The following is a 45,247-nucleotide window of genomic DNA, read 5'->3' on the forward strand; positions in this document are numbered from 1 at the left end:
AAATACCCTCGCCGCCCTCTTCCCTGATCGCCTGCCACTCCACTAGAATCAAAGAAGAAATCATCCGTGGCTTACACGGAAATCATGACAGAGCCCTCTCACCACGATCGTGCCGGTCGCCCCTGCCCGCCGCGCGAGACCGATAGCCTCGGTGATCATCGATGCCGCCCCGCGGCGGGAATCAGCGTTCCCGCCGCGCAGCCGCGCGGCCAGGACCACCGGCGCGCAAACCGGGCTGGAGAGGGTGGCGACCAGGTGGTTCAGGCCGCGGACCCCGTTGTAGGCGAACCCGTTGCCCTGTTTGGCGTGGCCGTAGGTTTCCTTGATCTTGGCGTCGATGTCGATAAACGCCAGCTGCTCGGCCCCGGCCAGCAGCGACGGCACCCGTTCCGCTAGCCGGACCAGCGCTTCGGCCGCCGCCGAGGAGAGCTGACCGACGTGGCCGTGGGTGAACCCGCGCAGCCACGACCCACAGGTCGAGGGCGCGCGGAGACCGGTGAACACCCGGCGCATCCCGCCATGCCGGATCACATCGAGGTCCTCGATCGAGTCCGCGCCCGCGACCATGCCCGCCAGCACCGAGAGTGCTTTCGTGCCCGTGTTCGCGCCGACCGGGATACCCAGGTCAACCCGGTCTTCGATCAGCCCGCCCAGGCCGACGTCCTCGGCCAGCCGCAGCACCGGCACCAGCCCCGCGCACGACACGAGACCCGCATCGTCGAACCTCGCCGACACCGATCCGGCGGTATGAGAAGATCGCATCCAGCAGATGCCCTCTCGCTAGGTGGATTTGTTCCGTCGCAAGAACAATCATCCCAAGCCAGAGGGCATTTGCGCGCCCACGACACGACCAACCCCGCCAACAACACCGGTGGATCCAGGTTGAGCGTCCCTATTTCCACACACTCCTCACCCTGAGTGACAACTCGCGCCCTCGTCGACCCGACACCTTTGCCTTACCCCTCAATAGAACACGAACCGCTACTCACGACCCCAGAGAGCAGGGCTACCTGTCGTCGCCCGTCGGTCGCCAGCCCTTCCAGCCCTCCACCGGTCGCCACGTCCTCCCTGCCCGTCTGCAGGCGCTAGGAAAGGTCCTTTCCTTGCAAATTTGGCAAGGAAAGGACCTTTCCTAGCGCGGCCCGCACCTGGCGCCAAACGCGTGAAGGCCCCCCTTCCCTCGACTGAGCCGAGGGAAGGGGGGCCTTCACGCGCAAATACCGGCGGCGTCAGCGAGCCAGCTCGGACACCAGCTCATAGGAGCGAACCCGGTCCGCCTGGTCGTGCACCATGGTCGTGATCATCAGCTCGTCCGCACCCGTGTCGGCCAGCAGCGTCTCGAGTCCCTTGTGGACCGTCTCGGGCGAACCGATGATGCTGCTCGAAGCCCGGTCCTCGATGAACACGCGCTCGATGTCGGTGTACGGGTAGGCCGCGGCGTCTTCCGGCGTCGGCAGGGGGATGGGACGCCCCTTGCGCAGGCTGAGGAACGTCAGTCCGCTGGGTGCGGCCAGGTACTGGGCCCGTTCGTCGGTCTCGGCGGCCACCACGGAGACGCCGAGCATCACGTACGGCTCGTCCAGGACGTCCGACGGTTTGAACGCGTCGCGGTAGAGCGCCACGGCGGGCAGCGTGTTCTCGGCGCTGAAGTGGTGCGCGAACGAGAACGGCAGGCCCAGTTCGCCCGCCATCCGCGCGCTGAAACCGCTCGACCCGAGCAGCCACACCGGCGGCTTGTTGCCCTCGGCGGTCACGGCGTTGACGGCGCGCTGGTCGGAGTGCTCGAAGTAGGCCAGCAGTTCCGCGAACTGCTGCGGGAAGTTCTCCGCGGTGAGCCCGCCGGGGCCGCGCAGCGCCAGCGCGGTCCGCTGGTCGGTACCCGGGGCCCGTCCGATGCCGAGGTCGATCCGGCCGGGGTGGAACGCCTCCAGTGTGCCGAACTGCTCGGCCACCACCAGCGGAGCGTGGTTCGGCAGCATGACCCCGCCGGAGCCGACCCGGATCCGTTCGGTGGCCGCGGCGACCTGGCCGATCATCACGGCTGTCGCGGAACTCGCGATACCGGGCATGTTGTGGTGCTCGGCGAGCCAGTACCGGTGGTAGCCGAGTGCTTCGGTCCGGCGGGCGAGGTCGAGAGTGTTGCGCAGCGAGTCGCCAACGCCGCCTCCGGCCACGACGGGCGAGAGGTCGAGCACGGACAGCGGGATGTCAGGCAAGGAGGTCACGCATCGGTACAACGCCGCCCGCCCTCGATCCCTTCCCGTGACATCGAGCACCTGTCGATCGATCGAAATTAACCGACGTGATGTACCGGGTATCCGGCGGGCCGCCGCCGTTTTCACGGTACGGTTGCCCCCGAATGCGACCGTGGGAAAACCACTGAAAAGAAAGGATTGAGGGTGCCGCGTCCGGAGCGACCTTTGGACCCCGGGGACGATCCGTTGCTCGAGTTCGCCGCCGATCTCCGGCGATTGCGCGAGAAGGCCGGAAACCCGACGTACCGCGAGCTGGGCAGGCGTGCCCATTACTCGGCGGGCACCCTCTCCGAAGCCGCCGGCGGGAAGAAGATGCCCAGCTTGGCGGTCACGTTGGCCTACGTCCGGGCGTGCGAAGGGCCCGAAGCGGAGTGGGAGACCCGATGGCATGACGTGACCGAGCGGACGCGCACCGGAGTCGGCGATTCACCGGTTGCCCCGCTGAATGGGGAATCGGCCCCTTATATCGGGCTCACCGCATTCGGGCCGGATGACGCGAGCCGATTCTTCGGTCGCGAACGACTTGTCGAGAAACTCGTTACCCGGCTTTCGGGGCAAAGATTTCTCGCGGTTCTGGGAGCTTCCGGTTCCGGTAAGTCGTCTTTGCTCAAGGCGGGTCTGCTCCCGGTGGCGGCCGAGAAGTCCGTGACCCTGCTGATGACCCCCGGTTCGCGGCCGCTGCAGGAATGCGCCGTCCAGTTCGGCGCCGCGCTCGGGCTCGCGCCCGGTGGGCTGCTCGCCGAGTTCACCGAGCATCCGCGCAACCTCGGCCTCGCCGCGCGCCAGCTGGTCGCCGACCGCGAGGGTGACGTCGTGCTGGTCGTCGACCAGTTCGAAGAGGTCTTCACACTTTGCCAGGACGTCGACGAGCGCGCGGCCTTCCTCTCCGCGCTGGTCACCGCGACGGCCGAGCCGGAGAGCCGGACCAGGGTCGTCCTCGGCATCCGCACCGACTTCTACACGCATTGCGCGCGGCATCCCGAGCTGGTCGAGGCCATGCAGGACGCGCAGATCCTCGTCGGCCCGATGAGTACCGAGGAGCTGCGGCAGGCCATCTCGCGGCCGGCGATCGACGCCGGGTACCGCGTCGAGAACGCGCTGGTCTCGCGGCTGGTCGCGGACGCGACAGGACAGCCCGGCGTGCTGCCGCTGCTTTCGCACGCGCTGCTGGAGACCTGGCGCCGCCGCCACGGCAACACCCTCACCCTCACCGGCTACGAGTCCACCGGCGGCATCGAGCGCTCGGTCGCGCAATCCTCCGAGCACACCTTCACCGCGCTGAGCGACCATCAGCAGCGGCTGGCGAACCAGATCTTCCTGCGGATGACCGCGCTCGGCGAAGGCACCGAGGACACCAAACGCCGCATCAGGCGCGACGAGGTGGACGCCGACGATCCCGACGTCGCCGTCGTGTTGGACAGGCTGGCGTCGTCGCGGCTGGTCACCCTCGACGACAACGGCATCGAGATCGCGCACGAGGCGCTGATCCGCGGCTGGCCGCGCCTGCGCGAATGGCTCGCCGAAGACCGTGAAGGCCTGCGCGTGCACCGCCAGCTCACCGAGGCGACCGAAGCGTGGGAATCGGTCGGCCGCGACGACGGCTGGCTCTACCGCGGTGCGCGGCTGTCCATCGCCGTGGAGTGGGCAGGCGAGCACGACAGCGCGCTCTCCCAGCGCGAACGCCGGTTCCTCGACGCGAGCGTGGCCATCGAGAACCACGAGCAGGCCGTCGCGCGCCGCCGCACCCGGCGGCTGCGCCAGCTGGTCGCGCTCCTGGCGGTGCTGCTGGTGCTGGCGACGGCCGCGATGGCGTACGCCGTCCGGGCCGAGCAGACCGCGACCGGCCAGCGCAACAGCGCGCTCGCGCAGAAGGTCGCCGGGCAGGCGGTCGCGATGCGGGCGACGAATCCGGGACTGGCCGCGCAGCTCGCGCTGGCGGCGTATCGGGTCGATCCGGGCACGGAAACCCGGAGCAGCGTGCTCGGGATGGTCGCGTCGCCGTATTCGACCCGTGTCCCCGGGCACGCCAACCGGGTCAACTCGGCCGCCCTGCGCGGCGACGGCCGGGTGATGGTGACAGGCAGCTGGGATCAGACGGCGAAGCTGTGGGACGTCAAGGATCCCTACCGCCCGACCGAACTGGCCACGCTGTCCGGGCACACCGAAAACGTCAATTCGGTGGCGTTCAGCGCCGACGGCGGCGTGGTCGCGACGGCGGGCTGGGACAAGACGGCGCGGCTGTGGAACGTCGCCGATCCCGCGAAACCCGGCCCGGGGGTGGTGGTCGGGGAGCATCCGAGCCGGGTCAACGCGGTCGCGTTCAGCCCGACGGCGCCGGTGCTGGCCACCTCGGACGGCGACGGCACGATCCGCCTGTTCGACGTCCGCGATCCGGCGAAACCGCTGCTCGTGGCCACCCTCACCGGGCACACCGGCAACGTCAACGGTCTCACCTACGCCCCCGACGGCCGGACGCTCGCCTCGGCGGGCGCGGACAAGACCGCGCGGCTGTGGGACGTCGCCGAACCGCTCAAGGCCAAGCCGCTCGGGGTGGTGGCGGGGCACACCGCAGGGGTCCACGCCGCCGCGTTCAGCCCGGACGGGAAGACGCTCGCCACCGCGAGCATCGACCAGACGGCGCGACTGTGGGACGTCGCCGACCCGATGGCGCCGGCTCCGCTGGCGACGATGCCGGCGCACAAGACCATCGTGCGGTCCGTGGCGTTCAGTCCCGACGGGACGACGCTGGCCACGACCGGTTTCGACCGCAACGCGCGGCTGTGGGACATCACCGATCCGAAGAAGCCGCGCGAGAAACTGCCGCTCACCGGGCATACCGCGGCCGTGGTCTGGGCGGTGTTCTCCCACGACGGCCGCACGCTGGTGACCGCGAGCGACGACCAGACGGTGCGGCTGTGGGAGGTGCCGGGGCCCGTGATCAGCGGCCCCGCGAGGTCGGCCTGCCGGGCGGTGTTCAGCTCCGACGGGAAACTGCTGGCCACCGGGAGCCAGGACGGCGTGGTGCGCCTGAACGACGCCCGCGATCCGCGGAACCCGCGTGAGCTGGGCAGGATCACGGGCTTCGGCGGTGGCGTCTGCGGTCTCGCGTTCAGTCCGGACGGCCGGACGCTCGCCGCCGGGTCCTGGGACCACACGATGCGGCTGATCGACGTCACCGATCCGGGCAAGCCCGCAGACCTCGGCGTCTTCAGCCGTCCCCCGGAGGACATCGACGCGGTCGCGTTCAGTCCGGACGGCCGGACCCTCGCGACCGCGGGCACCGGTCACACGGTGAAGCTGTGGGATGTGGCGGACCCGCGGAAACCCGTCGAACTCGCGACTCTGACCGGACACGAGGACGACGTCCATTCGCTCGCGTTCGCCCCGGACGGCCGCACCCTCCTGACCGGGGGCTGGGACCACACCGCGCGGCTGTGGGACGTCTCGATGGTGAAGACGCCGAAGCAGCTTTCTGTGCTGAAGGGTCACACCGACACCGTGTTCTCCGTCGCGTTCAGCCCGGACGGCAAACTCGCCGCCACCGGCGGTGCCGATCGCACCGCGCGGATCTGGGACGTGTCGGATCCGGCCGCTCCGCGGGAGACCGCGCTGGCGACAGGGCACACCGACATCGTCATCTCGGTGGCGTTCAGCGGCGACGGGAAGACCTTCGCGACCGGCAGCTACGACCGGACCGTGCGACTATGGGATGTCGCCGATCCCGGCTCGGTCCGCGAGTCGGCGACCCTGGCCGAGGATGTCGACAGGGTCAACGCGGTGGCGTTCGCCCCCGACGGGCACACGCTCGCGGGCTCCGTCGCGGATGGCAGCGTGCGGTTGTGGGAGACGAGCGCCGAGCGCGCCGCCGAACGCGTCTGCGCGACCGTGTACCCGCGGATCACGGCGGCGGAGTGGGAACAACACCTGCCGGGGCTCGATTACCGGCCTCCGTGCCCGTGACCACCGCCGATTTCGTTGTTCGGCGTTGTTGTTCGGTGAAACCGCCGTGACACCGAACAACGATTAGGCGCTAGAAATACCCCTGGACGTGCGATACGTCCCCAAGACGTTTCACTCACCGGGGGTCTGAAGGGCTCCTTCAGGACATTCACCAGTGCCCTGAAGGAGCCCTTCAGCTTTTTTCGTGGCTTTCCCCGCATACGACGCGACGAAAGGGCCCTTCACCGCGTCGCATGCGGTGAAGGGCCCCTTCAGCCCAAGTCAGACGGCGGGGATCCAGTCCGGGTTCGAAGCCAGGACGGTCAGCTGCTGGGTCGCGCGGGTCAGCGCCACGTACAGCACCCTGCGTCCGGTGGTCGACTCCGTGATGAGGTCGTTGGGCTCCACCAGGACGACGGCGTCGTACTCGAGGCCCTTGGAGTCGAGGCTGCCGACGACCTTGAGCCGCTCGTCCGAGAACCCGTCGAGCCAGCCCTCGACCTCGGGCACCCGGTCCATGGCGGTGATCACCCCGACGGTGCCTTCGACGGACCCCATCAGTTCCTTCACCGCGGCCTGCGTCGCCGCTTCCAGCCCGGCGGCCTCGACCGGCCGGACCTCCGGCGTGATGCCGGTCTGCCGCACCGCGCGTGGGAGCTCGTCGGCCTCGGCGTGCCCGGCGACGACCTTCGCGGCCAGGTCGAAGATCTCCGCCGAGTTCCGGTAGTTGGTGCGGAGGGTGAACCGGCGCCGCGTCGTCTTGAGCCCGAAGGCCTGGTCCCGCGCCATCGCGGCCTCGGCCGGATCAGGCCAGGAACTCTGCACCGGGTCGCCGACCACGGTCCAGCTCGCGTACTTGCCGCGCCGTCCGACCATCCGCCACTGCATCGGCGAGAGGTCCTGCGACTCGTCGATGACCACGTGCGAGTACTCGTCGTAGTGCTCGGGCCGGGTCGGGGCGCCACCGCGGTCGGGGTTGACCTCGATGTGCTGGCGGGCCCGGCGGCTCTTGGGCGGCTGCCCGATCAGGACGCGCAGCTCGTCGAGGAGCGCGATGTCCGCGATGGTCCAGCCGCGGGAGCGATCGGCGAGGTCGGCGGCGAGCATGCTGATCTCGTTGCGGTTGAGCAGGCCCTTCGCCGCGCTCGCGAGCCGCTTCTCGGCGCCCAGCCACCGCAGGATCTGCGCCGGGTACAGGATCGGCCACCACACCACCAGGAACCGGTGGAACTCGATCCGCTCGCCGAGCTCGGAGATCAGCTCGGCCTTGTCGAGCTGGCGGCCGTCGTCCTTCGCGTGCTGGTCGGCCTTCGCCGCAAGCGCGTCGAGCAGCAGCTCGGCGGCGCGGATCCGCGACCGGTTCGGCGGCCCGCCCGCGGTGTGGACCTTGCGGCGCACCTTGTCGAGCTCGCGCGCGTTCAGCCGCAGCACCTCGCCGCGGTAGACGATCTTCATGTCCTCGGGCGCCTCCGCCGGCGTGTCCCGCAGCGCGCGCAGCAGGATCTTGCGCATCCGCAGTGAGCCCTTGATCGCCGCCAGCGGTGCCGGGTCCTGCCTGGTCGCTTCGAGGCCGTCGAGGACCTCTCCGAGCGCGCGCAGTTCGACGTTCGTCTCGCCCATCGACGGCAGCACCCGCGAGATGTAGCTGGTGAACACCCCGGACGGGCCGATCACCAGCACGCCCGCGCCGCCGAGCTGGCGGCGGTAGCGGTAGAGCAGGTACGCCGCGCGGTGCAGCGCGACCGCGGTCTTGCCGGTGCCGGGACCGCCGGTGATCTCCGTGACACCGCGCCACGGCGCCCGGATGACCTCGTCCTGTTCCTTCTGGATGGTCGCGACGATGTCCCGCATCTTCTCGCCACGCGACCGTCCGAGCGCGGCCATCAGCGCACCCTCGCCGACGATCTGCATGGACTCGGGGACCGCGTCGGCGATCAGCACGTCGTCGTCGACGTCGAGCACGTTCTGCCCGGAACACCGGATCACCCGGCGCCGGACGACGTCCATCGGCTCCTCGGCCGTCGCCTGGTAGAACGCCGCGGCCGCGGGGGCGCGCCAGTCGGTGACGAGGTTGTCGAACTCCGCGTCGCGGATACCGAGACGGCCGACGTAGATGTGGTCGTTGTCGAGGTGGTCGAGCCTGCCGAACACCAGCCCCTCGTACTCCGCGTCGAGAGTCTGGAGGGTCTGATTGGCGTGGTACACCATCATGTCCCGTTCGAACAGCATCGACGCCTGCTCGAAGATCGCTTCCCGCCCGGCTCCATGGCCGATCTCATAGCCCTTGGTACGCATGGCCTCTGCCTGGGCTCGCAATTCGGCGAGCCGGGTGTAGACGGTGTCCACATGGGCTTGCTCGATGGCGATCTCGGCCCGTCTGACCCGAGGTTCGGACACGCAACGCTCCTAAACGCTTCTATCGCCTCCGAGGGCGAAGGACGACTCTACGCGAGCTGGGCGGCGCCTTCACCAAGTCCCGTCCAACGTCACGGCGGAAGCCGTTGAGGCACGATGCTCCAATGACCAGGATCGTGGCGGGGACCGCGGGCGGCAGGCGGTTGAAGGTCCCTCCGAAGGGCACCAGGCCCACATCGGAACGCGTGCGTGAAGCGCTGTTCAACGCGCTCGATGTCGCCGGTGAGCTGCAGGGGAGCAAGGTCCTCGATCTTTATGCCGGTTCGGGCGCGCTCGGGCTGGAGGCGTTGTCCCGCGGTGCGTCGGGCGCGCTGTTCGTCGAGTCGGACAGGCGCGCGGTCGAAGTGCTCAAGGGGAACGTCGCCGCACTGGGGCTCGGTGGCACCGTCCGGGCAGGGGCCGTCGAGTCGGTCGTCGCCGTTCCGGCGCCCGAAACGTTCGACGTCGTCCTCGCGGATCCGCCGTACGCCGTGGACTCCACCCGCCTGGGGGAGGTCATGGCCGCGCTCGCGGCGGGCCGGTGGGTCGAGGACGGGGCGCTGGTGGTGATCGAACGGGCCGCGCGGGACGGCGAGCCGGACTGGCCGCCGGGCTTCGAGCCGATGCGGACGAAGCGCTATGGCGACACCGCGCTCTACTGGGCCGAATATCAGGTGTGACGCCGCACTGGGAAAGCGCACAGGACGCGCAGCAGGCCCTCTGCCTTGGTAGCGTCCGCGCCATGCGGCGTGCGGTCTGTCCCGGGTCCTACGACCCGGCCACCAATGGACATCTCGACATCATCGAGCGGGCGGCGAGGCTGTTCGACGAGGTCGTCGTCGCGGTGGGGGTGAACAAGAGCAAGAAGGGCCTGTTCACCACCGAGGAGCGGATGGACATCCTCCGCGAGATCACCGCGAAGCTGCCGAACGTGCGCGTCGACTCCTGGCAGGGCCTCCTGGTCGACTACTGCCGCGAGAACGACATCATCGCGGTCGCGAAGGGCCTGCGGTCGGTCAGCGACTTCGACTACGAGCTCCAGATGGCCCAGATGAACCGCGAGCTGACCGGGCTCGAAACGCTCCTGATGGCGAACAACCCGGCGTACGGTTTCGTGTCGAGCTCGCTGGTCAAGGAGATCTCCGCGCTCGGTGGCGACATCGAGCACCTGGTACCGCCGATAGTGTTCAAACGCCTCTCGGAGAAGTACTCCGAGCGAGGTTGACCCGAACGGCCGAGGCCGTTGGTCGGTCAGCGGTGAGCGGCGGTGGAGAGTTCATCTCGACGCCTTCTGGCGAACACACGATCGGGTTACGGTCCGAAAATGACCAACAAACGATCGCGGGCAGCCGCCGCGCTGCTCGTTCTGCTCGTCACATTCTTCGGCGGGGTCGGTGCGGCGCAGGCCGCCGCCCCCGTCTCCATCCAGCAGAACCCCTGTGGGGATCTCACCGGGTTCAAGCACACGTCGCTCTCGGCGCTGCCCGCCGAGGCGACGACGACGTACAACCTCATCCAGAAGGGTGGGCCGTACCCGTACCCGGACAACGACGGAACGGTCTTCTCGAACCGGGAGAACATCCTCCCGAAGTGCGCTTCGGGCTACTACCACGAGTACACCGTCCCGACCCCGGGCTCGTCGAACCGCGGCACGCGCCGCATCGTCACCGGGACCGGCGGGGAGTACTTCTACACCGGCGACCACTACAAGACCTTCTCCGTGGTCGACGTCAAGGGCACGCCGTCGCCGTCCTGCGGTGACACCTCGAAGCTGACGAAGGTCGGCTACTCGACGCTGTCTTCCGCGGCGAAGTCCGTGGTGGACAAGGCCCGCGGCGGCGCGACCGGCACGGTCTACGAGAACCGCGAAGGTGTGCTGCCGTCGTGCGCCGCCGGCTACTACCAGCTGTTCCCGGTGGGCACGAGCGACCGCGTGATCTCCGGCAAGGGCGGCGAGATCATCTACACGCCGGACCGCTACGCGACCTTCAAGTCGGTCAATCTCAACGGCTGAACCACCCATGCAACGTTTCGTGCCTCCCCGTCCGTGAGATACACCGGAACACGGATGAGGAGGCACGATGCGGTCTGGGGACGATGCGAGCTTCAGGGAGTTCGCCAGAGACAAGGCGCTACCGCTCCGGCGGACGGCGTACCTGCTCTGCGGCGACTGGCATCTCGCGGAGGATCTGGTCCAAACCGCGCTGATCAAGCTCTACCGGGTCTGGCCGAAGGCCCGCCGGAAAGGGCCCGTCGACAACTATACGAGGCAGATCCTGATGCGCTGCTGGCTCGATGAGCGGCGACGACCATGGCGGCGGAAAGAGAACCGCGACGGCATCGTCCCCGAAGAGCCCACAGCCCCGGCCGGCAGCACTGATGCCGGTATTTCGGATTCACTGCTTCGAGCCCTCGCCGAAGTTCCGCCGAAACAGCGCGCCGCCGTCGTGCTGCGCTACTGCGCCGATCTCCCGGTCGCGGAGGTCGCCGTCGCGCTGCGCTGTTCGGAAGGGACGGTCAGGAGCCAGGCCGCGCGGGGGCTCGACGTCCTCCGCGCGGCCCTGCAGAGACAGCACGACGAGGCTGTCTCCGGGAGGAGCGCGTGATGGACGAACTCGAAAACAGGCTGCGCGGGATCACACTGGCCGAGCCCCCGCTCGGCTTCGACCCGGACGAGGTCGCCGGCACGGCGGCGAAGAAGGTGCGAAGCCGTCGGGCGGTCTTCGCGACGGGGGCCGCGACGCTGGCGGTGATCGCGGCGGCGGTGGTGTTCGTGGCGCCCGCCGGGCCCGTGGTCACGCCCGCCGTGCCGACGTCCCCGCCGGCCGCCCGGTCCGCGCCACCGGTTGCGACGGAGGTGGATCTGACGGCACAGAAGGCGAGGGTCAGCGGGCATCTGGCCGCCGCGCTGCCTGCCGTGCTCACCGGGGCGACGGACATCCGGATCCGTTCCGCACATCAGTTGCGCACCTGGGACATCCTCATCTTCATGGTCAGCTACCGAGACTCTTCCGGCGCCGAGCGTCCCTTGATCATCACGCTCCTCGGAACCGAGGCCGCCAAACGGGGATTCTCGCTCGAAGACAGCTGTGAACCGGGCCGCAAGACCCGCGGCGATTTCGACGCGGACATCGGCGGGGTGACGAGCGGCGAACCAGTGGACTGCGTGAAGCTGCCCCAATCGGACGGGAGCACCGTCGTCGTCACCGGCACCGTCCCGTCGCTGCCCCCGGGCGACAACGACCCTGGCCGCGACGCGACCGTGTACCGGGTCGACGGCACGTCGGTCTCCGTGTCCAGCGGCGCGAGCGACTGGGGTTCGCGTCCGGCGGACGAACAGCTGATCAAGCTGGTCATGGATCCGGAGCTCGACCTCCGGTGACCGGTGTGCGGTGCCGGGCGGGTCCGTCGGGGGACACGCCCGGTACCGCGTGCTTTCACCCCTTACAGCGCCGGTGCGGGCAAACTGAGCTCAGGGAATGTGGGGATCGCTGTAGGTAGGGAGTGGCCGTGTACCGGGTTTTCGAGGCGCTCGACGAGCTCGTCACCATCGTGGAGGAAGCCCGCGGCGTGCCGATGACCTCCAGTTGCGTAGTCCCGCGCGGGGAGGCGCTCGAACTGCTCGACGACATCCGCGACGCCCTTCCGGGTGAAGTGGACGACGCGCAGGACGTCCTCGACAAACGTGATCAGCTGATCCAGACCGCCCGCACCGAGGCGGCGGAGACGATCACCACGGCGAACACCGAGGCCGACCGCACGGTCGCCGACGCGCAGGCCGAGGCCGAGCGCATCCTCGCCGACGCCCGCGCCCGCGCCGAGCAGATGATGGGCGACGCGCACGGCGAGGCCGAGCGCATGGTCGCCGCCGGACAGGCCGAGTTCCAGAGCCTCACCGACCGGTCCCGTGCCGAGTCGGAGCGGATGATCCAGGCCGGCCGCGACGCCTACGAGCGCGCCATCGAGGACGGGCGCGCCGAACAGGCCCGCCTCGTCGCGCAGACCGAGGTCGTCCAGGCCGCGCATGGCGAAGCGGCGCGCATCGTCGACGAGGCGCACGTCGAGGCCGACAAGCAGCGCAGCGACTGCGACGCCTACGTCGACGGCAAGCTCGCCGAGTTCTCCGAACTGCTGGCGACCACGCTGCGGACGGTCGACTCCGGGCGCAACCACCTGCGGTCCCCGGTCAACCTGCCGGGCAACAGCCGCACGTCGCTCTACGACTACCAGAGTTAATTGCTCGCGCGCTGACGGTTCCAGTTGCTCGCGCGCTGACGAAAACTCGCCGAAGGGGCGCCGGCCCGTACGTCACTCACGTCGTGCGGGAAGGCGCCCCTTCATCGAGTTTTCGTGGGCCTTCGGCCCGAAAGAGGGCGCGTGAGGGGTGAAGTCTCCGTTCGGCGCTGCGCGCCTTCGCGGAGACCGTTCGGTGCTGGAGCCGCGGTCACCTGGGGGTGTGCGGGGGCGTGCTGGTAAACCGGTGGCGGGCACTGCGTACCCTGGTCATCGATGTCTGAGAACAAGTCGCCGCAGGCCAGGCCTGCGCAACTGCACGACCGGAGCCCGTGGGTGCTCGACACCCGCGAACTCGGCCGTCACGCCGGCCTGAGCAAGGCCGTCCAACGCACCGTGCCCGTCGAGACCGCACTCGGGGTGCCCGACGTCATCACCATCGACGTCGGCTCCAACCTCGAACTCGACCTGACACTCGAGTCCGTCGTCGAGGGTGTGTACGTCAGCGGTACGGCCTCCGCCGTCGCGACGGGGCACTGCTCGCGGTGCCTCGACCCGATCACCGAGGACGTCGAGGTCGACCTGACCGAGCTGTTCGCGTACCCGGGCTCCGCGACCGAGGAGACCACCGACGAGGACGAGATCCCCCGTCTGGTGGACGACCGGATCGACCTCGAGCCGACGGTCCGCGACGCGGTGGTGCTGGCGTTGCCGCTGGCCCCGCTGTGCACCGAGGACTGCCAGGGTCTGTGCATCGAATGCGGTGTCAAGTGGGCCGATCTCGAGCCCGGGCACGGGCATGAGAAGATAGACCCTCGGTGGGCCACACTGGTGAAGCGTTTCGGCGACGAAACGACCGATGACCAGGCTGATGGCCCCGGAAAGCAAGCCTGACGAGCACCAGCTCGTTCCGGAGAAGCAAGTTCGCTCGCGACCGCGGGCAGACCGTCTGAAGGAGATCTACTCGTGGCCGTCCCGAAGCGGAAGATGTCGCGATCCAACACCCGCGCGCGCCGCAGCCAGTGGAAGGCGGCTCCGGTTCAGCTGGTGCCCTGCTCCAACCGCGCCTGCAAGCAGCCGAAGCTCCAGCACATCGCGTGCCCGGCCTGCGGCCAGCACAACGGTCGCCAGGTCGTCGAGCCCGCCTGATCGGCAGCTGACGACATGGGGGGCAAATCGGCCGGTGGACCGCCCGCTGACCCCGCACCGCTGCTCGAAGCACTCGGGATCACCATCGAACCCGGGCTGCTGACGCTGTCGCTGACCCACCGTTCTTATGCTTATGAGAACGGTGGGTTGCCGCCGAACGAGCGCCTGGAATTCCTCGGGGACGCGGTGCTGGGTCTGGTCGTCACCGACCATCTCTACAACACCCATCCCGACCTGGCCGAAGGTCAGCTCGCGAAGCTCCGTGCCAGCGTGGTCAACATGCACGCACTGGCGCGGGTCGCGCGCGGCCTCGGCGAAGGCGGCCTGGGCAAGCACCTGTTGCTGGGCAAGGGCGAAGAGCTCACCGGCGGCCGGGACAAGGCGAGCATCCTCGCCGACGGGCTCGAAGCCGTCATCGGCGCCGCGTACCAGCAGCACGGCATCGAACTCGCACGCCAGCTCGTGCACCACCTGTTCGACGGCCTGCTCGCCGAAGCGCCGCTGCGCGGTGCCGGCCTGGACTGGAAGACCAGTCTCCAGGAGCTGACCGCGTCGGCAGGGCTCGGCGTACCCGAGTACAAGGTCGAGGACACCGGACCCGATCACCGCAAGGAGTTCAGCGCCACCGTCCTCGTCGGCGGGCGTGAACTCGGCTACGGCTCGGGGACGACCAAGAAGGAAGCCGAGCAGAAGTCCGCCGAGACGGCCTGGCGCCAGCTTTCGGCTGAGCTCGACATCGAACAGCCGCCGAAGACGACCTGAGTCCTCTTCAGCGGGACGGTTCGTTGACGCTTCAGTCGGTGAATCAGTAACATCAACGCAGTCCGCCGCCACTGACGCGACCGTTCAGGTCGCCTGTCGAGAGGTCGGCGGATGCGTGCTTTCTGTCTTGTCACCGCGACGGTTTTGGCTTTGGCGGCCGCCCCCGCCACGGCGTCGGCCGCCCAAGTCGTCCGGGTGACCTCGCTCGGTGCGTTGCAGTCCGCGATCGACAAGGCCGTTCCCGGCGACGAGATCAGGCTGGCCGACGGAAGTTACTCGGCGGGCTCGGCCATCTCCATCAAACGGTCGGGGTCGGCGAGCGCGCCGATCACCATCACCGCGGAACACGTCGGCAAGGCCGAGATCAAGGGCTCCGCGGGGTTCTCGTTCACCTCGGGCGCGTCGAACGTCGTGCTGCGCGGATTCAAGCTCCGGCACGGTGGTGCCCTGAGCGTGCCCGCGGGCAGTACGCACAACCGGCTGACCCGGCTCGACGTCCAGCTCACCAGCGGCGGCAACTGGGTCACGCTCAGCGGTGACGACACCGAGTTCGACCACAACGTGCTGCAGAACCGCACCAGCCAGGGTGTTTTCCTGCAGGTGCTCGGGCCGTCGAACGACATGGCGAAGCGGGTGCGGGTGCACCACAACTACTTCTCCAACCACCAGTTCACCGGGTCGAACGGTGGTGAGTCGATCCGGTTCGGGCTGAGCAGCCGCCAGAAGTACAAGGCGGGCGGCGTCGTCGAGTACAACTTGTTCGAGAAGGCCGACGGCGATTCCGAGGCGATCTCCGTGAAGTCTTCGGACAACGTCGTCCGCTACAACACGATCCGCGACAGCCGCGGTTTCATCGTGCTGCGCCACGGGGACCGCAGTGTGGTGGAGGGGAACATCCTGCTGGGGAAGTCCGGGATCCGCTTCCACGGCAACGATCACAAGATCGTCGGCAACTATGTGCACACCACGGCGAACCGCGGGATCGTCTTCGGTTCGGGCAACGAGGCCGACAGCGGGCCGGACAGCAAACTCCACGACCGGCCCGACAGGGTCGTTGTCGCGTACAACACCGTGGTCGGGACCACCGACGGCATCCACGGCGACGGCGGTGACTTCAAGCCCAAGGACTGCGTGCTGGCGAACAACATCCTGCAGGGGACGGGAACGCTCGTGAGCATGCCGGGCGGTTCGGACGTGAAGTACGAGGGGAACATCGCCTGGGGCGGGACGGCGGGGATGCCTTCCCGCGGATACCAGGCCGTCGATCCCAAGCTGGTGCAGCAGGACGGGTTGTACCGGTTGTCCGCGGGAAGCCCGGCTGTCGACGCCGGTGTCGGGTCTTATCCCTACGCGGGGACCGACTTCGACCTGCAGACGCGGTCCGGGAAGTTCGACGTCGGGGCCGACGAGTTGCTGCCGGGTGGGGCGCGGAAGGCGTTGACCAAGGCGGACGTCGGACCCCTCGCCCCCTGAACCCCCGCCCCCGAGCCCTTCGTGAGTGGCGATTCGGGCTCTAGCGGACCGGTTTTTTGCTTACCCGCCTGCCCCAGGTCGTGTCACTCGCGACGGTGAAGGAACTGGGACGTTGACTGTCCTGATTCCTTCACCGTCGATCGGGCATCCGCTGGGATCGTCAGTCTCGTGCAGGTCAGCGACAGGTAGGCAATACCGGTCCGTGCCGGCGAGACTCACGACCAAGGCCTGCTCGCAGACCGCGCCCCTCACCGTGGTCGTGAGTGGTAAGTGCCGTTCTAACGACACTCACCACTCACGAGGGAGTCCACGGCCCAGTGGGAGAATCGACGGCATGCCCGAACTCCCCGAGGTCGAGGTGGTCCGTGCCGGGCTCGAGGCGCACGTCTCCGGCCGGACGATCACCGACGTCGAAGTCCTGCACGCCCGCGCGATCCGCCGCCACGAACTCGGCGCCGAAGACTTCGGCGGACGGCTTTCCGGCACCAAGATCACCGCCGCCCGCCGTCGCGGCAAGTATCTGTGGCTGGAGCTCTCCGACGGCCAGGCCATGCTCGCGCACCTCGGCATGAGCGGCCAGATGCTCGTCCAGCCCGGAGACACGCCTGACGAGAAGCACCTTCGCGTGCGCTTCCGCTTCGCCGACAACGGTCCGGAGCTGCGCTTCGTCGACCAGCGGACCTTTGGTGGTCTCGCGCTCGCGGAACTCACCGACGTCGACGGGACCGCGTTGCCGAGCACCATCGCGCATATCGCCCGCGATCCGATGGACCCGCGCTTCGACCTCGACCAGGCCGTCCGCGCGCTGCGGTCGAGGCGGACCGAGATCAAACGCGCCCTGCTCGACCAGACCCTCGTCTCCGGTATCGGCAACATCTACGCCGACGAAGCCCTTTGGCGGTCCAAGCTCCATTGGGCCCGACCGACCGACAGGCTCACCGCGGCCCACGGCCGCACCGTGCTCACCGCCGCCACCGAGGTGATGGCCGCCGCGCTCGTCGCGGGCGGGACGTCGTTCGACGCGCTTTACGTAAACATCAACGGCGAGTCCGGATACTTCGACCGGTCGCTCGACGCCTACGGCCAGGAAGGACTGCCTTGCGGCCGGTGTGGGACGGCCATCCGGCGCGACCCCTTCATGAACCGTTCGTCGTTTTCCTGCCCGCGATGCCAGCCGCGTCCGCGTGCGAGGTGAAAACTGACGTGTATGAATGAGGGCTTGTAGTCAACTAGCATGAACGGGCACGACATGTAGGGAGTGGGATGGTGGCCGCGACCGAGCCCGGCAAGACGACGCTCGCCGAAAAGATCGACAAGCTGTTCCAGATCGTGCTGAGACCCGATCGTGAGCCGTACAGCCACGACGAGGTCGCCAAGGCCTGCCGTGAGGCGACCGGCGAGAGTTTCTCGACGACCTACCTGTGGCAGTTGCGCACCGGTCGGCGTGACAACCCCACGAAACGCCACCTCGAGGCGCTCGCCCAGTTCTTCGGCGTCTCGCCGGCGTACTTCTTCGACGACGAGCAGAGCGCGAAGATCGCCGAGGAGCTCGCGCTCCTGGGAGCCCTCCGCGACGCCGGAGTCCGCGATGTCGCGCTGCGGGCAGTAACACTTTCACCCGATGGACTCGACACCATCAGCGACATGATCGACGCGATCGCCCGCAGGGAATCCGGACGGGGCGGCCAGAAGAGGGAGGCGTGAGTGGACCGCCGCCGTAAGGAGTTGTGGCGCCGCTGCCGGAGTCTCGCCGACGGTGTCACCCTTCCCGAACCCTTCGACGCCGCGGCCTTCATCGCCGAACTGGCCGCCGAGCGTGCTCGCCCGATCGAATTGATGCAGGTCAGCGTCCCCTCCAGTGGCCCGTGCGGGCTGTTGATGAGCACCGAGCGCGCGGACTACATCCTCTACCCGACCAACACCACGGCCCTGCACCGGCGGCACATCCTCCTGCACGAGGTCGGCCACCTGCTGTGCGGCCACGTCGGTTCGGACGCGGGAGCCGACGGGATCGCGCTCGACGCCGCCGCCAGCAAGACCCTCATGCCGAACCTGTCGCCCGAACTCGTCCGCCGCGTCCTCGGCCGCACGGGGTACAGCGCCGTCGAGGAACAAGAAGCCGAACTGCTCGCCAGCCTGCTGGCGCAACGTGTCTCCCGGACGGCGGCGCGCGGCGCGGCGCACCTCGACGAGAGCGGGAGCGACCTCGCCGGCGGGCTGGCCAGAGTCGGCAACCTCTTCGGCAGCCGGAAGCGACGCCTGCCGTGACCGAGACCATCGCGTACTTCTGCTGCGTGGTGGCTTGCGTGGGGTTCGGGTACAAGTTGATCCAGGCCCGGCACACCCAGCCGTTGCGGCGGATGTGGTTCCTCAGCGCCTTCGGGATGTGCATCGCGGGCGGCATCATGCTGCTCACGCCCGCGATGGAGAACGCCGTCGGCGTCGAAGAACCCGTCGGCAGTCTCCTGAACCTCGCCGCGGACGTGCTCAAGATCGGTGCGATGGCCTTCGCGGTCGCGTTCGCGCATTCGCTGAAACTGGGGGAGGGCAAGCGGATCGGCTGGCACGCGATGCTGTCCTGGGGCGTCGTGGCCGCGGAGGTCGCGCTCTTCTTCCTCTCCGACAGCTACCGCGTCGGCGAGCACACCGCCGCCGGGCCGGGCAGGCTCGGCTGGTTCGTCGCGTACAACGTCCTCTTCCTCGCCTACGGCCTGATCAGCCTGCTGACCTTCTCGATCGTCTTCGCCCGCTTCGCGCACCATGCCGATCCCGGCCCGCTTCGCACCGGGCTGTGGCTGCTCGTCGGCGGCGGGGTTTCCGCGCTGGCCTGGACTTTCTGGGACGTCGACGACATCTACGTCCTCGCCACCACCGGTGCGGTCGACGCCGGTGAGGACACGCTCTCGGCGATCTTGGCGGCGCTGAGCGTCGGGCTCGCCGGGGCGGGCGCGACGCTCAGCGTGTGGGGGCCCGCGCTGGCCACCCCGTTCCGCCTGATCGGCACGTACCGGACGTACCGCCGGATCGAGCCGCTGTGGACAGCGCTGCGCGAAGCCGTTCCGGGAATCGCGCTGGACCCGGGTCCCGGTATGCCGGGCGGCGTCGAATTCGCCTTGTACCGCAGGGTCATCGAGATCCGGGACGGCCATCTCGCGCTGCGCCCCTACTTCGATCCGGACGTCCCGACAGCGGCGGAAGCCGAGGCCCGCAAGGCGAAGGTCCCCGAAGCCCGCGTCCCCGCGACGATCGAGGCCGCGGCCTTGGCCGCCGCGCTCGTCGCCTCCGAGGCGGGCCGCCGGTACGCCCCCGACGACGTTCCGGCGACCTACCTCGACGAGCCGGACATCGCCACCGAAGCGGCGTGGCTGGTGGAAGTCACCCACGCCTGGCGACGGTCCACCGTGGTCGGCCGAATCCGGGACCGGGCCCGGAAACCCGATCTCGCGTGATCAGAGCCGGATCTCGCGTGATCAGAGCCGGAACTCGCGTGATTGGGGCCGGGACTCGCGTGTCACGCCTTCAATCACGCGAGTTCCGCCTTCAATCACGCGTGATCGCCGTCTGATCACGCGAGTTCGGCCGGGCGGGCTAAGGATCGCGCAGGATCTTCGCCACCCCCAGCGGGGCGAAGATCGCGATCAGGAGTACCGACAACACCACGGAACCACGGTCATGACGGAACTCCTTGGTGCGAAGGGCTTTCAGACCGTGACGCGGCGCATCGTGGCGAACCCGCCGGCACCGGCGACGCAGACCAGGATCGCGAGCGCCCCGGTCAGGCCGCCGACGGTCAGCGTGCCGAAGAACGTGCCGAGCTTCGACCACGAATCGGTCCAGGTGAGCACCAGCCCCACGCCCAGCAGTACCAGGACCTGCGCGGCGGAGAACAGGACCACGCCCAGCACCGAAGCGCGCCGGTAGATCAGGCCGTACCACATGCCGTAGAGGAACATCAGCGTCAGGAACACGAACGACGTGAGCAGCGTCAGGTACCAGGGGCCGTCGAGCAGCCAGGGCACCCGGAAGTAGTTGAGACCGAGCCCCCAGCCGCCGGTCGCCTCTTCGATCGCCTGGAACACGGTGATCCCCACCGCGTACAGCGCGGAGAGCCCGGCGACCAGCAGGACCGTGCCCAGGTAGTACGACCGCCTCGACACACCGAGCGCCAGCCCGAACGGCAGCGACTTCGTCATGCTCATGGCACCGCAGACGAGCATGAACACGAACAACGTGAACAGGCCGCCGGAGTAGTTGTCCTCGGGTTTGTCGGGGATCAGCGAGAAAATCGCGAGGTTCACCCCGAAGGCGAAGAGTGTGACGCCGACAGGGAGGACCAGGTACTGGAGCCGGTCCACCAGGTGATAACGCGCGACCTTGATCAAGGTGTTCATGCGGACGCCTCCTCTGTGCTCGTCGCCTGTCCGTTGGAGGTGTGCACCATCAATTGCTGCAAGGAAAGCGGTTCGAGTTTCAGGTGCAGGGCCTGTGCCCGTGCCTTCGCCGCCGCGTCGATGGCCTCGGCGACGGTGACCGAAGCCCTCGAACCGATCTTGCGGCGGTGCAGCACCCGGCGGCCGGAGACGAAGTCGTCCACTGCGATGGCGGGTCCGGTGACCGTGACGGCCACGCCGCGCAGGTCGTCGGCGGGCGCGTCGAGGACGACGCGGCCCTTGTCGATCATCACGACGTGCTCCAGCAGATCGGCCACTTCGTCGATCAGGTGCGTGGAGAGCAGCACCGTGCGCGGATGAGCCGAGTAGTCGTCGAGCAACCGGTCGTAGAACAGTTGCCGCGCGACGGCGTCGAGGCCCGCGTACGGCTCGTCGAGCAGCGTGAGTTCCGCCCGTGCCGCCAGCCCGATCGTGATCGACAGCGCCGAGCGCATCCCTCGCGAGAGCTTCTTGACCGGGCGCTTCAGCGGCAGATCGAAGTCGCGGAGCAGCGTGTCGGCGAGCTCGGCGTCCCAGTTCGGGTAGAACCACGACGCCGCCGAGAGGGCGTGGCGGACCTTGAAGTCCGGGAACTGCTGGTCCTCGCGGACGAGCACCATGCGCCGCAGCACCCGCTCGTTCTCCATCGGGCTCTCCCCGAACACGCGGACCGAGCCCGCGCTGGCGAACTCCTGCGCGGTCACGATGCGCAGGAAGGTGCTCTTGCCCGCGCCGTTGCGGCCCAGCAGGCCGGTGATCTTGCCTTCTTCGATGTCGACCGAGACATCGCCGAGCGCGAGGTGGTCGCCGTAGCGCCGGGTCAGGCCGGTGGTCGAAATGGTCGGCGTCATGCGGCGGGTCCTCCGTTCCGGTGTCCGTTCCCGCGGATGAGCGAGATCAGGGTTTCGTCGTCGATGCCGAGTCGCCTTGCTTCGATGAGCATGGGGTCGAGGTACTGCTCGGCGAACCGTTGCCGCCGGTCGGTGAGCAGCTTCTGCCGCGCGCCACCGGCGACGAACATGCCGATCCCGCGCCGCTTCTCGAGCAGCCCGTCGTCGGCGAGCACGTTGATTCCCTTGGCCGCCGTCGCCGGATTGATCCGGTAGAAGGCGGCGAGTTCGTTGGTTGACGGCACGCGTTCCCCCTCGGCCAGGCTTCCCTCGGCGATGTCGTCAGCGATCTGTTCGGCGATCTGCACGAACAGGGGCGTTCCTTCGTCGAGCACGACACCTCCGTTCCCAGTCGTCGTGCACCCTCCCCGGGTGCGATGGTTCATTACTGGACTAAGTAACCCATGAACCACTCGTGGGCGCAAGTGGCTTCCGCCTTGCGCACTACTGTGCAATGCGTGGTACCTTCTGTTGCGTAAGACTGGGAGGGACGCGACTGTGGAGATCAGTCAGCTACTAAAAGGCGTGCTGGACCTCGCCGTTCTCGCGGTGCTTCGCGGGGAGGACGGCTACGGCTACGACGTACTCCGAAGACTCCGGGTCGCGGGGTTGCAGGAAGTGGGCGACGCTTCGGTTTACGGGACGCTCCGGCGGCTGTACAAGGCAGGCCTGCTGACGTCCTATGTGGTGCCGAGTGAAGAAGGCCCGCACCGGAAGTACTACAGCCTCAACGAACCGGGACGCCAGCGCCTCGAAGAATCGACGCAGACCTGGCGGACTTTCGCCACGACGATGAACAGCCTGTTGGGAGAGGCAGCATGAGCACGCAGAATCCGACCGCCGTGCGGGTGTATCTGGCGAGGGTCAGGAGCGCGCTCGCCGACCTGCCCGAGAGCGAAGTCGAGGAGATCCTCGAAGACGTCCGGCCCCACCTCGCCGAAATGGAGGCGGAGCTCGGGGAGAACCCGAAGGTCGATGCCTTGATCGAGCGGCTGGGCAGCCCTGAAAGCTACGCCGCCGAACTGCGGGCGTCCGGCGGCTATCCGCCGCGTCCGGCCGAAGCGGGCGACAAGACCACCTTGCTGAAGGCGAAAACCGGGATCGGCGGAGCGCGGTTCGCGTTCTGGGGCCTGGTGTTCTCGGTCGGCGGGTTCGCGTTGTTCGGCTTCGCGGCCGCGGTGTGGGTCCGGGTGGAACCGATGGCGGGCCTGCTTTTCATCGCGCCCGTCTTCGCGATCAGCGTGGTTTACGTGGTCCGGCGGGGCGTCGCGCCGATCGCGGAACTGCCCGAGGTGGTCAAGCTCCGCGAGATCGTGACTTCGTTCCAAGCCAACCGGAACGGCAAGGGACTGACCTACTTCCGCTCGCTCAAGCCGGCGTGGTGGATCCTGTGCGCGGCGGTGCTGGTCATCTTCGGCCTGCTGCTCGTGCTTCGGAACACCGAGGCCGTGTTGATGCTGCCACTGATGTTGCTGGCGGCCGTCGCGGTGATCTGGGCGGGGCCGAAGCTGAAGGCGGACCGGCGGCTGCTGTGGCTGGCAGTGCCGATCTCGGCGTTCGTCATCGGCAGCATGCTCGGCGGGGCGGGTGCCGCGGTCGACCTGATCGCGAAACGGTCCTACGGCAGCGGCCCCTATAACAGTGGCTACACGCCGAACTACAACGACACCTACGGCAATCCGCAGTTGATGTACGGCAACCAGGGCGTGGAGAACATCTACGCGTTCGACGCCGAGGGCAAGCCGCTGAGCGAGATCTACCTCTACGACGAGAACGGCCGTCCGCTCAGCACGACCCGGTACGCCTGCGAGAAGAGCACGGGTGAGAAGCGGAGGGTCGGCGACGACAACCGCTATCCGCGCCCACTCGTCGAGCGAGGTGTCCAGGACGGTCAGGGGAGCCGCAACGGTTACAACGGTTACCGCGCCTACTGCGAGGAAAGGGCCGACGTCCCGTTCAGCGCGGCGATCCCGAAGGGTGCACCGGTACCGCCTTCCGCGACACCCCAGGCACCGCCGTCTTCCCCGGCGCCGCCGTCGAACTCCACCCAGCCGACGCGCTAGGTGGTCCGGGTGGAGGAGGGCGTCGGGGGCCGCCTCCACCCGATTCGGGGAGAGCCGCGAAAGTCACTTTCGAAGACCTCGGGGATCGAGAAAGTGGCTTTCGCGGCATTTCCTTTTTGTGACCTGCCGGAGCTCTTTCAGCCCACGTCGCGGCCGCTACCCTTTTCGAATGCGTCACCGCGACGAGCCGACTCTCGAGCGCGAGCGGGAACTCGCGAGGATCGAAGCGGCGCTCGATTCCGCCACGGCGGGCGAGGGCCGGGTGGTGGTCGTCGAGGGCCGGGCAGGGATCGGCAAAACCCGGCTGGTCCAGGAGACCCGGGCACTGGCGAAAGGCCGTGGTTTCGGCAGGCTCGAAGCCGTCGGTGACGCGCTCGAAGGGGCGATGGCCTGGGGTGTCGTCCGCCAGCTGGTCGAGTATTCGTTTTCGCGCCACAGCGGGGAAACCCGCTCCGGTCCGGCCGGCGCCGCGCTCCGGGCGCTCGACGCCGTGGCCGCCGATCCGAGCGAGGCCGAACTGGCCAGGACGCTGCACGCGTTGTGGTGGGTCGCGGCTGACCTCTCGTCGGCCCGGCCGCTGCTGATCACGGTCGACGACGCGCACTGGGCGGACCATTCGTCGCTGCGGTTCCTCCTTTACCTCTCGCACCGGATCGCCGATCTGCCGATCGTGCTCGTCGTGGCGACCCGGCCGCCCGCGGAGAACGCCGGCCCGCTGGCCCATCTGAGCGTCTCGCGGCAGGCGGAACGCGTGCTGCCGAAGGCGCTTTCGCTCGAAGCGCTCGCCGAACTCGTGGCCGCCCGAGGGGCGCTCCCTGACTGGGCCGTGGTCATCTCGCTGCACGCCGCCAGTGGCGGGAATCCTTTCCTGGCCAGGGTTCTCGTCGACGAACTCGACGCGCTCGGCCTGGCGCTCGACGTCGGTGCGACCGCGGGCGAGATCGGGAACCTGGGCCCCAGCACGGTTTTCCGCGCGGTGCTGGGCAGGCTGCCCGAGGAAGCCGTCGCGCTCGCCGGAGCCGTCGCGATCCTGGGCACCGGCGGCGATCCGTGGCAGGCCGGAGCGCTGGCGAAGCTGGACACCGCCGGGCTTTCGGCCGCCGTCGAGGCACTGATCTCGGCCAACGTGTTCGCCGGCGACGGCGATCATCTCGTCTTCGTCCATCCCGTCGTCCGTGAGGCCGTTCTCGCCGACCTGGGCCCGATCGCCCGCGGCGCCCTGCACGGTGCCGCGGCGAAAGCGTTGTGCGCGGCGAAAGCCCCGGCGGACCGGGTCGCCGCACATCTCGTTCGCGCGCCGAGGGGCACCCTGCCGGACGCTGCCGGGATCCTGCGTGAGGCCGCGGCTTCGCTGCTTTCGGCCGGTGACCCGAGGACGGCCGCCGCGCATCTGCGCCGGGCCGTCGAGGAGAGCCCGGACGACGCGGCGCTGCGGGCCGAACTCGGCCGCGCGCTGCTCCGCACGGGCGAGGCCGTCGAAGCGCGGCGGCAACTCCTGGTGGCGGCGGACGGCGTGCCCGACGCCGAACTCGTCGCGGCCGCCGCGTCGGCCACGACGGTCGTCGACGGACCCGAAGCCGCTGTCGCCGAACTCCGCGAGGCGATCGCCGCCCGCCCCGGCGGCCCGCGCGACCCCGGCCGGATGCACCTCGAAGCGCGGCTCGCGGTGATCCGCTCTTTCCTGCCGCACCACCGCCGGACGGCGTCCGATCACCTGCGCGCGTACGCGAGCTTGAGCGGCGGCACCCCCGACGAGCGCACCCTGCTCGGCCTGCTCGCGCAGATGGGGCGCTACGAGGTCCGGCCCGCGGACGAGGTCGCCGCGACAGCCTGCCGCGCGCTGGCCAACGGGGCCTACTTCGAAGACGCCACCGGGAGCATCGACGTGATGGTCGGCTGGGTGGTCGCGATGTTCGCGCTGATCTCCGCCGACGGGATCGACGACGCCGGCTGGGAGATCGAGCGCGCGAGGCAGCGGGTGCGGGCGCACGGTTCGCCCGTCGAGTTCGCGATGGTCGCCAACGCCGCGCTGTTCCTCAACTGGCGGCTCGGCAACTTGAGCGTGATGGAGGCCGAAGCCGAGGGCGTGCTCGCCGCGATCGGCGCCGAAGAGCCGTCGCCGCAGGTGATCGCGTTGCGGGCGACGGGGACGCATTTCCTCGCCTACGCCGCGATGGAACGGGGCGATCTCGAGACCGCCGCCGAAGTGCTGGCGCGGTTCGACGGCGACCACGGCGACGGCCCGAGCATGATGCCGACGATGTGGCTGCACGAACCCCGCGCGCTGATCGCGCTCGCCATCGGGAATCCCGTGCTCGCCAGGACACAGGCGTTCCTGCAGCGCGACGAGATGCGCGCGGTGGGCGTCGACCCGCCGACCATCCCGTGGCGGGTGCCCGCCGTGCGCGCCGCGCTGCTGCTCGGCGAGTCGGACCACGCCCTGAAACTGGCCGAGGAACAGGTGAACATCGCGCGGAAGTGGGGCACCACGACGGAGATCGGTGCCGCGCTGCGGCTGCTCGCGCACGCCGACGGCGACCGGCGGCTCGACCTGCTGGCCGAGTCGGTCGGGGTGCTGGAGCGGTCTCCCGCCCGGCTGCACCTCGCTCGTTCGCTGATCGACCTCGGCGAGGCGATGCGGGCCGCCCGGCGGCGCGCGGACGCGCGGATCCCGCTCAACCGCGGGATCGAACTGGCCGCCGAATGCGGTTCGGTCGTGCTGCGCACCCGCGCCGTCGAAGCACTGGAAGCGCTGGGGGACCGGCCCCGGAGGATGAGCGTCGCCGACCCGTCGTCGTTGACCGCGAGCGAACGGCGGGTCGCGGACCTGGCGGCGTCCGGTCAGGCGAACCGCGAGATCGCGCAGGATCTGTTCGTCACCCCGAAAACGGTCGAGAACCATCTGAAGCGCATCTACACGAAGCTCGGCATCGCCGGGCGGCGGGAGCTGGCGCGAGCGGAATTCCGAATGCGGGAACCGCGCCGGAGGACGTAACCTCCCGGGCAACGCGCTGACGGAGACGAGTAGCCAAGGAACCCGCGAGACCCAGAGAGCCGCCGGTAGCTGAGAAGGCGGCCTCGCGCCCTTCGGTGAAGACCCTCCCGAGTGCGGGGAGGAACGGCGTCCGCGCCCCATGCCCCGCCGTCCGGCCCCCGTCACCGGGCCTTCGAGGCCGCCGCTCGTCCAGGGCGGCGGCGAAAGTGCGGTGGTACCGCGAGTTCCCTTCTCGCCCGCACTCCCAAGGGGTCGCGCATATCCGTACAGGAGTTGTGATGATCTCGCGTGTCCTCGTCGCCGACCTGCCCCGGCACGTCGGCGGCCATGTCCGCATCGCCGGCTGGGTGCACCGCCGGCGCCGCCTGAAATCCGTCACCTTCCTGGTGATCCGGGACCGATCCGGGCTCGCCCAGGTCGTGCTCGCCGAACCCGGTGGACCGCCCGAGGAGACCGTGGTCGAGGTCGAAGGCCTCGTTACCGCCAATCCCCAGGCGCCCGGCGGCCTGGAACTCACCGAGCCGTCGGTCGGGCTGCTTTCCGAACCCGCCGAACCGCCGCCGTTCGACCTCTACCGGCCGACGGTGCAGGCCGCGTTGCCCACGGTGCTGGACAACGCCGCCGTCGCGTTGCGGCATCCGCGGCTGAAAGAGGTGTTCACGATCGCGGCGGCGAGCGTCGCGGGGTTCCGTTCGGCGCTGGACCGGCTCGGGTTCACCGAGACCCAGACGCCCAAGATCGTCTCGTCGGCCACGGAATCCGGGGCGAACGTCTTCGGCGTCGACTACTTCGGGAAGCGGGCTTTCCTGGCGCAGTCCCCGCAGTTCTCCAAACAAGCGCTGGTCGGGGTGTTCGAGCGGGTCTACGAGGTCGGCCCTGTCTTCCGCGCCGAACCGCACGACACCGCGCGGCATCTCGCGCAGTACACCAGCCTCGACGCCGAACTCGGCTTCATCGACGGCCACCACGACGTGATGGCTGTGTTGCGGGAGGCGATCGCGGGGATGGCGGACGCCGTCCCGGAGACCGGGGTCGTGGTGCCCGAGGTGATTCCGGAGATCCACTTCTCGGCGGCCCAGGAGCTGATCGCGCGGCTGTCCGGCGAAGACCCCCGTGGTGAGCCCGACCTCGCGCCCGCGCACGAGCGGCTGCTTTCGGACTGGGCCCTGCGCGAACACGGGTCGGAATTCCTGTTCGTCACGGGATATCCGATGGTGAAGCGGCCGTTCTACACGCATCCGGACCCGGCGCGGCCGGAGTACTCCAACAGTTTCGACCTGCTCTTCCGCGGGCTGGAACTGGTGACCGGGGGCCAGCGGCTGCACCGGCACGCCGACTACGTCGCCGCGCTGGCCGCTCGCGGGGAGTCGCCGGAGCCGTACCGGGACTACCTGGCCGTCTTCGCGCACGGGATGCCGCCGCACGGCGGGTTCGCGCTCGGTCTCGAACGCTGGACGGCCCGGCTGCTCGGGCTGCCCAATGTCCGGCAGGCGACGCTCTTCCCGCGTGACCTGCACCGCCTGACCCCCTAGCGGATGACATGAAAGGGTCGTTCAGGACATTTTTCGTCCTGAACGACCCTTTCATGACACATCGGCCCCAGCGATCGAACTCAGCGGAACCGCGTCAGTGGATGAAGGCGCTCCTGGCGGCCAGGTCGGCCAGCAGGGCGCGGCCCTTCTCGGCGTTGCGCGGCTGGGCCAGGACGTCGTAGCGCCGGGCGACCAGCTGGCTCTGCGAGATGAACCCGCGCTTGTTCTTCGAAGCCGCGTACCCCAGCGCGCCGAACAGCAGGTTGAACCCGATACCGCCGACGAGGCCGACGAGGATCGGCACCAGCCCGGCGCCCGGGTTCAGCAGGCTCAGCACGAGACCGAGGAACACACCGAACATCGCGCCCGACAGCGCCGAGCTGGTGAGCACCTTGCTCCAGCCCATCCGCCCGGCGATCCGCTCGACGAGGATCGGTTCGACACCGACGATGGTGACGTCGGTGATCGGGAAGTCCGTTCCCGCGAGGTGGTCGACCGCACGCTGCGCATCGGAGTACGACTCGTAGGAGCCGATCGGCCACCCGCTGGGCAGCGTCGGGAGCTGAGCCCTCCCCTGGGGCTCGGTGAACGTGGTCTGCTGCGTGAATGCCTGTGTCATTCCTTCTCACCTCTCTTGATCCGTACAACGTTCCGGAGGTACGGATCTCCTCCCGTCCGGCGGGATTCACAGCATCTTCTCAGCCGGGCATCGCAGACAATCCGCCCAGGGATCAACTACAGTCCGCAATGGGTAACGAACTAGACCATTGGTCGAGTTGACCGGGTCGGGCTGACCCGGTAGGAAGAAGCCGCAAAGGTACCGCTTCGAACCTTTAGGTGAGGCTGATGGCGAACAGGCGCGGCATGCTCACGCTGGATCGGCTCCGGGAACTGGTCGAGGACGGCACCGTCGACACGGTGCTGGTGGCGATCACCGACATGCAGGGCAGGCTGCAGGGCAAACGCTGCGCCGCCGAATACTTCCTCAACGAGGTCGTCGAGCACGCCACCGAAGCGTGCAACTACCTCCTCGCCGTCGACGTCGACATGAACACCGTCGACGGCTACGCGATGTCGTCCTGGGAGACCGGCTACGGCGACTTCGTCCTGCGCCCGGACTTCGACACGCTGCGCCTGCTCCCGTGGCAGGAAGGGACCGCGCTCGTCCTCGCCGACCTCGAACGGGTGCAGGGCGGCGCCGTCGCCCCCTCGCCCCGCCAGATCCTGCGTGGCCAGCTCGACAGGCTGGCCGCCCTCGGACTCGCCGCGTACGTCGGCACCGAGCTGGAGTTCATCGTCTTCGACGACACCTTCGAGTCGGCCTGGGACAAGCGGTACCAGGACCTCCGCCCGGCCAACCAGTACAACGTCGACTACTCGATGCTCGGCACCTCGCGGATCGAACCGCTGCTGCGCCGGATCCGCAACGACATGGGCGGCGCGGGACTGTACGTCGAGTCGGCCAAGGGCGAGTGCAACCCGGGCCAGCACGAGATCGCCTTCCGCTACGCCGACGCGCTGACCACCTGCGACAACCACAGCATCTACAAGACCGGGTCCAAGGAGATCGCCGCGCAGGAGGGCAAGAGCCTCACGTTCATGGCGAAGTACAACGAACGCGAGGGCAACTCCTGCCACATCCACATCAGCCTGCGCTCCACCGCGGGTGAAGCCGTCCTGGCGGGCGACGGCCCCGGCGGGTTCTCCCCGCTGATGGAGCACTTCCTCGCCGGTCAACTCGCCGGGCTGCGCGAGCTGACGTACTTCTTCGCGCCGAACATCAACTCCTACAAGCGTTTCGTCCCCGGCAGCTTCGCGCCGACGGCCGTCGCGTGGGGCACCGACAACCGCACGTGCGCGCTCCGCGTCGTCGGGCACGGAGACTCGCTCCGCACCGAGAACCGGGTCCCCGGCGGCGACGTGAACCCGTACCTCGCGGTGTCCGCGCTGATCGCGGCCGGGCTCCACGGCATCGAGAACGAGCTGGAGCTGGAGGCGGAGTTCCACGGCAACGCCTATGGTTCCGACAAGCCGACCGTGCCGACGACCTTGCGGGAGTCCGCGGCTCTGCTGGACCGGAGCGAGCTCGCCAGGACAGCGTTCGGGGACGAGGTCGTCGACCACTACCTGAACGCGGCGAAGGTCGAACTCACCGCGTACGACGCCGCCGTCACCGACTGGGAGAGGATCCGTGGCTTCGAACGGCTCTGAGGTCCTGATCGGGCTCACGTCCTATCTGGAACTCGCGAAGTTCCTGGTGTGGGAGACCGAAGCGGCGCTGCTCCACCGCGTCTACGTCGACGGGATCGTCGCGGCGGGCGGCGTCCCGGTCCTGCTGCCGCCGGTGAGCGACGCACACGATCGGCTGATGTCCGCTGTGGACGGTCTCGTGCTGGTCGGCGGCGCCGACGTCGACCCGGCGCGCTACGGCCGGGAGCAGCACGCGACGACGTACACGAGGCCCAGCCGGGACGCGTTCGAGTTCGGGCTGCTGCGGTCCGCTTTGGACAGTGGCAAACCGGTGCTCGGTGTGTGCCGCGGGCTGCAGGTGCTCAGCGTCGCGCTCGGTGGGACGCTCGCCCAGCACTTGCCGGACACTTTGGACACCCATGATCACCAGCCCGCGCCCGCGACCTTCGGCACCACTACGGTGACCCTTGCCGAGGGCAGCCGGGTCGCGTCGATCCTCGGCACCGAGACCAAGGTGCCGTGTTACCACCACCAGGCCATCGACAAGCTCGGCGACGGGCTGGTCCCGGTCGGCTGGGCCGCCGACGGGACCATCGAGGCGGCCGAACTGCCCGGCGACGGTTTCGTGCTCGGCGTCCAATGGCATCCCGAACAGAATCCCGACGACATCAGGCTTTTCGAGGCGCTGGTGAGAGCTGCGAAGGAGCGCGCATGACCACGTTCGAGGTGATCAACCCCGCCACGGAAGAGGTGGTGCGGTCGGTCGCGCTGACCTCGGCCGAGGAGACCGACGCGGCGATCGCCCGCGCGCAGGCGGCGTTCCCCGCCTGGCGCGAGGTGGCTCCCGGCGACCGGGCGCGACTGTTGCGCCGGTTCGCCGACGCCGTCGACGCCGACATCGAGAACCTCGCCCAGCTTGAGGTCGTCAACGCGGGCCACACGATCGGCAACGCGCGCTGGGAAGCGGGCAACGTCCGCGACGTGCTGACGTACTACTCGGCGTCACCCGAACGGCTGGCCGGTCGGCAGATCCCGGTCCCCGGTGGGGTGAACATGACGTTCCACGAGCCGCTCGGCGTGGTCGGCGTGATCGTGCCGTGGAACTTCCCGATGCCCATCGCGGGCTGGGGGTTCGCGCCCGCGCTCGCCGCCGGGAACACCGTCGTGCTCAAACCTGCCGAACTCACCCCGCTGACCGCGATCCGCCTCGGCGAGCTGGCCCGTGAGGCCGGGATCCCCGCAGACGTCTTCCAGGTGCTCCCAGGCAAGGGATCCGTGGTAGGGCAACGGTTCGTGGACCACCCGGCGGTGCGGAAGGTGGTGTTCACCGGCTCCACCGAGGTCGGCAAGCAGATCATGGCGGGCTGCGCCGCGCAGGTGAAGCGGGTGACCCTGGAACTCGGCGGCAAGAACGCGAACATCGTCTTCGCCGACGCAGACCTGGAGAAGGCCGCGGCCACCGCGCCCTACGGCGTCTTCGACAACGCCGGGCAGGACTGCTGCGCGCGGTCGCTGATCCTGGTCCAGTCGAGTGTGTACGAGAAGTTCATGGAGCTGCTGGAACCCGCGGTGAACGGTGTCGTCGTCGGGGATCCTCGGCTCGAGGTGACCGAGATGGGGCCGCTGATCTCGGCGGGGCACCACGCGAAAGTCTCGTCCTATGTGGACGACTCCGCGCCGGTCGCTTTCCGGGGCAGCGCGCCCGTCGGCCCCGGGTACTGGTTCGCGCCGACCGTCGTCACCCCGCCGGACCTGCGGCATCCGCTGGCGTCGGACGAGATCTTCGGCCCCGTCGTCGCGGTGGTCCCCTTCGCTGAAGAGGCGGACGCGGTCACCATGGCCAACGACACCGAGTACGGCTTGTCCGGCTCGATCTGGACCCGCGACGTCGGCCGCGCCTTCCGCGTCGCGCGCGGCGTCGAAGCCGGGAACCTTTCGGTCAACTCGCATTCGTCCGTCCGGTACTGGACGCCGTTCGGCGGGTTCAAACAGTCCGGGCTGGGCCGCGAACTCGGGCCGGACGCTGTCGACGCCTTCACCGAGACCAAAAACGTCTTTATCAGCACGGAGGAATGAATGGTGCAGCGTTTCGAAGGCCGCGTCGCGGTCATCACCGGCGGGAGCAGCGGCATCGGTCTCGCCACCGCGCGGCGGCTGGCGAGCGAGGGCGCGAAGGTCGTCATCGGTGACATCTCCGCCGAGGCGGGCGAAGCCGCGGCCGACGAGGTCGGCGGCCTGTTCGTGCAGGCCGACGTCACCGACGCCGACCAGGTCGAGGCCCTGTTCCAGACCACTGTGGACCGATTCGGCTCGGTCGACGTCGCGTTCAACAACGCCGGCATCTCCCCGCCCGAGGACGACTCGATCCTCACCACCGGCATCGACGCGTGGGAGAAGGTGCAGAAGGTCAACCTGACCTCGGTGTACCTGTGCTGCAAGGCGGTGCTGCCCCATATGCAGCGGCAGGGAAAGGGCTCGATCATCAACACGGCTTCGTTCGTCGCGGTGATGGGCGCGGCGACGTCGCAGATCTCCTACACCGCGTCCAAGGGCGGGGTGCTGGCGATGAGCCGGGAACTGGGCGTGCAGTTCGCGCGGGAGAACATCCGGGTCAACGCGCTGTGCCCAGGACCGGTGAACACACCGCTGCTGAAGGAACTGTTCGCGAAGGACCCCGAGCGGGCCGCGCGGCGGCTGATCCACGTGCCGGTCGGGCGGTTCGCGGAGCCGGAGGAGATCGCGGGCGCCGTCGCCTTCCTGGCGAGCGACGACGCCTCGTTCATCACCGCTTCGCAGTTCCTGGTGGACGGCGGCATTTCGGGCGCCTACGTCACCCCCCTCTGACCTGCCGCATTTCGTCCTCTGAATGCGTTTCGCCTGGTCACGGTGTCCGTGAAGGCCTCCTTCCCTACGCTCAAGCTAGGGAAGGAGGCCTTCACGGACTGCCGAGACGGTGGTCCGCCGTCACTCGTCCCGGTGGCCGGGATGGCGGCCCGCTGACCTGCGCTGTAGTCCTGAGAACGCGAAGCATCCAGGACCACCGAGGAGGCCCCGAGAATGACCCGCCAGATGAGCACCGCCATGCGCGACTGCATCGACCTGTGCAACGAGTGCCACGTCAGGTGCGAGGAGATGATGACGCGCTGCATGGAGGCCGGTGGTGCCAAACTCGGGATGATGATGGTGACCTGCGCGGACATGTCCCGCATGAGCGCCGACATGATGATGCGCTGCTCCGCCATGATCGCCGACCTCGAAATGATGCGCATGTGCGCGAAGACGTGCGGCCTGGCCTCCCAGATGATGCGCATGTGCGCCGACGAGTGCGCCAAGACCGGTGACCCCGAGCTCGCCGAAGCCGCCGACATGATGAGGCGCTGCGCCGAGCTCTGCGGCACCATCACCGCCGAGATGATGATGGAGAACGCGTAACTCGCGTGATCAGGCCCGTGACTCGCGTGATCAGGGCCGTGACTCACGAGTTCCGGCTCCCGTCACGCGAGTTCCGGCTCTGATCACGCGAGTCCCGCCGGGCACGGCGGGTGTCCGGGCGAACGGGAGAAGTGACGTGCCCGGCCAGAAGTAGACGTGCGCTGAACACGCCAGGTACGGTGTGCGCACAACTGCAGATCGGGCCGTCGAGCTGGAGCGGGAGAGCCCTCACGAACGTGGTGGGGCACCGAAGGAGCAAACTCCCCGGAATCTCTCAGGTATCCACTACCGCTTCCGCGAGGCCACTCTGGAAAGCAGGCGCGCAAGTGCGTCTCACCCAAGGTGAAAGCCGTCCTTCCCACGGGCGGTGAAACTCTCAGGTGCCATGACAGAGGGGGAGTTCCCAGCGCACCGGTCTATCCGGCGCCTGACCCAAGGAGCTCCCTTGACCAGTACGTCCTTCGACGACCGGCACATCGGCCCCTCGGAGTCCGAGCAGGCCAAGATGCTCGCCGAGGTCGGCTACGGCAGTCTCGATGCCCTGGTGGCCGCCGCGGTGCCGTCCGCGATCCGGGTCACCCGTGACCTCGACCTTCCGCCCGCCGCGTCAGAAGAGGACGCCATCGCGGAGCTCCGCGCGCTCGCCGCGCTCAACAAGCCGATGACGCAGATGATCGGCCTCGGCTTCCACGACACGGTCACCCCGGCGGTCATCCGCCGCAACGTGCTGGAGAACCCGGCCTGGTACACGGCGTACACGCCGTATCAGCCGGAGATCTCGCAGGGCCGTCTCGAAGCCCTCCTCAACTTCCAGACCATGGTCTCCGAGCTGGCCGGTCTCGCCACCGCGAACGCCTCCCTGCTCGACGAGTCCACCGCGGTCGCCGAGGCCGTCATGTTGATGCGCCGCGTTTCGAAGTCCAAGTCGAACAAGGTCGTCCTCGACGCCGAGTGCCTGCCGCAGACCATCGCCGTCGTCCGCACCCGCGCCGAGGCCATGGGCGTCGAGGTCGAGGTCCGCGACCTGCTCACCGGGCTGCCGGAGGAGTTCTTCGGCGTCGTCGTCCAGTACCCGGGCGCTTCCGGCGTGCTGCGCGGCGCGGGCTTCTACTCCGCCATCTCCGAGACCGCGAAGGCCGCCGGCGCGCTGTACACCGTCGCCGCGGACCTGCTCGCACTCACGCTGGTCACCGCGCCGGGTGAGTTCGGCGCCGACATCGCCGCCGGTTCCACCCAGCGCTTCGGTGTCCCGCTCGGCTACGGCGGGCCGCACGCCGGGTACATGGCCGTCCGCGCCGGGCTCGAGCGCTCGCTGCCGGGCCGCCTCGTCGGGGTCTCGGTCGACGCCGACGGCACCCCCGCGTACCGCCTCGCCCTGCAGACCCGCGAGCAGCACATCCGCCGCGAGAAGGCGACCTCCAACATCTGCACCGCGCAGGTCCTGCCCGCCGTGCTCGCCGCGATGTACGCGGTCTACCACGGTCCGGACGGCCTCAAGCGCATCGCGACCCGCGTTCACGAGCTTGCCGCCGGACTGGCCGACGCGCTGCGAGCGGGCGGGGTCGAGGTCGTTCACGAGGGCTTCTTCGACACCGTCCTCGCCCGCATGCCCGGCCAGGCCGAAGCGGTCGTCGCCGTCGCGCGCGAAAACGGGATCAACCTCGGCCCGGTCGACGCCGACCACGTGCGCATCGCCGTCGACGAGGTCACCACGCCCGCGATCATCGCCAAGGTGCTCAACGCTTTCGGCGTCGAAAACAAGGCCGAAGACGCGCAGGCCCTGCCCACCGGCTTGCACCGCGAGAGCGAGTACCTCACCCACGAGGTCTTCCACTCGCACCGCTCCGAGACCGCGATGCTGCGCTACCTGCGCAGCCTGTCCGACCTGGACTACGCGCTCGACCGCGGCATGATCCCGCTCGGCTCCTGCACGATGAAGCTCAACGCCACCACCGAGATGGAGCCGATCAGCTGGCGCGAGTTCGCGGGTATCCACCCGTTCGCCCCCGCCGACCAGGCCGAGGGCTACCACGTGCTGGTCGAGCAGCTGTCGACCTGGCTCGCCGAGGTCACCGGCTACGACAAGGTGTCGCTGCAGCCGAACGCGGGCAGCCAGGGCGAGCTCGCCGGCCTGCTCGCGATCCGCGCGTACCACCACGCCAACGGTCAGCAGGAGCGCGAGGTCTGCCTGATCCCGTCGTCCGCGCACGGCACGAACGCCGCCTCCGCGGTCATGGCCGGGATGCGCGTCGTCGTGGTCAAGTGCACCGCCGAAGGCAACGTCGACCTCGAAGACCTGCGCGCCAAGGTCGACGCGAACCGCGAAACGCTGTCCGCGATCATGGTGACGTACCCGTCCACGCACGGCGTGTACGAGCACGGCATCGACGAGCTGGCCAAGATCGTCCACGACGCGGGCGGCCAGGTCTACGTCGACGGCGCGAACCTCAACGCCCTGCTGGGGCTCGCCAAGCCGGGTGAGTTCGGCGGCGACGTCTCGCACCTGAACCTGCACAAGACCTTCTGCATCCCGCACGGTGGCGGCGGCCCCGGCGTCGGCCCGGTCGCGGTCCGCGCGCACCTCGCGCCGTACCTGCCGAACCACCCGCTGCTGGAGAAGGCCGGTCCGTCGACCGGCGTCGGCCCGATCAGCGCCGCCCCGTACGGCTCGGCGTCGATCCTGCCGATCTCGTGGGCGTACGTCCGCATGATGGGCGCCGGCGGGCTCACCGCCGCGACCCAGGTCGCCGTGCTCGCCGCGAACTACGTGGCCAAGCGCCTCAACCAGCACTACCCGGTGCTCTACACCGGCCAGGACGGCCTCGTCGCGCACGAATGCATCCTCGACCTGCGCGGTCTCACCAAGGAGACCGGTGTCAGCGTCGACGACGTCGCGAAGCGCCTGATCGACTACGGTTTCCACGCCCCGACCATGTCGTTCCCGGTCGCGGGGACGCTGATGGTCGAGCCGACCGAATCCGAGGACCTCGGCGAGATCGACCGCTTCATCGCGGCGATGATCGCCATCCGCGCGGAGATCGACGCCGTCGCGCAGGGCAAGTGGGCCGCGGACAACAGCCCGCTGCGCAACGCCCCGCACACCGCCGAAACCCTGGTCGGCGACTGGGACCTGCCGTATGACCGCGAACTGGCGGTGTACCCCGCCGGGGTGAACCGCAAGGCCAAGTACTGGCCCCCGGTGCGTCGCATCGACGGTGCGCGCGGGGACCGTAACCTCGTCTGCTCCTGCCCGCCGCTCAACGCCTACGAGAACTGAGGCACTTGATGTCGAAAGAGACGTCCCTGCACGGAGTCCACAAAGGACTGGGTGCGCTGTTCACCGACTTCGCGGGCTGGTCGATGCCGATCCGCTACAGCAGTGAACTGGCGGAGCACAAGGCGGTCCGCGAGACCGCGGGCCTGTTCGACCTGTCCCATATGGCCGAGATCGAGGTGACCGGCCCGCAGGCAGCCGACGTCCTCGACTTCGCGCTGGTCGGCAACCTGTCCGGCGTCAAGCCGGGCCGGGCGCGCTACACGATGATCTGCGACGAGACCGGCGGCGTGCTCGACGACCTGGTCGTCTACCGCCTCGAAGACGAGAAGTTCCTGGTCGTGGCCAACGCGGGCAACGCCGCCGTGGTCGCGGAGGCGCTGGCCGCGCGGGTTTCCGGCTTCGACGCCGTCGTCGACAACAAGTCCGAGGACGTCGCGCTGATCGCCGTCCAGGGCCCGAAGGCCGTCGAGATCCTCGGCGCCGTCACCGACGCCGACCTGGGCGCGCTCAAGTACTACGCGAGCGTCCCGGCCGTCGTGAAGGGTCACGACGTCCTGCTCGCCCGCACCGGGTACACCGGCGAAGACGGCTTCGAGCTGTACGTCCCGGCCGGTGAGGCTCCCGCCGTCTGGCGCATCCTCACCGAGGCCGGCGAGCCGCACGGCCTGCTCCCGGCCGGTCTGGCCTGCCGCGACACACTGCGTCTCGAAGCGGGAATGCCGTTGTACGGCAACGAGCTCAGCCTCCAGCTGAGCCCGTTCGAAGCCGGTCTCGGCCGCGTCGTCAAGTTCGAGAAGCCGAACGACTTCGTCGGTAAGGCCGCGCTCGAAGAGCTGTCCAAGAAGGACGTTCCTCGCGTCCGTGTCGGGCTCAAGGGCTCCGGCCGTCGCGCGCCGCGCCACGGCTACACCGTCCTGTCCGGCGAGACCGAGATCGGCGAGGTCACCAGCGGCGCCCTGTCGCCGACCCTGGGCTACCCGATCGCCATGGCCTACGTGGACCGCGAGCACGCCGAGCCCGGCACCGAGCTTTCCGTCGACATCCGGGGCCGTATCGAGCCCGTCGAGGTCGTCGCCCTGCCCTTCTACTCCCGCGCCTGAAAGGCCCTTTCACCATCATGAGCATCCCCCAGGAACTGAAGTACACGAAGGAACACGAGTGGCTGAACGTCGTCGACGGCGTCGCCACCGTGGGCATCACCGCCTTCGCCGCCGAATCGCTCGGTGACATCGTGTTCGTCCAGCTCCCCTCGGTCGGCGACACCGTCACCGCGGGCGAGGTGTTCGGCGAGGTCGAGTCGACCAAGTCGGTCAGCGAGCTGTACGCACCCGTGGACGGCGAGGTCGTCGAGGTGAACGAGGCCACAACGGACACCCCCGAGATCGTCAACTCGGACCCGTACGCCGAAGGATGGCTCCTGAAGGTGCGTCTGTCCGGCGACGTGCCCGCCCTGCTCGACGCCCAGGCCTACGCCGTGCTCACCCAGGAGAACTGACCTATGTTCAACGCCGCCCTGTCCGAAGTGGACCCCGAGGTCGCCACCGCCGTCGCGGCCGAACTCGACCGGCAGCAGTCGACCCTGGAGATGATCGCCTCGGAGAACTTCGCCCCGGTGGGCGTGCTCGAGGCGCAGGGTTCGGTGCTGACCAACAAGTACGCCGAGGGCTACCCGGGCCGCCGCTACTACGGCGGTTGCGAGCACGTCGACGTCATCGAGCAGCTGGCGATCGACCGCGCGAAGGCCCTGTTCGGCGCCGAGCACGCCAACGTCCAGCCGCACTCGGGCGCGCAGGCCAACGCCGCCGCCATGGTCGCGGTGCTCAACCCCGGCGACACCATCCTCGGTCTCGACCTCGCCCACGGCGGTCACCTGACCCACGGGATGAAGATCAACTTCTCCGGCAAGCTCTACAACGTCGTCGCGTACCACGTCGACAAGGAGACCGGGATCGTCGACGTCGAGGAGATCGAGCGCCTCGCCAAGGAGCACAAGCCGAAGCTGATCATCGCCGGCTGGTCGGCGTACCCGCGTCAGCTCGACTTCGCCGAGTTCCGCCGCATCGCCGACGAGGTCGGCGCGAAGGTCATGGTCGACATGGCGCACTTCGCCGGTCTCGTCGCGGCCGGGCTGCACCCGAGCCCGGTGCCGTACGCGGACATCGTCACCACGACCACGCACAAGACCCTCGGCGGCCCGCGCGGCGGCATCATCCTGTCCCGCCAGGAACTCGCCAAGAAGATCAATTCGGCGGTGTTCCCCGGCCAGCAGGGCGGCCCGCTGGAACACGTCATCGCCGCCAAGGCCGTCGCGCTCAAGATCGCCGCGAGCGAGGAGTTCCGCGAGCGTCAGCAGCGGGTGCTCGAAGGCGCGAAGATCCTGGCCGACCGCCTCTCCCGCACGGACTGCTCCGAAGCGGGCGTCCGCGTGCTGACCGGCGGTACCGACGTGCACCTGGTGCTCGTCGACCTGGTCAACTCCACTTTGGACGGTCAGCAGGCCGAGGACCGGCTGCACTCGGTCGGCATCACGGTCAACCGCAACGCCGTCCCGTTCGACCCGCGTCCGCCGATGATCACCTCGGGCCTGCGCATCGGCACCCCGGCCCTGGCGACCCGCGGCTTCGGCGCCGAGGACTTCGCCGAGGTCGCCGACATCATCGCCGAGGCGTTGCGCCCGGACTTCGACGAGGCTCTGCGCCAGTCGCTGTCCGCCCGGGTCGAACTCCTCGCGAAGAAGCACCCGCTGTACGCGGACCTCAACCGATGAGCGCGGTCCCCGAGGGGCGCAAACTTCTCCGGCTCGAAGTCCGCAACGCGCAGACCCCGATCGAGAAGAAACCGCCGTGGATCAAGACCCGCGCGCGGATGGGCCCCGAGTTCACCGAGCTCAAGGGCCTGGTCAAGCGGGAAGGCCTCCACACCGTCTGTGAGGAGGCCGGTTGTCCCAACATCTACGAATGCTGGGAAGACCGTGAGGCCACGTTCCTGATCGGTGGGAGCCAGTGCACGCGGCGTTGCGACTTCTGCCAGATCGACACCGGCAAGCCCGAGGCGCTGGACACGACCGAGCCGCGCAAGGTGGCGGAGTCGGTGCAGGCGATGGGTTTGCGCTACTCGACGGTCACCGGTGTCGCGCGTGATGATCTCGAAGACGGTGGCGCGTGGTTGTACGCGGAGACCGTGCGTCAGATCCACGCGTTGAACCCGGGTACCGGCGTCGAGCTGCTGATCCCGGACTTCAACGCCGACCCCGACCAGCTGGCCGAGGTGTTCGGCTCGCGGCCGGAGGTTTTGGCGCACAACGTGGAGACGGTGCCGCGGATCTTCAAGCGGATCCGTCCTGGTTTCCGGTACGCGCGGTCGCTGGAGGTCATCACGAAGGCTCGTGAGGCAGGTCTGGTGACGAAGTCGAACCTCATCCTCGGTATGGGCGAGACCCCCGACGAGGTCGCGCCCGCGATGAAGGACCTGGTCGACGCGGGCTGCGAGATCCTCACGATCACCCAGTACTTGCGTCCGTCGCCGCGGCATCACCCGGTGGACCGGTGGGTCAAGCCCGAGGAGTTCGTCGAGCATTCGAAGGCCGCCGAAGCGATGGGTTTCGCTGGTGTGATGGCCGGGCCGCTCGTACGCTCGTCGTATCGGGCCGGTCGGCTATTCGCTCAGACCAAGGCTCACCGCGGCGAAGCGCTGTCGGAGAACTTGGCCCATCTCGCCGCCGAAGGGCCCGCGGCCCAAGAAGCCAGCTCACTGCTGGCCAGATAGGAAGGAGGGCAGATCAATGGCGATCAGCGTCTTCGACCTGTTTTCGATCGGCATCGGCCCCTCCAGCTCCCACACGGTGGGCCCGATGCGTGCCGCACTGACCTTTGTGGACGGTTTGGCGGCCGACGGTGACCTGACGGCCACGGCGCGTGTCCAGAGCGAGCTTTTCGGTTCGCTCGGCGCGACCGGGTTCGGGCACGGCAGCGACAAGGCCGTGCTGCTCGGGCTGTCCGGGGAGCGGCCGGAGGAGATCGAGACCGGCACGGTGCCGGGCAAGATCGCCGAGATCCGGGAAACGGGCAGGCTGCGGGTGCGCGGTGAGCACGAGATCGTGTTCACCGAGGACACCGACCTGACCATGCACCGGCGGAAGTCGTTGCCGGCGCACCCGAACGGGATGATCTTCCGCGCTTTCGACGCCGACGGGAAGGTGCTGCGCGAGCGGACCTACTACTCCGTCGGCGGCGGCTTCGTGCGCGACGAGTCCTACGAGACGGACACTGTCGTCGTCGAGGACTCGACGAAACTGGAGTTCCCGTTCCGCACCGGCGCGGATCTGCTGAAGCACTGCGAGGACACCGGGCTCTCGGTCAGCGAGGTCATGCTGCGCAACGAACTCTCGTGGCGTACGCGTGAGGAGGTCCGCGAGGGCCTGCTGGAGATCTGGCAGGTCATGGTGGAATGCGTGCACAACGGTTGCGAGCACGAGGGCGTCCTGCCGGGCGGGCTCAAGGTGCCTCGGCGCGCGAAGGCGTTGCACGAGAAGCTGCTCGCGGAGGACGGCGTCGGCGATCCGCTGTACGCGATGGACTGGGTGAGCCTGTACGCGCTGGCCGTCAACGAGGAGAACGCCGCGGGCGGTCGCGTCGTCACCGCGCCGACCAACGGCGCGGCGGGGATCATCCCGGCGGTGCTGCACTACTACCAGCGGTTCATCCGGGGCTCGTCGGACGACGGCATCGTGACCTTCATGCTCACCGCGGGCGCGATCGGCTCGATCCTCAAGCAGACGGGCTCGATCTCGGGCGCCGAGGTCGGGTGCCAGGGCGAGGTCGGCTCGGCCAGCGCGATGGCCGCCGCCGGGCTCACCGAGGTCCTCGGCGGGTCACCCGCGCAGGTGGAAAACGCCGCCGAGATCGGCGTCGAACACCACCTGGGGCTGACCTGCGACCCGGTCGGCGGGCTGGTGCAGATCCCGTGCATCGAACGCAACGCCGTCGGCGCGTCGAAGGCGATCCACGCCGCGCGGATGGCGATGCGCGGCGACGGCTCGCACGTCGTGACGCTGGACAAGGCGATCAAGACGATGCGTGAGACCGGCGCCGACATGAGCGTGAAGTACAAGGAGACCGCGCGCGGCGGTCTCGCCGTCAACGTCATCGAGTGCTGACACCCCCGCGTTTCGTCCTCTGGATGCGGTACTTGCACACGCATGTACCGCATCCAGAGGACGACTTGCGGGCGGCCTAAACTCGAAGGGTGGAGTCGAGCACGGTCGCGAACGCGGGTGACGCGCTGTTCCGCCCGGTGCGCGCGGGCAACGCCTTCGAGGAGACCGTCGAAAGGCTGCTCCAGGCGATCCGGCTGGGCGTGGTGGGCGCGGGCGAGCGGCTGCCTTCCGAACGCGAGCTCGCCGAGCGGCTCGGCGTCAGCCGGGTGACGCTGCGTGAGGCGATCCGTGCGCTGGCCGACGCGGGCTACGTCGAATCGCGGCGAGGCCGCTACGGCGGCACCTTCGTCAACGACGTCCTGCCCGATCCGCCCGCCGCCGACGGCCGGAACGTCGACAACGCCGTCCTTGAGGACGCGCTCGGCCTGCGGCATGTCCTGGAGACCGGCGCCGCCGAGATGGCGGCGTCGCGGTCACTCAGCCCGGCCGACAGACAGCACCTGACCAGCACGCTCGCCGAGGCCGCCGCGGCGAGCGTCGGCGACTACCGGCGCAAGGATTCGCGGCTGCACCTGGCGATCGCCGAGGTCACCGCGTCCGGCTCGCTGACCACGGCGATGGCCGACGCGCGGATGCGGGTCAACCAGCTGCTCGACATGATCCCGCTGCTCGAACCGAACCTGGAGCACTCCAACGCCCAGCACGAGGCCATCGTCGACGCGATCCTCGCGGGCGACTCCGAGGCGGCCCGCCAGGCGATGGCGGAGCACGTCGAAGGCACCGCTTCGCTGCTTCGCGCCTTTCTCGCCTGAAGGGGGTCCCCTTCAGCCCCCCACACACACACTCAGGACACGAATAGGTGATTTTCCCACAACCTTTTCACTCGTTCGGGCGTCTTACCTGGCGTGGAAAACCCGGATGACGAGACCGCACCCGAGTCGGAAACCACGGCAGCCCCTGAGCCGAAAGGGAAGAAACGCAGGTGGCGCCGGATCGCCGCCTGGTCGCTCGGCCTCCTGATCGGCGTCCCGGTGGTCGCGTTCGGGCTCGCGTACGTCCTGCTCGACGTCCGCAGCCCGCAGGAGGTGCTCGCCGACCTCGACAAGACCGTCATCCTGCAGAACGCGGACGGTTCCGAACTGCTCAAGGTGATCCCGCCCGGCGGTGACCGGCAGTTCGTGCCCTACGACGCCATCCCCTCGAAGCTGCGCGACGCGATCATCGCGACCGAGGACCCGACCTTCTGGGAGAACGAGGGCTTCGACCCCACCGGAGTCGGCCGCGCGCTCGTGACCGGTGTCGGCGGCGGCTCGGGGATCACCCAGCAGTACATCAAGAAGTCCACCGGCGACGACGACGCCACCCTCCTCCGCAAGTTCTCCGAACTGGTGCTGGCCACGAAGATCACCCAGCAGCAGACCAAGAAGGAGATCTTCGAGAGCTACATCAACATCATCTCGTTCGGCCGCGGCACCTACGGTCCGGCGTCGGCGATGAACGCCTACTTCGGCCGCAAGCTCGACGACTCGATGACCTGGAGCGAGGCGGCCTTCCTCGCCGGCATGATCCAGTCGCCCTCGGTGCACGACCCGTACGCCTCCTCCCACGAGCACGCCATGAAGCGCTGGTCCTACGTGATGAACAAACTGGTCACGCGGGGCTACGTCAGCCAGGCCGAAGCGGTCACCCAGACCTATCCGGAGGACGCGATCCAGGCGCCGTCGGAGACCCGCGCCGGTCGGGTCACCTACGAGAAGTACCACCTCAAGCAGCAGGTTCTCGCCGAACTGGAACAGGTCGGCTACCCGCTGGACCGTCTCCGCGGCGGCGCGATGAAGGTCGAGACGACCATCGATCCGCGTGCCCAGGCCGAAGCCGAGAAGGTGGTCAAGGAACGGCTGCAGGGGCAGCCCGAGCACTTCCGGGCCTCGCTGGTCGCCGTCGAACCCGGGACCGGCGCCATCCGCGCCTACAACGGCGGCGGCTGGAGCGTGCACGACTACGCTGGCACCCCGTACGGCACCGGCTCGGTCTTCAATCCGTTCACCCTTGCCGCGGGCCTCGAACGCGGCGTCAACGTGGACGAACCGCTGAAGTCACCCGGCCAGGTCGACTTCCTCGGGGAGAAGTTCACGTTCCAGGACCAGTGCGGCGAGCAGGGCAAGTGCACGTTGCGCGAGGCGATCGGGCGGGACGCCCAGGGCCCGTTCGTCGACCTGGCCAAGAAACTCGGCGCGGAAGGGGTCCGCGAGGGCGCCCGTGCGGCCGGGATCCCCGAGACCGTCGACGGCGCGGTGACCCTGCGCGAGAAGGACGGGTTCCTGATCGGCCCGGGCATCGCGGTCGGCCGGTATCCCTTGCGGCCCAGCGACATGGCTGGCGCTTACGCGACCTTCGCCGCCGAAGGAATGCGTGCCACCCCGCATCTGGTGTCGAAGATCCGGGACGAGAAGGGCGAAGTCGTGTGGGAACGGCCCGCGGACAAGACACCCGCGTTCAAGGGTGACGAGGCGCTGAGCCGCCGGATCGCCGGCACGATCAGCCAGGTGCTGACCACCGGGCTGAAGGACCGCCCGGCGGCGCTGAAGACCGGCGCCTTCCAGTACAACGAAACCGACGACAACGCCGGTGGCTGGGCCGTCGGGTACACGCCGCAGCTCTCGACGGCGGTCTGGGTCGGCTCGGACGAGCCGCGCCGGATGCGGGACGCCGCGGGGCAGAAGCTGACCGGCAAGACCATCCCCGCCGACATGTGGCAGCGCTTCATGAACGCCTTCCACCAAGGCGTGCCGTCGCGGTGGCCCGTACCCGACGGGACCACGGCACCGGCCCGCCCGCGCCGATGACGGTGATCTGTAATCGCCTGCTCGCGCCTGATCAGCAGCCGAGGTAACTCGACCTTCACGCCTTGCCGAGGTACGTGAAGGACCCCTTCATTGCGCCTAGCGCAATGAAGGGGTCCTTCACGTACTGAAGGCGACCAGGGTGGCGGTACCGAGGTGGGTCGGGGTGGTCGTGAGTGGTAAGTGGGGTTAGAACGAAACAATCCAAACACAAACACCCCGACCCCCCTAGCTA

General features: G+C 68.8%; 39 protein-coding genes and 1 riboswitch. Of the genes, 32 read left to right on the forward strand and 7 right to left on the reverse strand.

Features of this window, described 5'->3' with window-relative positions; all coding sequences use genetic code 11:
- Positions 1–60 precede the first annotated feature (60 nt).
- Both ACZ6YV_RS35650 and ACZ6YV_RS35655 read right to left on the reverse strand, forming a co-directional pair.
- Entirely contained in the window at positions 61–762 is a 702-nt protein-coding gene (locus ACZ6YV_RS35650) for a transposase family protein (RefSeq protein WP_465513802.1), read from the reverse strand.
- A 467-nt stretch (positions 763–1,229) separates the two neighbouring features.
- On the reverse strand, positions 1,230–2,225 hold the full coding sequence (locus tag ACZ6YV_RS35655; protein WP_465513803.1) for an LLM class flavin-dependent oxidoreductase: 996 nt from the start codon (positions 2,223–2,225) through the stop codon (positions 1,230–1,232).
- A gap of 174 nt (positions 2,226–2,399) precedes the next feature.
- Here ACZ6YV_RS35655 and ACZ6YV_RS35660 point away from each other — a divergent pair, with 174 nt between their 5' ends.
- On the forward strand, positions 2,400–6,215 hold the full coding sequence (locus tag ACZ6YV_RS35660; protein ID WP_465513804.1) for an nSTAND1 domain-containing NTPase: 3,816 nt from the start codon (positions 2,400–2,402) through the stop codon (positions 6,213–6,215).
- A gap of 261 nt (positions 6,216–6,476) precedes the next feature.
- Here the strand turns inward: ACZ6YV_RS35660 and ACZ6YV_RS35665 are convergent, their stop codons facing one another.
- Positions 6,477–8,591: a HelD family protein gene (locus ACZ6YV_RS35665; RefSeq protein ID WP_465513805.1), complete on the reverse strand. Its 2,115-nt coding sequence runs from the start codon at positions 8,589–8,591 to the stop codon at positions 6,477–6,479.
- A gap of 104 nt (positions 8,592–8,695) precedes the next feature.
- Here ACZ6YV_RS35665 and rsmD point away from each other — a divergent pair, with 104 nt between their 5' ends.
- The 14 genes from rsmD (at position 8,696) to ACZ6YV_RS35735 (ending at position 19,654) form a co-directional block, all read left to right on the forward strand.
- The gene (gene rsmD, locus ACZ6YV_RS35670) at positions 8,696–9,268 is read left to right on the forward strand and encodes a 16S rRNA (guanine(966)-N(2))-methyltransferase RsmD (protein WP_465513806.1); all 573 of its coding nucleotides are present in this window, start codon (positions 8,696–8,698) and stop codon (positions 9,266–9,268) included.
- Between the two features lie 62 nt (positions 9,269–9,330).
- Entirely contained in the window at positions 9,331–9,813 is a 483-nt protein-coding gene (coaD, locus tag ACZ6YV_RS35675) for a pantetheine-phosphate adenylyltransferase (protein WP_378242842.1), read from the forward strand.
- Between the two features lie 99 nt (positions 9,814–9,912).
- Entirely contained in the window at positions 9,913–10,602 is a 690-nt protein-coding gene (locus ACZ6YV_RS35680; RefSeq protein ID WP_465513807.1) for a ribonuclease domain-containing protein, read from the forward strand.
- Positions 10,603–10,669: 67 nt separating this feature from the next.
- Positions 10,670–11,194, forward strand: coding sequence for a SigE family RNA polymerase sigma factor (locus ACZ6YV_RS35685; protein WP_465513808.1), 525 nt, complete (start codon positions 10,670–10,672; stop codon positions 11,192–11,194).
- Positions 11,194–11,970, forward strand: a complete 777-nt coding sequence (locus tag ACZ6YV_RS35690; protein ID WP_465513809.1) for a hypothetical protein — start codon at positions 11,194–11,196, stop codon at positions 11,968–11,970. The genes ACZ6YV_RS35685 and ACZ6YV_RS35690 overlap by 1 nt, the downstream gene beginning before the upstream one ends.
- 128 nt (positions 11,971–12,098) lie before the next feature.
- Positions 12,099–12,824, forward strand: a complete 726-nt coding sequence (locus ACZ6YV_RS35695; protein WP_465513810.1) for a DivIVA domain-containing protein — start codon at positions 12,099–12,101, stop codon at positions 12,822–12,824.
- A gap of 273 nt (positions 12,825–13,097) precedes the next feature.
- Complete coding sequence (locus ACZ6YV_RS35700; RefSeq protein ID WP_465513811.1) at positions 13,098–13,715, forward strand: YceD family protein; 618 nt, start codon at positions 13,098–13,100, stop codon at positions 13,713–13,715.
- 72 nt (positions 13,716–13,787) lie between these two features.
- Positions 13,788–13,970 carry a 50S ribosomal protein L32 gene (rpmF, locus tag ACZ6YV_RS35705; RefSeq protein ID WP_005160412.1) on the forward strand — a complete coding sequence of 61 codons (183 nt, stop codon included), beginning with the start codon at positions 13,788–13,790 and terminating at the stop codon, positions 13,968–13,970.
- 15 nt (positions 13,971–13,985) lie between these two features.
- On the forward strand, positions 13,986–14,732 hold the full coding sequence (rnc, locus tag ACZ6YV_RS35710; protein WP_465513812.1) for a ribonuclease III: 747 nt from the start codon (positions 13,986–13,988) through the stop codon (positions 14,730–14,732).
- Positions 14,733–14,843: 111 nt separating this feature from the next.
- Positions 14,844–16,205: a polysaccharide lyase 6 family protein gene (locus ACZ6YV_RS35715; protein WP_465513813.1), complete on the forward strand. Its 1,362-nt coding sequence runs from the start codon at positions 14,844–14,846 to the stop codon at positions 16,203–16,205.
- 334 nt (positions 16,206–16,539) lie between these two features.
- On the forward strand, positions 16,540–17,400 hold the full coding sequence (mutM, locus tag ACZ6YV_RS35720) for a bifunctional DNA-formamidopyrimidine glycosylase/DNA-(apurinic or apyrimidinic site) lyase (protein ID WP_465513814.1): 861 nt from the start codon (positions 16,540–16,542) through the stop codon (positions 17,398–17,400).
- A gap of 68 nt (positions 17,401–17,468) precedes the next feature.
- Positions 17,469–17,909, forward strand: coding sequence for an XRE family transcriptional regulator (locus tag ACZ6YV_RS35725; protein WP_378242859.1), 441 nt, complete (start codon positions 17,469–17,471; stop codon positions 17,907–17,909).
- On the forward strand, positions 17,910–18,473 hold the full coding sequence (locus ACZ6YV_RS35730) for an ImmA/IrrE family metallo-endopeptidase (RefSeq protein ID WP_465513815.1): 564 nt from the start codon (positions 17,910–17,912) through the stop codon (positions 18,471–18,473).
- Positions 18,470–19,654, forward strand: a complete 1,185-nt coding sequence (locus ACZ6YV_RS35735; protein ID WP_465513816.1) for an MAB_1171c family putative transporter — start codon at positions 18,470–18,472, stop codon at positions 19,652–19,654. Before ACZ6YV_RS35730 ends, ACZ6YV_RS35735 begins: the two co-directional genes overlap by 4 nt.
- A 252-nt stretch (positions 19,655–19,906) precedes the next feature.
- Here ACZ6YV_RS35735 and ACZ6YV_RS35740 read toward each other — a convergent pair whose 3' ends face one another.
- From ACZ6YV_RS35740 to ACZ6YV_RS35750, 3 genes are read right to left on the reverse strand one after another with little or no spacing between them, the layout of a single operon-like run.
- A complete protein-coding gene (locus ACZ6YV_RS35740; RefSeq protein ID WP_465513817.1) occupies positions 19,907–20,596 on the reverse strand; it encodes an ABC transporter permease in 690 nt (229 codons plus the stop codon).
- Positions 20,593–21,486 carry an ABC transporter ATP-binding protein gene (locus tag ACZ6YV_RS35745; RefSeq protein WP_465513818.1) on the reverse strand — a complete coding sequence of 298 codons (894 nt, stop codon included), beginning with the start codon at positions 21,484–21,486 and terminating at the stop codon, positions 20,593–20,595. The genes ACZ6YV_RS35740 and ACZ6YV_RS35745 overlap by 4 nt, the downstream gene beginning before the upstream one ends.
- A complete protein-coding gene (locus ACZ6YV_RS35750; protein ID WP_005160428.1) occupies positions 21,483–21,860 on the reverse strand; it encodes a GntR family transcriptional regulator in 378 nt (125 codons plus the stop codon). The genes ACZ6YV_RS35745 and ACZ6YV_RS35750 overlap by 4 nt, the downstream gene beginning before the upstream one ends.
- A gap of 163 nt (positions 21,861–22,023) precedes the next feature.
- Between ACZ6YV_RS35750 and ACZ6YV_RS35755 the strand changes: the two genes are divergently transcribed.
- The 4 genes from ACZ6YV_RS35755 to aspS all read left to right on the forward strand — a co-directional run bounded on the left by ACZ6YV_RS35755 (position 22,024) and on the right by aspS (position 28,115).
- Entirely contained in the window at positions 22,024–22,347 is a 324-nt protein-coding gene (locus ACZ6YV_RS35755) for a PadR family transcriptional regulator (RefSeq protein ID WP_378242871.1), read from the forward strand.
- Positions 22,344–23,588 (forward strand): DUF1700 domain-containing protein, encoded by a 1,245-nt coding sequence (locus tag ACZ6YV_RS35760; protein WP_465513819.1) that lies wholly within the window; start codon positions 22,344–22,346, stop codon positions 23,586–23,588. Before ACZ6YV_RS35755 ends, ACZ6YV_RS35760 begins: the two co-directional genes overlap by 4 nt.
- 169 nt (positions 23,589–23,757) lie before the next feature.
- Complete coding sequence (locus ACZ6YV_RS35765; RefSeq protein ID WP_465513820.1) at positions 23,758–26,583, forward strand: helix-turn-helix transcriptional regulator; 2,826 nt, start codon at positions 23,758–23,760, stop codon at positions 26,581–26,583.
- Between the two features lie 278 nt (positions 26,584–26,861).
- A complete protein-coding gene (gene aspS / locus ACZ6YV_RS35770; RefSeq protein WP_465513821.1) occupies positions 26,862–28,115 on the forward strand; it encodes an aspartate--tRNA(Asn) ligase in 1,254 nt (417 codons plus the stop codon).
- A gap of 94 nt (positions 28,116–28,209) precedes the next feature.
- Here the strand turns inward: aspS and ACZ6YV_RS35775 are convergent, their stop codons facing one another.
- Entirely contained in the window at positions 28,210–28,734 is a 525-nt protein-coding gene (locus tag ACZ6YV_RS35775) for a YflT domain-containing protein (protein ID WP_101609779.1), read from the reverse strand.
- Positions 28,735–28,961: 227 nt separating this feature from the next.
- Between ACZ6YV_RS35775 and ACZ6YV_RS35780 the strand changes: the two genes are divergently transcribed.
- The 13 genes from ACZ6YV_RS35780 (at position 28,962) to ACZ6YV_RS35840 (ending at position 45,015) form a co-directional block, all read left to right on the forward strand.
- On the forward strand, positions 28,962–30,326 hold the full coding sequence (locus tag ACZ6YV_RS35780) for a glutamine synthetase family protein (RefSeq protein ID WP_465513822.1): 1,365 nt from the start codon (positions 28,962–28,964) through the stop codon (positions 30,324–30,326).
- Positions 30,307–31,020, forward strand: coding sequence for a gamma-glutamyl-gamma-aminobutyrate hydrolase family protein (locus ACZ6YV_RS35785; RefSeq protein ID WP_465513823.1), 714 nt, complete (start codon positions 30,307–30,309; stop codon positions 31,018–31,020). The genes ACZ6YV_RS35780 and ACZ6YV_RS35785 overlap by 20 nt, the downstream gene beginning before the upstream one ends.
- The gene (locus ACZ6YV_RS35790; RefSeq protein WP_465513824.1) at positions 31,017–32,381 is read left to right on the forward strand and encodes an aldehyde dehydrogenase family protein; all 1,365 of its coding nucleotides are present in this window, start codon (positions 31,017–31,019) and stop codon (positions 32,379–32,381) included. Before ACZ6YV_RS35785 ends, ACZ6YV_RS35790 begins: the two co-directional genes overlap by 4 nt.
- Entirely contained in the window at positions 32,382–33,149 is a 768-nt protein-coding gene (locus ACZ6YV_RS35795) for a 3-oxoacyl-ACP reductase (RefSeq protein ID WP_465513825.1), read from the forward strand.
- Positions 33,150–33,362: 213 nt separating this feature from the next.
- Positions 33,363–33,737, forward strand: coding sequence for a four-helix bundle copper-binding protein (locus ACZ6YV_RS35800; RefSeq protein ID WP_465513826.1), 375 nt, complete (start codon positions 33,363–33,365; stop codon positions 33,735–33,737).
- Positions 33,738–34,034: 297 nt separating this feature from the next.
- A riboswitch (glycine riboswitch) is annotated at positions 34,035–34,139 on the forward strand.
- 43 nt (positions 34,140–34,182) lie between these two features.
- Positions 34,183–37,014, forward strand: a complete 2,832-nt coding sequence (gene gcvP / locus ACZ6YV_RS35805; protein WP_465513827.1) for an aminomethyl-transferring glycine dehydrogenase — start codon at positions 34,183–34,185, stop codon at positions 37,012–37,014.
- A gap of 8 nt (positions 37,015–37,022) precedes the next feature.
- On the forward strand, positions 37,023–38,114 hold the full coding sequence (gcvT, locus tag ACZ6YV_RS35810) for a glycine cleavage system aminomethyltransferase GcvT (RefSeq protein WP_465513828.1): 1,092 nt from the start codon (positions 37,023–37,025) through the stop codon (positions 38,112–38,114).
- 17 nt (positions 38,115–38,131) lie between these two features.
- Positions 38,132–38,509 carry a glycine cleavage system protein GcvH gene (gcvH, locus tag ACZ6YV_RS35815; protein WP_465513829.1) on the forward strand — a complete coding sequence of 126 codons (378 nt, stop codon included), beginning with the start codon at positions 38,132–38,134 and terminating at the stop codon, positions 38,507–38,509.
- Positions 38,510–38,512: 3 nt separating this feature from the next.
- A complete protein-coding gene (gene glyA / locus ACZ6YV_RS35820; protein WP_465513830.1) occupies positions 38,513–39,781 on the forward strand; it encodes a serine hydroxymethyltransferase in 1,269 nt (422 codons plus the stop codon).
- Positions 39,778–40,779: a lipoyl synthase gene (lipA, locus tag ACZ6YV_RS35825; RefSeq protein ID WP_465513831.1), complete on the forward strand. Its 1,002-nt coding sequence runs from the start codon at positions 39,778–39,780 to the stop codon at positions 40,777–40,779. Before glyA ends, lipA begins: the two co-directional genes overlap by 4 nt.
- Positions 40,780–40,795: 16 nt before the next feature.
- Positions 40,796–42,169 (forward strand): L-serine ammonia-lyase, encoded by a 1,374-nt coding sequence (locus ACZ6YV_RS35830; RefSeq protein ID WP_465513832.1) that lies wholly within the window; start codon positions 40,796–40,798, stop codon positions 42,167–42,169.
- Between the two features lie 89 nt (positions 42,170–42,258).
- Complete coding sequence (locus tag ACZ6YV_RS35835; protein WP_465513833.1) at positions 42,259–42,981, forward strand: FadR/GntR family transcriptional regulator; 723 nt, start codon at positions 42,259–42,261, stop codon at positions 42,979–42,981.
- A gap of 93 nt (positions 42,982–43,074) precedes the next feature.
- Complete coding sequence (locus tag ACZ6YV_RS35840; RefSeq protein WP_465513834.1) at positions 43,075–45,015, forward strand: transglycosylase domain-containing protein; 1,941 nt, start codon at positions 43,075–43,077, stop codon at positions 45,013–45,015.
- The last annotated feature ends 232 nt before the right edge of the window (positions 45,016–45,247 follow it).

This window comes from Amycolatopsis sp. NPDC102522, assembly GCF_055584485.1.

Bases quoted from the DNA above. Each gene is read 5' to 3' on its own strand.
- ACZ6YV_RS35800 (WP_465513826.1), top strand. From the start codon at position 33,363: ATGACCCGCCAGATGAGCACCGCCATGCGCGACTGCATCGACCTGTGC.
- ACZ6YV_RS35780 (WP_465513822.1), top strand. From the start codon at position 28,962: ATGGCGAACAGGCGCGGCATGCTCACGCTGGATCGGCTCCGGGAACTG.
- ACZ6YV_RS35745 (WP_465513818.1), bottom strand. From the start codon at position 21,486: ATGACGCCGACCATTTCGACCACCGGCCTGACCCGGCGCTACGGCGAC.
- ACZ6YV_RS35680 (WP_465513807.1), top strand. From the start codon at position 9,913: ATGACCAACAAACGATCGCGGGCAGCCGCCGCGCTGCTCGTTCTGCTC.
- ACZ6YV_RS35795 (WP_465513825.1), top strand. From the start codon at position 32,382: ATGGTGCAGCGTTTCGAAGGCCGCGTCGCGGTCATCACCGGCGGGAGC.
- ACZ6YV_RS35700 (WP_465513811.1), top strand. From the start codon at position 13,098: ATGTCTGAGAACAAGTCGCCGCAGGCCAGGCCTGCGCAACTGCACGAC.
- ACZ6YV_RS35830 (WP_465513832.1), top strand. From the start codon at position 40,796: ATGGCGATCAGCGTCTTCGACCTGTTTTCGATCGGCATCGGCCCCTCC.
- ACZ6YV_RS35690 (WP_465513809.1), top strand. From the start codon at position 11,194: ATGGACGAACTCGAAAACAGGCTGCGCGGGATCACACTGGCCGAGCCC.
- ACZ6YV_RS35685 (WP_465513808.1), top strand. From the start codon at position 10,670: ATGCGGTCTGGGGACGATGCGAGCTTCAGGGAGTTCGCCAGAGACAAG.
- ACZ6YV_RS35740 (WP_465513817.1), bottom strand. From the start codon at position 20,596: ATGAACACCTTGATCAAGGTCGCGCGTTATCACCTGGTGGACCGGCTC.
- aspS (WP_465513821.1), top strand. From the start codon at position 26,862: ATGATCTCGCGTGTCCTCGTCGCCGACCTGCCCCGGCACGTCGGCGGC.
- ACZ6YV_RS35765 (WP_465513820.1), top strand. From the start codon at position 23,758: ATGCGTCACCGCGACGAGCCGACTCTCGAGCGCGAGCGGGAACTCGCG.
- coaD (WP_378242842.1), top strand. From the start codon at position 9,331: ATGCGGCGTGCGGTCTGTCCCGGGTCCTACGACCCGGCCACCAATGGA.
- mutM (WP_465513814.1), top strand. From the start codon at position 16,540: ATGCCCGAACTCCCCGAGGTCGAGGTGGTCCGTGCCGGGCTCGAGGCG.
- ACZ6YV_RS35715 (WP_465513813.1), top strand. From the start codon at position 14,844: ATGCGTGCTTTCTGTCTTGTCACCGCGACGGTTTTGGCTTTGGCGGCC.
- lipA (WP_465513831.1), top strand. From the start codon at position 39,778: ATGAGCGCGGTCCCCGAGGGGCGCAAACTTCTCCGGCTCGAAGTCCGC.
- gcvT (WP_465513828.1), top strand. From the start codon at position 37,023: ATGTCGAAAGAGACGTCCCTGCACGGAGTCCACAAAGGACTGGGTGCG.
- rnc (WP_465513812.1), top strand. From the start codon at position 13,986: ATGGGGGGCAAATCGGCCGGTGGACCGCCCGCTGACCCCGCACCGCTG.
- ACZ6YV_RS35650 (WP_465513802.1), bottom strand. From the start codon at position 762: ATGCGATCTTCTCATACCGCCGGATCGGTGTCGGCGAGGTTCGACGAT.
- ACZ6YV_RS35790 (WP_465513824.1), top strand. From the start codon at position 31,017: ATGACCACGTTCGAGGTGATCAACCCCGCCACGGAAGAGGTGGTGCGG.
- ACZ6YV_RS35775 (WP_101609779.1), bottom strand. From the start codon at position 28,734: ATGACACAGGCATTCACGCAGCAGACCACGTTCACCGAGCCCCAGGGG.
- ACZ6YV_RS35725 (WP_378242859.1), top strand. From the start codon at position 17,469: ATGGTGGCCGCGACCGAGCCCGGCAAGACGACGCTCGCCGAAAAGATC.
- ACZ6YV_RS35760 (WP_465513819.1), top strand. From the start codon at position 22,344: ATGAGCACGCAGAATCCGACCGCCGTGCGGGTGTATCTGGCGAGGGTC.
- gcvH (WP_465513829.1), top strand. From the start codon at position 38,132: ATGAGCATCCCCCAGGAACTGAAGTACACGAAGGAACACGAGTGGCTG.
- glyA (WP_465513830.1), top strand. From the start codon at position 38,513: ATGTTCAACGCCGCCCTGTCCGAAGTGGACCCCGAGGTCGCCACCGCC.